56 protein-coding genes and 2 pseudogenes (1 of these 58 running past the window's edge) are annotated in these 57,671 nt (G+C 52.8%); 25 read left to right on the top strand and 33 right to left on the bottom strand.

Annotated features, from left to right (window positions below):
* Positions 1-419: 419 nt before the first annotated feature.
* On the bottom strand, positions 420-623 hold the full coding sequence (locus OXG75_01690) for a hypothetical protein (protein ID MCY3624704.1): 204 nt from the start codon (positions 621-623) through the stop codon (positions 420-422).
* Positions 624-811: 188 nt separating this feature from the next.
* Here OXG75_01690 and OXG75_01695 point away from each other — a divergent pair, with 188 nt between their 5' ends.
* A complete protein-coding gene (locus tag OXG75_01695) occupies positions 812-1,339 on the top strand; it encodes a hypothetical protein (protein MCY3624705.1) in 528 nt (175 codons plus the stop codon).
* A 72-nt stretch (positions 1,340-1,411) separates the two neighbouring features.
* A complete protein-coding gene (locus OXG75_01700; protein ID MCY3624706.1) occupies positions 1,412-1,981 on the top strand; it encodes a tyrosine-type recombinase/integrase in 570 nt (189 codons plus the stop codon).
* Between the two features lie 226 nt (positions 1,982-2,207).
* Here the strand turns inward: OXG75_01700 and OXG75_01705 are convergent, their stop codons facing one another.
* Positions 2,208-3,749: a hypothetical protein gene (locus OXG75_01705; protein MCY3624707.1), complete on the bottom strand. Its 1,542-nt coding sequence runs from the start codon at positions 3,747-3,749 to the stop codon at positions 2,208-2,210.
* Between the two features lie 280 nt (positions 3,750-4,029).
* Entirely contained in the window at positions 4,030-4,698 is a 669-nt protein-coding gene (locus tag OXG75_01710) for a hypothetical protein (GenBank protein MCY3624708.1), read from the bottom strand.
* Between the two features lie 201 nt (positions 4,699-4,899).
* Between OXG75_01710 and OXG75_01715 the strand changes: the two genes are divergently transcribed.
* The 6 genes from OXG75_01715 to OXG75_01740 all read left to right on the top strand — a co-directional run bounded on the left by OXG75_01715 (position 4,900) and on the right by OXG75_01740 (position 9,444).
* A complete protein-coding gene (locus tag OXG75_01715) occupies positions 4,900-6,249 on the top strand; it encodes a TraM recognition domain-containing protein (protein MCY3624709.1) in 1,350 nt (449 codons plus the stop codon).
* Positions 6,250-6,273: 24 nt separating this feature from the next.
* A complete protein-coding gene (locus tag OXG75_01720; GenBank protein MCY3624710.1) occupies positions 6,274-6,456 on the top strand; it encodes a hypothetical protein in 183 nt (60 codons plus the stop codon).
* Positions 6,457-6,613: 157 nt separating this feature from the next.
* Positions 6,614-7,024, top strand: coding sequence for a hypothetical protein (locus OXG75_01725; GenBank protein ID MCY3624711.1), 411 nt, complete (start codon positions 6,614-6,616; stop codon positions 7,022-7,024).
* Between the two features lie 200 nt (positions 7,025-7,224).
* Positions 7,225-8,172 (top strand): TraU family protein, encoded by a 948-nt coding sequence (locus OXG75_01730; protein ID MCY3624712.1) that lies wholly within the window; start codon positions 7,225-7,227, stop codon positions 8,170-8,172.
* An 11-nt stretch (positions 8,173-8,183) separates the two neighbouring features.
* On the top strand, positions 8,184-8,891 hold the full coding sequence (trbC, locus tag OXG75_01735) for a type-F conjugative transfer system pilin assembly protein TrbC (GenBank protein ID MCY3624713.1): 708 nt from the start codon (positions 8,184-8,186) through the stop codon (positions 8,889-8,891).
* The gene (locus tag OXG75_01740) at positions 8,881-9,444 is read left to right on the top strand and encodes a hypothetical protein (protein MCY3624714.1); all 564 of its coding nucleotides are present in this window, start codon (positions 8,881-8,883) and stop codon (positions 9,442-9,444) included. The genes trbC and OXG75_01740 overlap by 11 nt, the downstream gene beginning before the upstream one ends.
* Before the next feature lie 81 nt (positions 9,445-9,525).
* Here the strand turns inward: OXG75_01740 and OXG75_01745 are convergent, their stop codons facing one another.
* The 5 genes from OXG75_01745 to OXG75_01765 all read right to left on the bottom strand — a co-directional run bounded on the left by OXG75_01745 (position 9,526) and on the right by OXG75_01765 (position 13,146).
* A complete protein-coding gene (locus OXG75_01745; GenBank protein MCY3624715.1) occupies positions 9,526-10,698 on the bottom strand; it encodes an ATP-binding protein in 1,173 nt (390 codons plus the stop codon).
* Between the two features lie 179 nt (positions 10,699-10,877).
* On the bottom strand, positions 10,878-11,276 hold the full coding sequence (locus OXG75_01750; protein ID MCY3624716.1) for a hypothetical protein: 399 nt from the start codon (positions 11,274-11,276) through the stop codon (positions 10,878-10,880).
* Positions 11,273-11,767 (bottom strand): hypothetical protein, encoded by a 495-nt coding sequence (locus OXG75_01755; protein ID MCY3624717.1) that lies wholly within the window; start codon positions 11,765-11,767, stop codon positions 11,273-11,275. The genes OXG75_01750 and OXG75_01755 overlap by 4 nt, the downstream gene beginning before the upstream one ends.
* Position 11,768: 1 nt before the next feature.
* Entirely contained in the window at positions 11,769-12,524 is a 756-nt protein-coding gene (locus OXG75_01760; GenBank protein MCY3624718.1) for a TIGR04255 family protein, read from the bottom strand.
* 397 nt (positions 12,525-12,921) lie between these two features.
* Positions 12,922-13,146, bottom strand: coding sequence for a hypothetical protein (locus OXG75_01765; protein ID MCY3624719.1), 225 nt, complete (start codon positions 13,144-13,146; stop codon positions 12,922-12,924).
* Between the two features lie 311 nt (positions 13,147-13,457).
* Here OXG75_01765 and OXG75_01770 point away from each other — a divergent pair, with 311 nt between their 5' ends.
* A complete protein-coding gene (locus tag OXG75_01770) occupies positions 13,458-14,696 on the top strand; it encodes an ATP-binding protein (GenBank protein MCY3624720.1) in 1,239 nt (412 codons plus the stop codon).
* Between the two features lie 310 nt (positions 14,697-15,006).
* Here the strand turns inward: OXG75_01770 and vapC are convergent, their stop codons facing one another.
* The 4 genes from vapC to OXG75_01790 all read right to left on the bottom strand — a co-directional run bounded on the left by vapC (position 15,007) and on the right by OXG75_01790 (position 18,458).
* Positions 15,007-15,408 (bottom strand): tRNA(fMet)-specific endonuclease VapC, encoded by a 402-nt coding sequence (gene vapC, locus OXG75_01775; protein ID MCY3624721.1) that lies wholly within the window; start codon positions 15,406-15,408, stop codon positions 15,007-15,009.
* Positions 15,408-15,638: a type II toxin-antitoxin system VapB family antitoxin gene (gene vapB / locus OXG75_01780; protein ID MCY3624722.1), complete on the bottom strand. Its 231-nt coding sequence runs from the start codon at positions 15,636-15,638 to the stop codon at positions 15,408-15,410. The genes vapC and vapB overlap by 1 nt, the downstream gene beginning before the upstream one ends.
* Positions 15,639-15,799: 161 nt before the next feature.
* Positions 15,800-17,260, bottom strand: a complete 1,461-nt coding sequence (locus OXG75_01785; GenBank protein ID MCY3624723.1) for a glycosyltransferase family 2 protein — start codon at positions 17,258-17,260, stop codon at positions 15,800-15,802.
* 37 nt (positions 17,261-17,297) lie between these two features.
* Positions 17,298-18,458: an LL-diaminopimelate aminotransferase gene (locus tag OXG75_01790; GenBank protein ID MCY3624724.1), complete on the bottom strand. Its 1,161-nt coding sequence runs from the start codon at positions 18,456-18,458 to the stop codon at positions 17,298-17,300.
* Between the two features lie 283 nt (positions 18,459-18,741).
* Between OXG75_01790 and OXG75_01795 the strand changes: the two genes are divergently transcribed.
* Positions 18,742-19,815: a glycosyl transferase gene (locus OXG75_01795; protein MCY3624725.1), complete on the top strand. Its 1,074-nt coding sequence runs from the start codon at positions 18,742-18,744 to the stop codon at positions 19,813-19,815.
* A gap of 23 nt (positions 19,816-19,838) precedes the next feature.
* On the opposite strand, the gene OXG75_01800 is transcribed toward OXG75_01795, so the two are convergent.
* Positions 19,839-20,465, bottom strand: coding sequence for a hypothetical protein (locus OXG75_01800; protein MCY3624726.1), 627 nt, complete (start codon positions 20,463-20,465; stop codon positions 19,839-19,841).
* A gap of 171 nt (positions 20,466-20,636) precedes the next feature.
* Here OXG75_01800 and OXG75_01805 point away from each other — a divergent pair, with 171 nt between their 5' ends.
* The 3 genes and pseudogenes from OXG75_01805 to OXG75_01815 all read left to right on the top strand — a co-directional run bounded on the left by OXG75_01805 (position 20,637) and on the right by OXG75_01815 (position 22,855).
* A complete protein-coding gene (locus tag OXG75_01805; protein MCY3624727.1) occupies positions 20,637-21,458 on the top strand; it encodes a vitamin K epoxide reductase family protein in 822 nt (273 codons plus the stop codon).
* A gap of 575 nt (positions 21,459-22,033) precedes the next feature.
* Positions 22,034-22,405 (top strand): annotated as a pseudogene (locus tag OXG75_01810) (M23 family metallopeptidase).
* A gap of 33 nt (positions 22,406-22,438) precedes the next feature.
* Complete coding sequence (locus OXG75_01815; protein ID MCY3624728.1) at positions 22,439-22,855, top strand: polymer-forming cytoskeletal protein; 417 nt, start codon at positions 22,439-22,441, stop codon at positions 22,853-22,855.
* On the opposite strand, the gene OXG75_01820 is transcribed toward OXG75_01815, so the two are convergent.
* From OXG75_01820 to mutS, 8 genes are all read right to left on the bottom strand, one after another.
* Positions 22,852-23,310, bottom strand: a complete 459-nt coding sequence (locus tag OXG75_01820; protein MCY3624729.1) for a copper chaperone PCu(A)C — start codon at positions 23,308-23,310, stop codon at positions 22,852-22,854. The genes OXG75_01815 and OXG75_01820 overlap by 4 nt on opposite strands.
* Before the next feature lie 6 nt (positions 23,311-23,316).
* Positions 23,317-23,907, bottom strand: coding sequence for an SCO family protein (locus OXG75_01825; protein MCY3624730.1), 591 nt, complete (start codon positions 23,905-23,907; stop codon positions 23,317-23,319).
* A gap of 278 nt (positions 23,908-24,185) precedes the next feature.
* Entirely contained in the window at positions 24,186-25,826 is a 1,641-nt protein-coding gene (groL, locus tag OXG75_01830; GenBank protein MCY3624731.1) for a chaperonin GroEL, read from the bottom strand.
* 20 nt (positions 25,827-25,846) lie between these two features.
* A complete protein-coding gene (locus OXG75_01835; GenBank protein MCY3624732.1) occupies positions 25,847-26,137 on the bottom strand; it encodes a co-chaperone GroES in 291 nt (96 codons plus the stop codon).
* Between the two features lie 317 nt (positions 26,138-26,454).
* Entirely contained in the window at positions 26,455-26,694 is a 240-nt protein-coding gene (locus tag OXG75_01840; GenBank protein MCY3624733.1) for a hypothetical protein, read from the bottom strand.
* A 98-nt stretch (positions 26,695-26,792) separates the two neighbouring features.
* Positions 26,793-27,128 carry a type II toxin-antitoxin system PemK/MazF family toxin gene (locus tag OXG75_01845; GenBank protein ID MCY3624734.1) on the bottom strand — a complete coding sequence of 112 codons (336 nt, stop codon included), beginning with the start codon at positions 27,126-27,128 and terminating at the stop codon, positions 26,793-26,795.
* Entirely contained in the window at positions 27,122-27,373 is a 252-nt protein-coding gene (locus OXG75_01850) for an AbrB/MazE/SpoVT family DNA-binding domain-containing protein (protein MCY3624735.1), read from the bottom strand. Before OXG75_01850 ends, OXG75_01845 begins: the two co-directional genes overlap by 7 nt.
* A gap of 119 nt (positions 27,374-27,492) precedes the next feature.
* On the bottom strand, positions 27,493-30,075 hold the full coding sequence (gene mutS / locus OXG75_01855) for a DNA mismatch repair protein MutS (protein MCY3624736.1): 2,583 nt from the start codon (positions 30,073-30,075) through the stop codon (positions 27,493-27,495).
* Between the two features lie 261 nt (positions 30,076-30,336).
* Here mutS and OXG75_01860 point away from each other — a divergent pair, with 261 nt between their 5' ends.
* Both OXG75_01860 and OXG75_01865 read left to right on the top strand, forming a co-directional pair.
* Positions 30,337-30,603, top strand: coding sequence for a transposase (locus OXG75_01860; protein MCY3624737.1), 267 nt, complete (start codon positions 30,337-30,339; stop codon positions 30,601-30,603).
* Between the two features lie 16 nt (positions 30,604-30,619).
* Positions 30,620-30,916 carry a transposase gene (locus OXG75_01865; GenBank protein MCY3624738.1) on the top strand — a complete coding sequence of 99 codons (297 nt, stop codon included), beginning with the start codon at positions 30,620-30,622 and terminating at the stop codon, positions 30,914-30,916.
* A 206-nt stretch (positions 30,917-31,122) separates the two neighbouring features.
* Here the strand turns inward: OXG75_01865 and OXG75_01870 are convergent, their stop codons facing one another.
* The 6 genes and pseudogenes from OXG75_01870 to OXG75_01895 form a co-directional block, all read right to left on the bottom strand.
* Positions 31,123-32,562 (bottom strand): calcium-binding protein, encoded by a 1,440-nt coding sequence (locus OXG75_01870; protein MCY3624739.1) that lies wholly within the window; start codon positions 32,560-32,562, stop codon positions 31,123-31,125.
* Positions 32,563-32,932: 370 nt separating this feature from the next.
* A complete protein-coding gene (locus tag OXG75_01875; GenBank protein MCY3624740.1) occupies positions 32,933-34,483 on the bottom strand; it encodes a 2-isopropylmalate synthase in 1,551 nt (516 codons plus the stop codon).
* Between the two features lie 310 nt (positions 34,484-34,793).
* The gene (locus OXG75_01880) at positions 34,794-35,279 is read right to left on the bottom strand and encodes a hypothetical protein (GenBank protein ID MCY3624741.1); all 486 of its coding nucleotides are present in this window, start codon (positions 35,277-35,279) and stop codon (positions 34,794-34,796) included.
* A 441-nt stretch (positions 35,280-35,720) separates the two neighbouring features.
* Positions 35,721-36,985, bottom strand: a pseudogene (gene ltrA, locus OXG75_01885) (group II intron reverse transcriptase/maturase).
* 225 nt (positions 36,986-37,210) lie between these two features.
* Positions 37,211-37,441: a hypothetical protein gene (locus tag OXG75_01890; GenBank protein MCY3624742.1), complete on the bottom strand. Its 231-nt coding sequence runs from the start codon at positions 37,439-37,441 to the stop codon at positions 37,211-37,213.
* A 139-nt stretch (positions 37,442-37,580) separates the two neighbouring features.
* Complete coding sequence (locus OXG75_01895) at positions 37,581-37,823, bottom strand: hypothetical protein (GenBank protein MCY3624743.1); 243 nt, start codon at positions 37,821-37,823, stop codon at positions 37,581-37,583.
* Positions 37,824-38,100: 277 nt separating this feature from the next.
* On the opposite strand from OXG75_01895, the gene OXG75_01900 reads away from it, so the two are divergent.
* From OXG75_01900 to OXG75_01930, 7 genes are all read left to right on the top strand, one after another.
* The gene (locus tag OXG75_01900) at positions 38,101-44,127 is read left to right on the top strand and encodes a hypothetical protein (protein MCY3624744.1); all 6,027 of its coding nucleotides are present in this window, start codon (positions 38,101-38,103) and stop codon (positions 44,125-44,127) included.
* Positions 44,128-44,254: 127 nt separating this feature from the next.
* Positions 44,255-44,509, top strand: a complete 255-nt coding sequence (locus OXG75_01905) for a hypothetical protein (protein MCY3624745.1) — start codon at positions 44,255-44,257, stop codon at positions 44,507-44,509.
* A gap of 3 nt (positions 44,510-44,512) precedes the next feature.
* On the top strand, positions 44,513-45,337 hold the full coding sequence (locus OXG75_01910) for a toxin-antitoxin system HicB family antitoxin (GenBank protein ID MCY3624746.1): 825 nt from the start codon (positions 44,513-44,515) through the stop codon (positions 45,335-45,337).
* 86 nt (positions 45,338-45,423) lie between these two features.
* The gene (locus OXG75_01915; protein MCY3624747.1) at positions 45,424-47,049 is read left to right on the top strand and encodes a hypothetical protein; all 1,626 of its coding nucleotides are present in this window, start codon (positions 45,424-45,426) and stop codon (positions 47,047-47,049) included.
* Between the two features lie 105 nt (positions 47,050-47,154).
* Entirely contained in the window at positions 47,155-47,427 is a 273-nt protein-coding gene (locus OXG75_01920) for a hypothetical protein (protein MCY3624748.1), read from the top strand.
* Positions 47,428-47,802 (top strand): hypothetical protein, encoded by a 375-nt coding sequence (locus OXG75_01925; GenBank protein ID MCY3624749.1) that lies wholly within the window; start codon positions 47,428-47,430, stop codon positions 47,800-47,802.
* A gap of 5 nt (positions 47,803-47,807) precedes the next feature.
* On the top strand, positions 47,808-48,041 hold the full coding sequence (locus OXG75_01930; GenBank protein ID MCY3624750.1) for a type II toxin-antitoxin system HicA family toxin: 234 nt from the start codon (positions 47,808-47,810) through the stop codon (positions 48,039-48,041).
* 155 nt (positions 48,042-48,196) lie between these two features.
* On the opposite strand, the gene OXG75_01935 is transcribed toward OXG75_01930, so the two are convergent.
* Positions 48,197-48,319, bottom strand: a complete 123-nt coding sequence (locus OXG75_01935; GenBank protein MCY3624751.1) for a hypothetical protein — start codon at positions 48,317-48,319, stop codon at positions 48,197-48,199.
* Positions 48,320-48,419: 100 nt separating this feature from the next.
* Here OXG75_01935 and OXG75_01940 point away from each other — a divergent pair, with 100 nt between their 5' ends.
* Positions 48,420-49,586: a transposase gene (locus OXG75_01940; GenBank protein ID MCY3624752.1), complete on the top strand. Its 1,167-nt coding sequence runs from the start codon at positions 48,420-48,422 to the stop codon at positions 49,584-49,586.
* Between the two features lie 101 nt (positions 49,587-49,687).
* Positions 49,688-50,068: a cytochrome c gene (locus OXG75_01945; GenBank protein ID MCY3624753.1), complete on the top strand. Its 381-nt coding sequence runs from the start codon at positions 49,688-49,690 to the stop codon at positions 50,066-50,068.
* Positions 50,069-50,141: 73 nt separating this feature from the next.
* On the opposite strand, the gene OXG75_01950 is transcribed toward OXG75_01945, so the two are convergent.
* The 5 genes from OXG75_01950 to OXG75_01970 all read right to left on the bottom strand — a co-directional run bounded on the left by OXG75_01950 (position 50,142) and on the right by OXG75_01970 (position 56,606).
* Positions 50,142-50,516 (bottom strand): hypothetical protein, encoded by a 375-nt coding sequence (locus OXG75_01950; GenBank protein ID MCY3624754.1) that lies wholly within the window; start codon positions 50,514-50,516, stop codon positions 50,142-50,144.
* A 49-nt stretch (positions 50,517-50,565) separates the two neighbouring features.
* A complete protein-coding gene (locus OXG75_01955; protein MCY3624755.1) occupies positions 50,566-53,316 on the bottom strand; it encodes an AAA family ATPase in 2,751 nt (916 codons plus the stop codon).
* Positions 53,313-54,524 (bottom strand): hypothetical protein, encoded by a 1,212-nt coding sequence (locus tag OXG75_01960; GenBank protein MCY3624756.1) that lies wholly within the window; start codon positions 54,522-54,524, stop codon positions 53,313-53,315. The genes OXG75_01955 and OXG75_01960 overlap by 4 nt, the downstream gene beginning before the upstream one ends.
* 379 nt (positions 54,525-54,903) lie before the next feature.
* Positions 54,904-55,785 (bottom strand): nitroreductase family protein, encoded by an 882-nt coding sequence (locus OXG75_01965; protein MCY3624757.1) that lies wholly within the window; start codon positions 55,783-55,785, stop codon positions 54,904-54,906.
* Between the two features lie 56 nt (positions 55,786-55,841).
* A complete protein-coding gene (locus OXG75_01970) occupies positions 55,842-56,606 on the bottom strand; it encodes a glucose 1-dehydrogenase (GenBank protein MCY3624758.1) in 765 nt (254 codons plus the stop codon).
* 340 nt (positions 56,607-56,946) lie between these two features.
* Here OXG75_01970 and OXG75_01975 point away from each other — a divergent pair, with 340 nt between their 5' ends.
* Positions 56,947-57,671 carry the 5' portion of a DNA-protecting protein DprA gene (locus tag OXG75_01975; protein MCY3624759.1) on the top strand. The gene runs 172 nt beyond the window's last position, so 725 of the gene's 897 nt are visible here — the first part of the coding sequence; the start codon lies at positions 56,947-56,949; the stop codon falls past the right edge of the window.

The raw sequence follows: 57,671 nt of genomic DNA on the forward strand, positions 1-57,671 counted from the left end.
CTTTATTATAACACAAACAACGGCCTTTTCTATACCTTACCGTGAGAAATCCGGGCTAAACGTAGGAGCCTCTTTTATGAACGAAAAGGGAATAAACAGTTTTATAACCTTTGATGTTACCAAAGAAGATGGATTGCTGATTTTATCCATTTTCTTGGGTTGGTTGTCTGTAGTATGGGTTGTTAAAACTGTTGGAAGAAACCGTAAATGGCTTTCAGATCAATGGAAAGAAATCATGGAATCGGACGAAGCTAAACAGGCAAGAGAGGAAAAAGAGCAACGGGCAAGAGAGAAGGAGAGAGAAAACCAGTGGCAAAACCTAATTACGGAAACGGGATACCACTATGGCTTGTCATTGGACCGCTGTCAGGGTGATTACTGTTGGTCTGAAGAAGATTATGAAAAAAACCGACAACTGATTATAACCGGTTTGAGAGGTTTTGATTTTTCCATGCCTGATGAAGCAGATATGCTAGAAGATGATTTTGATGAAAAATGGCTGAAGTTTCTTGAGGAATCTCGCAGTAACCGAAGTACCCTCGCCATCCGGTAATGTAGCGGGACAGATCTTTGATAAGCTCATCCAGGCTTACGCCCTTTACGCACCGCGTAAGTTCCCGCACCCTCTGCTTGAACCTGCCCAGAGCTTTTGGCGCAACACGACGCTTCGGCGCAACTCCGGGCGTAAAACCAGCCGCCTTCACCGCGCACCCGCCGAATTACCTCCACGGCCCGGTCTTGTCCGTTCCCCGAAGAAACCAATCCTGTATATGCGCATACTGCTTGAATCAATTAAAGGAGGTTTCAAATAATGGCAAAACGAACCACACATCGGAAACCGGGGTTCACGGAGACGGTCAAAACGGACGCAGGGCGGGAGACTTCCCAGAATCTGGAAACCGTATTGAAACCATCAAAGGACTACGAAGCCGGAACCGGAGAATACAGTTTCAGTTCGCGCGCGTCCTCCGGGCTTACGGAGGAGCGGGCGGCGGACATGTTCGCGCGCAAGGCCGCGGTCGTTTCCGAAAGCCGGGAGACGATTGCGGGTTTGAGGAATCTGATCGGGGAATCGGTATCCGAGAATACGCTCAAGACTTACTACTGGGCCCTGCGCCGCCTCGTGGCCTTTATGGGAATTGAATCGGCAGAAGGGGTGAATATCAGACTGCTCCTTGAAAAACTGGATGACGTGACGCTTGCCCGCTACGTCGCCAAGATTGAAGCGGAAGGCAAAGCTCCCGCCACGGCTCAAATGGTCATAGCGACGGTCCGTTACGCGGCGAAGCTCTGGGAACGGGAATCTCCGGTGGGCAGGATAACGGCGAAGGCAATGTGAGGATTCCGCCGCAAGGGCGCCGAACGCGGACGCGGCCAAGCGCGGGGCGTCACCTGGACACAGGCGGAAAGAATCGCGGCCATGGCGGGCGGAGAAACGGATTCGCTTTCAGGGATCCGCGACGCGGCTTTGATCTCGATCATGTCCGACGCGATGCTGAGAATTTCGGAAGCGGCGGTTCTGCTCGTCTCCGACGTTACCGAGGAAACCGACGGCTCCGGACGGGCCAGCGTCCGCAGGTCAAAGACGGATCAGGAGGGCAGGGGGACGGTTCTCTATCTCGGCCGCCCGACGATGACCCGGGTCAGGGCATGGCGCGAAGCCGCGAACGTAAATGACGGAGCGCTGTTTCGCAGCGTATCAAGGGGGAATCTTTTCACTTCCAGGGTCGGTGAAACGCCCCTGTCCCCGGCATCCATCCGTCGCATACTCAAAACCCGCGCCGCGCAGGCGGGAATAGAGGGGGTAAGCGGTCATTCCCTGCGCGTCGGGGCGGCGCAGAGCATGGCCCTCGGCGGAGCCACGCTGGTCGACATGCAGATCGCAGGTCGCTGGCAGTCCCCGCAAATGCCCGCCGCATACGCCAAGGAACAGCTCGCGGGACGCAACGCCGTGGCGCGTATCCGCTACGGCTGCAAATGACTGAATAACCGCGGGGGATTGAGAATAGAGATTGCCGCGCCGATCCCCCGGAGATTCATATCTGTCAGTATCGTCTCGCAGACTGCAATGCTGAAAAGTGTCATCTTAATTGTCGCGCTATAACCCAACCCTCACCATCAAAAGGGCATGAAATGAAAAAAGCGGGCAACCTTTGTGAGGGAACCCGCTTCATTCAAGCTTTGTTAGCTTTTATTTGGTTTTGTTTCTATTTTGCGAACTGATCGATGTAGACCATCAGCCTTGACTGGAATGCCCAGATCGTATCGTCGGCTGTGGCAGTGACACCATTAGCAGCTGCGTGAGCCACCTGCAGATCCTTAAGACCGTCTCCGGCAAGCACCATGCTTCCGATGAAGTCAAGGTTTACTCCCGGATGAAGCGTCCAGCTGAGCGTTCCTTCAATCTCTGTTCCGAGATACTCATCAACTTCAGTAGCTGGGAGACCTGAACCAAAGGCTCCACTGTCAAAAGCAGAAACCGCATTTGTCTCATCATTCCAGGCAATAAGAACCTGAGGAGTAAATCCGAGGTTGTCAGAAAGCTGCATATTCGCGTACAGTCTGGCGTAGATAGCGTTTATAACGCTGCCCTCTATGTTGTAAACAGTCGGAATGACGTGCTTGAAAAGAAGGTTGTCAACATTATAGGCCGGGCTGAACGGAAGGGCGTTACCTTCAATCGTCGTTGCAGTCGAACCGTCATCACCCTGAGCCCAACCGGCTTCAAGACCGATTGTGCTTACCTGTGCCATCATCGAAGGCATAAGTTCAAGACGAGCCGCCATATCGAAAGCATAGTCAAAATCAAGCTCTACATTGGGATCACCGGCTGTAATTTCTCCCCCTCCGAACATCTGGACTTCGTATGTGAAGCTCCAGCTGGCAGCCTTAAGTACGAGCAGGCCGGAATAGAGTGAAGTACGGTCAACATCCCAATCATTTCCGAAACCGGTTGTACCACCGGGAAGAGGATTCCTCAGGCTAGCGAATATATTCTGCTGATGCAGGTACGGGAATGCATAACCTCCAACGGTTACGTTCACGTCTCCCATCTGCTGGTTGTATATACCCGCGGCTGCAAGTATGTCATAACCCTGTCCACCACCATCCTGAGTGAACAGCGAACTACCGTTGTTGAATACGTCAGACACGAGAACCAAGGTGAAGGTTCCGGCTCCTGCGGGGAATGACTTGAGCCAAAGAGCCCTGTCAACCACGAAACCGAGATCCGAATGCGGGTCGTGTCCGCCGTTTGCCAAAATTCCGAGTCCCCAGTCAAAAGGCTGGCGCCCTATTCTCACGAAACCAAGGTTGTTCGGAAGAACTATGTCCGCGTGAAGCATGCGTACGGTGAAAAACCCGTACTCATGATCTATCGCTTTGGGTCCCCTCAGAATAGCGCCGTTGAAGCGGTCGCTCGGTCTCAGGTCCGACAGCACAACACTGTCATCTTCAAGAAAGGTACCACCAAAGAAGTGGGAAGTCGCCCCACCCCATATCATGTTGCTCGCCACGTCAACCTGGGCGCGCACGGTAACCGCGTCGCTCAATCCCAACTGCGGGGTGACCCTGAGCGTCGTATCAACAACGCTAATCCTGTCTTCACTTAACAAAGTGGCGTTGTCAATAACACGCATTCTCGTTCTCATATAGCTCGGAAATCCGCCAAGCGACCAGTCAATCGCGAATGACGGAACCGACATGCCGAGAACGGCAAAAAATATTATAAACCATCTGGCTTGAATCATCTCTCCTTACCTCCTGTAAAATTTATGTTCCATAATTAGCGTTAAGGGACATTTAAAAAAGGGGCATAAAAACCCCGAATCCCTCAATGCATGATCAAACTTATTCCAAGTTTACTAGAAAAACAATCCAGTTTCAAGCGTTTTTTCCCTCAACGGAAAATCACACTCCTCCTTAATGCTCCCTTAATACTAAACCAGAAGCGCATTCATGTCAAGAGGGAATTTCCCCCGGCACGCACCCGCGCGAAACCCGAAACCGTGCGGAAATGAAGCGCCATCCTCACCCCCTACCGAAAAGCCTGAGCGTGACAAAGGGCACGAGACTGAGCACCGGGGAGAGATAAAGCTGGGTGACGGCACTTTTCCGAAGAGGCTCCTTCATCCCCATTATCCCCCGGTAAAAAGAGGCCGGGTCTCCGACAAGACCCCGAAGCGCCTCGCAGACAAAATAGACGTTCCCGGGACTGAGGATAAACACGAGCAGGTTAAACACGCAGAACACAATAAGCCCCTTCGCCACCAGGCTCGCCGTCCGGCCCCACACAAGCGAGTTAACGGCCTTTCTCGTCAGGTTTCCCCCATAGTACCCGGCGAGTATCCCCCCGAGCAGAACCGTCATCATGAGGCTTATCCCGAACCCGAAAAGAAAGACAAGGCACTTCCCGAAAAGATCCGCCGTCCCCCCGAAGGCCAGGATCACCTCCTCCCACACTCCCCACCCGAGCGGAAGAAGCAGCCCCAGGAACGCCCCCTCCCAGAACCCGCTCCTGAAGCCCACCATGAAAAAAGTGAGCATCCCCCTCATCGTGAGGAAATCCGAAGGTATGTCCTGCCCCGTGCGCTCTATTATGTGGTACTGCTGTATCTCCGATATCGCGTCTATGATGTTGCGGGGAGACGCGTGGGGAGAAGGCGATACGTGAACGAAACCTCCCCGCCCCTCGCTCACGGGCCTTCTCCTCCATATACGGGGCGGGAAGAACCAGGCATTCTACCGCGCCCGCAAGCCGCCGGATTCCCCGTCCCCGATAAATTTTTGAAAAAAGTTATAGACATTCTCTCTTGATTGTAATACATTGTATTTCAGATATCAAAAAATGGACAGAAAAAGAATAAAGATGCCGGCAGGAAAAACAAGGAGAAAAGCCTCTTGATCGGACTTCGCGCAAGGAAGCCCCGCGACATTTCCCAGCCGACGGGGTGCACCATAGGGGAGGGCACGGCGCTTGACGCGCAGGCCGAGGCGAAACCCGCGCCGATAACGATTCCCGACGCAGACCGCGAGGGGCACGTATTCACCATGGGCGCCACGCGAAGCGGAAAGACCCGCCTCGCCGAAGCCATGATAGAGCAGGACATACGGGCGGGGCGAAGCATCCTCTGGATAGACCCCAAGGGGGATAACGCCATCTTCTCAAAGATAGTGACCGCGGCGAGGGAAGCGGGGCGGGAGGACGATCTTATTTTCTTCTCCCCCGTGCATCCCCGCTACTCGGTCAGGATGGATCCCCTCTCCCACTACTTCATGCCCGAGGAGATCGTCAGCCACGTGGTCTCGGGCGTTCGGGTCCGCGAGGAATTCTACTTCAACATAGCCTACGAGGTGACGCTCGTGGTGGTGCAGGGACTCATGCTGATATCGAAATCTCTCGGGGAGCAGCCCACATTCACGTTCAGAAAAATCAAGGAGAACATAGGCTACAGGGAGCTTGAGGGTCTCCGCGCCCAGATAGCCGAGATAGAAGGGCCCGAGGCAGAGGAGATCCTCGGTAACCTCGACCAGATACTATCCTCGCCGCAGGACTACTTCTCAAAAGTTTCCTCGAGCCTCCGCACCGTGATAACGTCGCTTTCCTCGGGCTCCGTGGGAGAGATCATCGGAAAGGACACCGCGAACCGCTTCGTCGAGCGTCTCGAGGCGGGAGAGAGGGTGATACTCGTCGTTCAGACGGGCTCCCTTCTCACCAGGAAAACGGCCCACATAATGGCGCGCGTTCTGCTCTCGATGGTGCAGAGCTTCGTCGGCAGGGTTCTTGCGTCTCACCGCAGGATCGACCCTCCCCTCGCCGTTTACGCCGACGAGGCGTCAAACGTCTTTTACTTCGGGATAGACGATCTTTTCAACAAGGCGGGAGGGGCCGGGGTGTGGCTGCACATGCTGACTCAGAGCCGCCAAGACCTCGTGGCCGAACTCGGCCCGGCGTACGCGGGAAAAATCCTCGACAACACGAACACCAAGGTTATTTTCCGCGTAAACGACCCCGACACGGCCGCGTGGGCGTCCCGCCTTGCGGGGACGAGAAAAAGGTTCTCTCCCATAATGAGCCTCGGCGGGGGGCTCAGCGTCCGGGAAATGGAGGAGAACAGGGTGCCGCCCGAGAGCTTCATGAGGCTTTCGCGAAGGGAGTTTTTCGCATTCACATTCGACGGCGTATACAGGGGCAGGACGCTTGACGTGGCGCCGTGCGAGGAAATACGGTTCCCGGAGATAAAAAGCTGATGAGAAAGAATAAGGAGAGCGGAAATGAAATACCTACCGCAGGTGGCGGTGAGCTGGGAGGCGGCGGTCCTTTTTTCGCTTCTCTGCACGGCGCTCGGCGCCGCGCTTTTCGCGCTCGCGACGAGAAGAAAAAGGGACGACGGTTCCCGCGAAGTGAAGTTTACGACGAAAGAGGGAAAAGAACGGGCGCGCGGCTTCGCCGAATAACTTCGGTTTCGCCGTGTCTTGCGAGGGGAAAGAAGAAATGAATAAACTCAAGCGGCGGTATGTGTCTTTGGATAAGCCAAAAACATACTTAACAGGAGAATAAGCCGCCCAATCTGTCTTCACTTTGAAATCAAACTCACTTATAATGGTCATCGATATGAAACAACTTCTGCTCGTTGCCACGCTTTCAATCTCCGTTTGGCCGATAAGCTCTTTCGCTGGCGACCCGCCCACTCCTGGGAACCATTCAAGCAAAACAGCAGTGATTTCGCAACCCGCCGAAGCGTCGGGTGCCAATGTGAAGGTATTTATACACCCTGACACAGGAGAAATCCTTGCCCGCGAGCAGTGGGAGGCTCTGGGTATCGAAAACGATGAAACCGAGACGATACCACACTCCTCCTCCTCAGAATCCCCGGAAACGGAGGATACCCAGACGATTCTTAAGGGAAAAAAGATCGACCTTGAAAACGGAGACTACGTTATAGTCGTTGACGCACTCGATATGGTCGAAACCAAGGCGTGGTTCGATGAAGAGGGGAAAGCCCATATCAGGTGCAATCACTGAACATCACAAAAAAGCTTCTCCTCCTGACCGCATCCGCGGTACTCTGGGCCCCGCACCCGAAAAAACAAAAAAACGCGAAATAAACACAATTTCCCCGGCTCCGCAAAACACGTCCTGGCGGCAGGAAGAAAACCATCCTCAGTGTGCCTGATCAGGTTTTTCTTGCCTTATCCTCTATTTTGTATTACATTCTAAGTATTATGTCCCGAAAGAAGATCCTCACGGCTCTTTTTCTAGTCGCCTTGCTCGCAAGCGCCGCAAGGAACGCCGCCGCGTCGGCCAAGTGCGGCGGAAGGTTCTTCAACCCCGTCTCGGACGTCGACTGGAGAGCCATGTTCCCTATAAAGATAGGGGGGAGTCCCGTAACGCCGGGAGAAGGAACCGACACCGTAAGCCGTTTCCCCCTCTGTTTCTGCGGGTCGCCGGTCCCCAGAATCGGGATAAAGGTTTCCTTCTGGGAGCCGGTGAAGCTAATCGAGGTCGTAAGACACCCCGGATGCTTCCCTTCGCTCGGGGGCAGAAAGCTTCCCCTTCCCTCCTTCGCAACGGCGGGAACATACGGGGAGGGTGGCGGGCAGCGGGGAGACAGAACCTCGTTTCTTCACGTCCACCACTTTCTCTACCCAGTGTTCTCCGTGCTGAGCCTTTTTTCAAGCTTCGGTTGCATGACCCAGGGAGGATTCGACCTCGCGTACATGATGGCCTTTGATCCCCTCTGGAGCAACGACGAACTCTCGTTTCTGCTCCACCCCGAAATAGCGCTTGTGGCGAACCCCGCAGCGCAGGTCTCGTGCGCCGCGGACGCCGTGGCCGCCGCTGGGGGCTTTGCGCTTAACGAACTTTTCTGGTGCGCCGGGTCATGGGGGAGCGTCTACCCCCATACGGGAAACAACGGGGCCACGGGAGACCTCCCGGCCGTCTACGCGCTTTCGGCCGTAAAGCTGCTTGCGAAGCTGCATAACGAGCTTCTGGCTTTTAAGACCACGGGAGAGGGCTCCTTGTGCGCGCCGCGCCCCCACCGCGTGATAGTGAAAGACCAGTACAAGCTTCAGCTCGCCTTTCCGAAGAACACGCGGGCCTTCCCGATAGGAAGGACGACGGCGCGCTGGGCCTCAGGCAAGTGGTATCCCGCGCAGGGAGAGGACTAGGTATTGGTGCTATGGAGAAAAAAAGACTGCTGCCTGCTCTGATTATGGCCGTGCTAGCTTTCCCGGCAACGCTGGCCTCTTCCGCAGAGGATCCCGTCTCGCTTCAGGGAATAAGAACTGGGCCCGGCGAAGCGGAATTCTCCCGCGCGAAAAAACTCATGGAAGACCTGCTTGAACCTGACATTGCGGAAGCGGAGAAGACACTTTCGGAAATAAACTCTCCCGGAGCGAAAGAAACCGAGAAAATAATGGAACTGCTGTCGGTAAAACCCCCGCCCTCGGAGACTTTCCCTGAAAAAAGCGCGGGCGCGGGAGACAAGAGGCCCGAGCTCTTTTACTTTTTCTCATTCTCCATACCGTTTCCCTCTCTCAGGGAGGCGGCGCAGGAGACCGCGGCCGGGGGCGCGGTGATGGTTCTCCGGGGACTTTCGGGAAAGGATCTCGGGGAAACCGCCTCGCGTATATCCGACATGATCGGGAAAACCGGGGCCCAGGTATGGATAGACCCTGTTCTTTTCGAATGCTTCTCGGTCGGGGCGGTGCCGCAGCTCGTGCTTGCCTACGGACACGTGCCGGGAGCGGACTGCGAGGGGCTCCGCCACGTAAAGGTTTCCGGGGACGTATCGCTTCCCTACGCTCTCGGGCTCATGGAAAAGGAGGACGCGAATGCCGGGGTGTTTATCAGGCGCCTTGAGGAAAGCGGCTTTTATGGCAATTAGCCTTCTGCTCCTGCCGACCCCCGGTGCGGGCGCCGGGGAAGATTTCGAAGCGGGCTTACGGGAAGGACGCCTTCACGGGACTGAAATGCTGTCGCGCCACTCGCAAATCCTGAGACCGTCAGACATCGAGACAGAAGCGCTTCCGGGCTACGGGACGGAAAGCCGCCAGGAACTCCAAACCGAGGGGACGCGGTGGAGCGGGGATCCCGAGGGGATGAGAGCGGAGGCGGGGACGGCGGGAGGAGGCGTGGAGCGAGTGCGAAGCTCAATAGAAGAAAATTCCGCCGCGGTGAGAGAGGATGCGGGCCGGGCGAGAGAGCGGGCCCGGGGCGGAATCGGGAGCGGAGAGACAAAAACCGCAGAGGACCTCGGGGAGAGGAGGGACGAGATACTTTCAGGCGCAGAAAGCCTTAAGCGCTCCACCAAAGGAGTGCGCGAGCGCCTAGATGACGCAAAACCGGAAAGCGCTTCCGGAGAGGGAGAAACATCCCGGATCAAAAAGACAATAGAAAGCAGCCGGGCGCAGCAGCGAAAAAATGACGGGGCTGGATGACACGCCCGCAATATGCTGTCTTTTATAAAAACGCAGGCTTGTTTCTTGTAAAATCGCGGACAAGAAAACAGCAACCGGAAGTCACTGCCCCTTTAGAACTGCCGCCATTTTCCGAAGACCGATCGCCTCGACATTCCGGGCAACCGGATAGCGGTCAGAACCGGCGGTAACCACAAAGGATCGCTCGGGCTTGATGTCTTTCAGAGCATTCCGAAAACCCTTGCCGAGAGCCCCCCTGAGGCTGCGTTTGATTTCGACCGCCCAAGGAGCTAGGCTCCCGGGAAGTTCAAGCACAAGATCCACCTCAGCCCCCGCAGAAGTACGGTAAAAACTCGCCCTGGTTCCGGCAGGAGCAACTGACAGAAGGTTCTCTATCACGAAGCCCTCCCAGCTCGCTCCGACGACTGGGTGACCGGCAAGGGAATTGTAATCCGTTACACCCAGAAGGGCGTGGACTATCCCGCTGTCGCGCACATAAACTTTCGGGGACTTCACGAGACGTTTTCGCACATTGACGTAAAACGGCCGCAGTCGGCGCACCAGCAGCAGATCAGCAAGCAGGTCTATATAGCCGGTCACGGTACGGGCACTTATGGAAAGGCCGGACGCAAGCTTCGAGATGTTAAGCAAGGTGCCCTGTCCGTGAGCAAGCATAGTCCACAGACGCTCAAGGGTCTCCGCCGGAATCTGCCATCCGAACTGCTGCACATCGCGTTCAAGGTAGGTGCGGATGAAGTTGCGACGGAAGGCGAAACTGTCGTCATTGTCTTCAGCTAAAAAACTGTCCGGAAAACCGCCGCGCACCCAGAGAAGATTCAGGGAATCGTCATCCCCTACCGCTTCAAGCACGCTCAGCGGATTCAGTTCAACGTATTCTATCCGCCCCGCAAGGCTTTCCCCCGATTGTCTCAGCAAGTCAACCGATGCTGACCCAAGGATCAGGAAGCGTCCCGTCCGCATCCCCCGGCGTCTTCCCTGATCAATCAGGCCGCGCAACTCGGAAAAAAGCTCCGGTATGCGGTGAACCTCGTCAAGAATAACCAGACGGTGCTCGTGCGCCCCTAGGAACAGTACCGGGTCAGCCAGCTTGGCACGCTCTTCCCTCGCTTCGAGATCAAGGTACAGCGCCCCCGACTCCCCGGCAATATCAAGCGCCAAGGTCGTTTTGCCGACTTGACGCGGGCCGATCAGCGCCACGGCGGCTTGTCGGCCGAGAGCTTTTCTTAGGGAGTGGGAAGCATGACGTTCTATCATGCTTGCAAATTATACATAGCTATTCTTAATTTACAAGAATAATTTCCGCATAACAGATAAGATACCGTTGAGAGACTGATGTGCAAAGCAAGTCTTTTCATGCCCAGAAAACTACAGATTGAAAAAGTGCGGCTGCTTGTAACCACGGAAATAAAGAACTTCTGTGAACATGACTCTATTCATAGATTGGGATTAGCAACAAAGCGAGCACCCCTTGCTATTTCCAGAGCCAAAAGCTTCCTTGCATCCTTGCCAGGTGGCCAGCCTCTAATATTGGCATGATTGGGATTATCGGTTGTCGGATCGGCTACAACATTTAACGACTGTGACGTCACGTGAGAAACCTCCACATCAGCCCTGCCATGAAGCTTTCTATTTTGCTGCCCGGAAACAATTTCATTTCCGATATCCCAAATTTCATTTTCGGAAAGATTTAAATGGCGGGTAGTTGACAATTCCAGAGGGTCTTCCGGCGGAATGAAGGCATCTTGCTTGACCGTTTGGTCTGCTCTACGATACCACCTTGAGGAAGTGATATATCTCGCCAGAAGCTCATCAGGCAAAACGAAATCCGTCATTCAATCTCCCCGGCAACCTCTCCAATTAAATCCAATAAATCATCGGAAACAAAAAATGAAACAGGATCCATTCCATGCCTCCGCTTTGCACCAATTATAGCCGCATAATAAACTCCTCCTCCAGGATTAATGCTGATTGAAACGACTCTGGAAGGAGACCTGTACCATTCCAAAGAAATTGCTCCGTCCGGTTCAGCACCTATTTCCGGAGATTCACTGCCCCAAGGAAAAGATTCCAGAAAGATTTTAGCGTTCCAGAAAACCTCTTTTGTTATGGCTCTCGCCTCTCCTCCGTCCCATCCGTCCACTCCACACTCGTTAAAGGTCTTTTCCAGTTCCCGAAAAACGCCTCTAGCCCCAAAACCCAAGATATTAGACCTTTGCAAATGAGCAGATAATTCCCTCATTTGCTGGTCTATAAAGTCACCAGCAGAAAAATCCTGACCTGAGCAACCTGAAATAAGAGGGGAAGATGTTGCAGTTGCCAACATTTTATTTGCATTCCTCCAAGGCTTTCTTTGTTAAATTACTGAAGAAAACTTTATTTTTTACCCAACGCATTTCATCCATATATTTAGAAACCTGTATTTCACCACAGTTAAGAGATTTTTGCATAAACACATCTATGTCCAACAGCAATCCGGCTTCTTGCTGAGTCCTTTGAACAGTCTTTATAACATTAACCGAATAGGGAGTCCCCGGAACCTGCAGCACGTCTCGATGCAAGTAGCCTGATAAAAGCCAGTTCAAACCCTCGATAGGTAGTGGCGGCCTTTTATAATAATCAGCTAATTCAATTCTCTGTCCCTGTTTGATCGCTAGACGGTTTATAAAGCGCAGACCAATTCTCCCAATTTCAGTTGGTTCTAGCAGTTCACAGTAAATTTTCCAGAGGCGCAACGCTTCTCGGCTAAATTTCTCCCAGTTTTCGTAAGGCTTTAGCCGACTAAAGACAAATGAATCTTTATTAAACTGTACGACATAAAAACTATCTCCTGACTGGCACTTCAAACCAACGTGGACAAAATCTTTAACTACGTTGGTTCCGGTCTCGGGTGAAAGCTGAACTTCAGTTTCCTGCACCGTGTCATGCTTCGGGTAATCAGGCAATCGTTCTTCTAACCGGCTTTGTAGACTCGACTCGTCCCATTCGGCAGAAGAAACAACTCGAAGATCAAGAACGGCCTCAACAATCGGCGCGCGCGGCAAACGAGGAAATTCTTCTGTTATATCAATAGGGGATTGCATAATCTTTGTTGCTCGTATCCCTTATCACTGTTTTTAAGTTTTTCCTGCCTCCCCATTCTCCACAATTCTCCGATAAGGTTTTTTCTAAATTGATTCCACCGTCTAAAACCAAGTTGGAGCAAAAAACTAAAGAATACCAAGCGACTCTGCCCGGCTCTAAGCAGGTTCAATAGTAAGCGCAAGATTATTGCCGGTCATAATCTTCCACTTCCCTAACCCTAGTGGGAAGAATTTTTAAGAACCCCGCTAGGGTAGCATCAACTTAACAAAACTCCGTCTTACCCGTTTCCTAGGAATTCTTAGGAAAATTAAACCTTTATTTACTTTAATATAATATTACCGGAGTTCAATATTGACAAGTCTTCTGTCGCTAGCAAATTAAAATGACCGATGCTTTTTACCAGAGCTTGAAACAAGCGGAAAAAGTACCGATCAATGTACCTAATTGCTTATAATGCCCGACCAGAAGTTTAAGCGAGGAGCAAACAGTAACTTCAGCAAATTGAATAATACCAGGAAAATCTCTTCCAGGAAAGATGCGCGATCCGGCAAGCAAGGAAACCGGCTTGGGAAGCCGCACCGCCTGGCTCTTGTTGTTCTTAAACACTTTTACCCTTTCCATCTCCGCTTCCAGACAGGAAGTCCTAACGCATACAGGTGGTAGCAGGTCGCCGAGATATGTCGAGGGCGGAGAGCGCCTCCAGCGCTCGACTAAAGGGGTGCGTGAAGACTCGACAGCGCGAAATCGGAAAGCGCCTCCCGTGAACGGAAAACATCCCGAATCAAAAAGACGATCGAAAGCAGCCGGGCGCAGCGGCGAAAAAACGACGAGGCCGGATGACATTACTTGAGAACATTGTCTTCTATAAAAACGCGGATATAATTTCTATAAAAACGCGGATATGGAAATAACAATACAGCGAGTTTCGGATCATGTCACATTCTTATTTCCGCTGGCAGCGGGACACCTTGAAAAAAGCCCTCGAAACGCGCCGCGTGCTGTTGCTCTGCGGAGCGCGCCAATGCGGCAAAACCACCCTTGCCAAGGAACTGGTTTCACGGCATATCGCCTACCGCACTCTAGATGATCCGGCCGTACGGCAGATTGCCGAAACCGACCCGCGAGGCTTCGTGAAGCATTCGGGAAGCACCCTCATCATTGACGAAGTCCAGCGTGCTCCCGACCTGCTTTCCGCAATCAAGATAAGGGTGGATGAAGATACGAGACCAGGACAATACCTGCTGACGGGTTCAGCCGACATACAGTCTTCCCCCGGAGTACGGGAATCCCTCGCCGGACGCATAAGAAAGGTACGGCTGCGTCCGCTCACCCATGGAGAGATTTTAGGAGCGTCTCCGGATTTCCTTGACCGGGCCTTCAGGCAGGATTTCGGGCATCCCGACCACGCTTACGACCGTGACGCTATGCTGGACATCTCTTTTGGAGGTGGTTTTCCAGAAGCCATTATGCTTGGAGACACAGAGCGAAGATTATGGCATCGGGACTACGCGGACGCGCTTGTGGAACGCGACCTCAGGGATCTCGGGCGTATCCAGCGACGCGACGCCATGAGCGAACTGATACACACCCTGGCGGCATGGTCGGGCAAGTTCATGGACATTTCATCCATAGGCGCTGGACTTTCCATCGCGCGCTCCACGGTCGAGACATACATAAACGCCCTAGAAGCCTTGTACATTGTCGAACGCGTAAGGGCGTGGAAACGCACCGATTACGCGCGGGCGGGGCAACGCCCCAGGCTTTTTATGACTGACTCGGGACTCATGTCTTCGATTCTTGACTGGGACAGGCAGCAGGTCCGAATGGATGCGGACCGCTCGGGCAAGCTGATCGAAACCTTCATGTTCAACGAAATAGCCGCCCAAGTGGACGCCAATGCCGGAAGATACAGTCTCTTCCATTACCGTGACCGCGAAAAGCGCGAGATCGACTTCTTGATCGAAAGGGAGGACTGGGCGCTGCTCGGGATTGAGATCAAGGCGGGCTCGGCCATCGGAACGAACGATTTCAGAAACCTCAGCTGGTTTAAGAAAAACATCGCGCGCGACAGAAAATTTACCGGGGTCGTACTCTATTCGGGAGAACTCGCGGGTTCCATGGGTGACGGGCTGTGGGCTGTTCCTTTCGGAACAGTCTGGAACCGGCAGTAAGCCGGCTGGCTCACCTTGAAAGAGCGAAACGCGTGGCGGCCTGTCGCGCGCAACTTCTCCTGCTGCTTGATAAGAGAGATGAAGTTCCGTTACCTTGCAAATTATGCATACGACTGTCTGATTTGCAAGAATAAACGGCTCGAGGCTCACATACGTAACCAGAAAGAAGAGAGTTTCCTGATCTACCGAGGATAGATTTTCGCACGGCATTAACCACTTGCAGACTTGTGTCGGCAATCCAGAGATTCGTCGGTTCCTGAAATTTCGGCCTGCTGACCTGATCTCTCGCGCTCCACGAAGAGAAAGAAGCCTATTTGCTCCAATCTTCTATGCGTAATCCGGCCACACGCTTGAATTCCCGGGTGTTATTGGTCACCAGAATGTGCCCGAGCGACCTGGCGTGCCCGGCAATCATCAGGTCATAATGTCCGATCGGTCTGCCCGAGGCGGCTAATTCCGCCCTGATTTCACCGGAATGAACCGCCGCAGCGTAATCATAGGACAGCACGTGCAGTCTGGCGACAAAACCCTCTATATCGTTGAGATTGCGTCTGGGGTTCGCGGACTTTTCCGCTCCATAAACAAGCTCCATCAGGGTTATGGTTGATATGCACACCTGACCGTAATGAGCAACAAACGCCCTTTTTATCTTCTCGGGCTTATTCTTTATGGTGTAGATAACTATATTGGTGTCCAGCATATACCTGAGCATCAGAAGGGTTCCCTCTCCTGACTCCCGGTCTGACCGCGCTCATTCATGAAGTCATCCGTAACACCCTCCCCCTCAAACCAGCTGTCCCATGCTTCTCCAGCCGGAGTGATTAAGCGGGAACGCCCCAAGCGGATAATATCCACTTCCTTTACTGTATCCGGCAAGGAAACCGGTTTGGGAAGCCTCACCGCTTGGCTTTTATTGTTCTTAAAGACTTTTACCCTTTCCATCTCTACCTCCAGACAGGAATATACTTAACGTATATACATTGTAGCTGGCTGTTGGGATATGTAAAGAGTATATACGTACTTTTTCTAAAAGCCTCCCCGAGAAAATTCAGAAATTGTGAAAAGTTGAAAAGACCGTTATCTCGAAGCGGGGCTAACTCCTCTCACGAACCGTGATATATCGAGAGAAAAGCGGTGTAGGTGAAACCGAACTGCATAAGCAGCAGAAAGGGAACCCAGATGAAAAATCCCATGTAGAGAACGTATGCCACCTGGAACGTGAAGAAAACCGAGAGGGTGACCTCGAAAAAGATGGTAACCCCTTTTGAGGAAACGTAAGCCGAGGTTCTCCACCGGTCCTTCCTGCCCACGACGGCGTACTTGGGCGTTCTCGCAAAACCCGACGTCCTGCCCAGAACCGCCTCAAGCACGGCCTTGGCGTTGTTAACCGCTATGCCCGCCCCGACGCTCAGCGCAACGGGTATATACTTGTAGAACTCCCGCGCCCGGGCGCCGTGGGCCTCGCGGACCGCCAGTATGTAGAACCTTATTATGGCTAAGGTGCCGAGCGCCACCCCCGTGACGCTCGCTATGAAAAGGTCGTTAAGCCATATCCTCTCCCACAGGAAATTCATGGGTATTATGAGAATTATAGTGGCGAGCAGAAACAGGTAGCTGAAATTGCCGAGGAGGTGAAATATGCTCTCGGCCTTTACCTTAAACGGGATCCGGGAGTCGCGAAGCACCGACGGCAAAAGCTTCCCTGCCGTCTGGATCCCTCCCTTGACCCACCTGTGCTGCTGTATCTTAAAGGCGTTCATGTCAACGGGAAGCTCGGCGTCCGATATGACGTCGGGCAGGTAGACTGCCTTCCACCCGTTTATCTGCGCCCTGTAGCTTAGATCAAGATCCTCGGTCAGGGTGTCGTGCTGCCACCCTCCGCTCTGCTCTATGCACTTCTTGCGGATCACCCCGGCGGTGCCGTTGAAGTTAAGAAAAAGTCCGTTTCCATGCCGGGCAGCCTGCTCCACCACGAAATGGCCGTCAAGAAGCACCGACTGGGCCTTGGTCAGAAGCGAGTAGTCGCGGTTAAGATGCCCCCATCTCGTCTGCACTATCCCGACCTCAGGGTCTTCGAAGCACGAAACGGTCCTTCGGAGAAAATCCCTGGGGGGAACAAAATCCGCGTCGAAAACCGCAAGAAGCTCCCCGCTTGCCTGCGCGCAGCCCGCGGCAAGCGCCCCCGCCTTGTACCCCTCGCGGTTCCCCCTCCGGATGTGCTTTATGTCGAAACCGGCGGCCCGGAGCTCATCGGTGCAGCGCGCCGCTATGCGGCTTGTGTCATCGGTTGAGTCGTCAAGCACCTGCACCTCGAGCAGGTCACTCGGGTAGTCGATCGCGCAGACTGCGCGGATGAGCCTCTCGGTCACGTACATCTCGTTATAGACGGGGAGCTGCACCGTGACGCGCGGAAGGGATCCCTGCCCCCGCGGGGCCGCGGCGCGGCGCGCCTTTGTCCTCGAGTAAAGATGCACCAGGTAGTAGCGGTGAAGACCGAATATGCAGAGAAAAGCGGAGGAGATAATGTAAAGCAGGGTGCAGAAGTACTTTATAAACTCAAACAACTCTCAAAACCTCTTATCTTTAAAGACCAGGTCGCCCCTACGGTTTGAACTTCGCTATCCTCTCGGCAGCCTGCTCTATCCTCTGCGTGTCGAACGTCACCGACACCCTGGCGTATCCCTCGCCGCAGTCCCCGAAACCGTTTCCGGGAGTGACGACCACGCCGGCTTCGGTGAGCATTCTCTCCGAGAACTCTGAAGATGTCATCCCCTCGGGAACCTCGAACCACACGTAGAACGTGGCCTCGGGGACGGTGTACTCTATGCCCGCTTCCCGAAGGCCGCGGCAGAATATCTCGAGGCGCTCCCTGTAAACCTCTTTTCTCTCCTCAAGCCCGACGGAGCTGTTACGAAGCGCCGTTATGCCCGCCACCTGGACCGCCTGGAAAACTCCCGAGTCTATGTTCGTCTTTATCTTCCCGAGACCCGCTATGGCCCTCTCGTTTCCCGCGGCGAACGCCAGGCGCCACCCGGTCATGCTGAAGGTCTTTGAAAGCGAGTGGAACTCGATTCCCACATCCATCGCCCCCGGTATCTCGAGGAAGCTCAGGGGATTTTTTCCGTAAAACGCTATCTCCGTGTAGGCGGCGTCGTGGCAGATGAGTATCTCGTTTTCCCGGGCGAAATCGACCACTTCCCCGAAGAACCCCTCGTTGGCAAGAACCGTCGTCGGATTGTTCGGATAGTTAAGAAACATCAAGACGGCCCGCTTGGCCACATCCGCGGGAATGGCGTCAAGGTCCGGGAGAAAATCGTTTTCCTTAAGAAGCGGCATCGGGTAGGGAACCCCTCCGGCGAACGTGGTAGAGACCGGGTACACGGGGTATCCGGGATCCGGCACGAGCGCCACATCCCCCGGGTCAACAAACGCTAAAGGCGCGTGGGCTACACCTTCCTTGGAACCTATGAGGGTCACTACCTGCTTTGCGGGATCGAGGCTTACCCCGAAGCGCTCTTCGTACCACTCGGCAGCCGCCTCCCGAAAAGACAGCATGCCCACGTAGGACGGGTAGCGGTGGTGCTCCGGATCTCCGGAGGCCTCGCGAAGCGACTCCACTATGTGCTCCGGCGTCGGTATGTCCGGGTCGCCCACCCCGAGGTCGATCACGTCTGCCCCCTTCTCGATCAGCTCGTTTTTTTTCCTGTCGATCTCGGCGAAAAGGTATGGAGGAAGCTGCTCGATTCTCTCCGCCCACTTGATTTTCATTTGAAGTCCTCCCGAGGATAGATAGGTCCTGACAAGGCAATAAGGCTAACTTAACGGTGCCCGATGGGCAAGTGTGATTTTGTGAGGAAAATCTCCTGCGGGAAGCGTTAACCGCCCCTTAACGGGCACTTTACGCCGCTTTGACGAAGATCGGGGATAAGTAGCGCTCGGGGGCATGTTTAGGGAATTATGTATGTCAACTTAAATACATAATTCCCCATGTTTAACAACGCCCGCAAAAAAGATTAGAATTACATTGCGCGCGAGGAGAAAAGGTTTGAAGATACTCTACGCAATACAGGGAACCGGAAACGGCCACATAAGCCGCTCAAGAGACGTGATAGCCGAGCTTCGGAAGTCGGCCGAGGTCGACATTATGGTAAGCGAGCACCAGCACGAAATAGATCTCGGCTTCGAGGTCAAGTACAACCTGCGGGGACTCGGGTTTGTTTTCGGGAAAAACGGCGGGATCGACTACTACGCCTCGATAAAGAAGGCCCGCTTCGACAAGCTGCTCGGGGACGTAAACGACCTTCCCGTCGGGGATTACGACATGGTGGTAAGCGACTTCGAGCCCATATCCTCCTGGGCGTGCCGCCTCAAGAAAAGGCCCTGCGTTTCGCTTTCCCACCAGACGTCGTTCGCGTCCCCCAAGACCCCGAGGCCCGAGAAGCCGAACAAGATAATGGAATTCATAATAAAGTGGTACGCCCCCGTGTGCATACCGCTCGGGCTTCATTTCCGCGAGTACGACAACTTCATAAAGACCCCCATAATAAGAAAGGAGCTTCGCCGCTACGAAGTGCGCCGAAACGGCCACTACACGGTCTATCTCCCGAGCTTTGACGAGCACACCCTGATCAGGCATCTGAGCAAAATCGACGTGTGCTGGGAGCTTTTCTCAAAACACTACAAGGGAGAGCCCTACACAGAAGGAAACGTCACCGTGTACCCGGTAAGCTACGAGAAGTTCATAGAAAGCTTCACCGAAAGCGAGGGCATACTCACCAATGCCGGATTCGAGACGCCTTCCGAGGCCCTTTTCCTAGGCAAGAAGCTGCTCGCGGTGCCGATGAAGGGGCAGTATGAGCAGGAGTGCAACGCGGCGGCGCTTGAGCAGATGGGATTCGAGGTGCTCCACAAGGTGGGCAGCGATTTCGAAAGCGTCCTTGAGAGATGGGTATCCCTTCCCAGAGCGCAGCCCGAACCCTACAGGGACGTCGTTCCCGACATATCGGAAACCATACTCGCCCTTGCCGAGCGCTACGGGGGCGAAGAGGAGTTCAGACACCCGACCGGCTCCCCTATCGAAGACGCCGAGCGAAAGGGGCTCCTAGACCTTTTTCTCTGAGGATAAAACCGCGGCGGGGAAAATCAGGGAAGAAAGAACCAGAAGACCGCGATGCCGAGAACCAGCCCCGCCAGCGTCTGGGCCAAGCTGTGGCACCCGAGTCTCACCCTCGACCACGCGACCAGCAGGGCAAGAGGCGGGATAACGAAAACCAGGGCCTCGTGCGGATGGGCGAACACCGCCGCCCCGAGCGCGCCGATTGCGGCACAGTGACCGCTTATCTTCCAGTAAAGCGAAACCAGTATCCAGAGGCCCGTAAGCGCAAGGCATAAGTAGCCGAGCGTGACCAAGGCGCCCGGGCCGCCGACGAAGCCGTAGAGAAGGAGCGACAATACCGAGTAGACGAAAATAACGCTGAGGGGCCTTATCCGCTCCTCCCTCACGCTTATATGGAAATCCGTCACCTTGCCCTGTCCCATGAGATAGAATATGTAGGCCGTCGGGGCAAGCACGAAAAGCAGCAGGAAAAGAAAAGTCCAGAGAAACTTGGCGGAGTGATCAAGCGAGTAAGAGCAGAGAATCACCGCGTAGAAAACCACAAGCGCGGGGGAAAAAACGGTGGAGACGAGGTTCGCCGCGCCTACGACCCTACCACCCTCGGCGGGACGCGGAAACGTGACCTTTTGAGCTATGTTGTCGTTATTAATCATCTTTCCCTGAGCCCTGTATAAAATAAAAACCGCATGGAGCGCAAAAAACAAGAGATAAACCGAAGGTTTTTCGTTTTTTAATCACCCTTTTAAAAACCGTTAACACGGCCTTAGAGTTGCAGGGCAAAGAGGTTTCTAAAACCTGCGAATAATCTGTATAATACCCGACAAATGGCAACAAGATGGAAAAAGAGTCTTCCCGGCGGCCACACGGGGGCAGCATTTGTTCTCTGCGCGCTGGGGACGCTAGTATCGGGATACCTGCTTGTGGCTGACTTCGTGCTCGGGGGCGCGGAGCTTTGCCTTACGGGCAAAGGCTGCGACATGGTAAGGGAGAGCCGGTACTCGAGCATCGGGGGCATGCCGGTCTCGCTGCTCGGAGTCCTGGGATACGCGGCTATGGTGACCGTTTCCGTCTCGCGCCTTGGGCGGCGGACAAAGTGGAATCTTCTTTTCTGGCTATCGGCGGCGGCGGTCGGTTTTTCGGCTTACCTCACCTACCTTGAACTTTTCATAATAGAGGCGCTTTGCTCGTGGTGCGTGGCCTCGGCCGCGATCGCAGTGGCAGTGTTTCTGCTTGCGGCCTCTCAAACGACCGGCAGCGCCATAAAGTCCTTCGGCGGGGCGGCGACGGTGTTCGTCTTGGTGTTTGCCACGTCTTACTCCATTCATTCCCCCGCCCCGCGGGAGAATCCCCCGTCCGCGGCTACCTTTTACCAGGTGAGCCTCGCGAAATACCTCTCGGAGCGCGGAGCAATCATGTACGGCTCATACAACTGCGGTCACTGTCAGAAGCAGAAGGATCTTTTCGGGGGGGCTTTCGACCACATAACCTACGTCGAGTGCAGCCGAAGCGGTCCAGACTCCAATCCCACCCTCTGCGCGGGCAAGAACATAAAAAGCTACCCCACCTGGGAAATCGGCGAAGAGTTCCACGAGGGGGTAAGAACTCTCGAGCAGCTCGGGAGGATCTCGGGTTATTCGGGCAAGTGAAAATTCCCCTCTACAAGGTGCTGGGATCACTTGCCATTGCTTTGACAAGGGGCTTTTATAAATTATCTTTATCTTAACGTTCCTATTACAACTGAGCCGCTATCGGGGCGGCATTGGGGTGAAGGGTGGAAAAAAGAAACGACGGATTATCGTTCATAATATGCTGTAACAAGTTCGGGTGGACCCGGTCCTGGGGCATAAGCAGGGAACGGTTGCAGTTCGTGCTGGGCGCCTTGGGGATTTTCGTGCTGGGCACGCTTCTCTCATTCTTTCTCTCATACAAGTTCTACGGGGAAGCACAAGATATCCGGGCGCAGAAGCAAGCCGAGATAGACGAACTGCTAAGCGCCGTCGAGGCGATGTCGCACGACATAATCGTGGACAAGAAACTTGAGGACAAGTTCATAAAAAGGGTCCTTCGTCTCGAGAAAAAGCTTGCCTCCATGGAGAGAACGCTCTCTGAGAAAAAGCGGAGAAAAGCTCTCCCCGCGGGAGGACGCGGCTTCCAGGCAAGCGATATCGGTCACGATTACTTTGACGCGCTAGAGAAGGACATAGACCGCCTCGCCAAGGCCATGGACTCCATTCCTTTCGGAAAACCCGCCCGGGGAGGAATCTCTTCGCACTACGGCTACAGGAAATCTCCCTTCTCGGATGCCAGGGAGTTTCACGGCGGAGTAGATTTCAGGGGGAAAATAGGAGACGAGGTAACGGCCACGGCGGACGGCGTCGTTCACAAGGCCGAGTACGTTAAGGGCTACGGAAAGCACGTTGTCATCAAGCACAAAAAAGGCTACAAGACTCTCTATGGGCATCTCTCCAAGATAAGTGTCACCAAGGGCCAGAAGGTCGTAGCGGGAGAGAAGATAGGGGAACTAGGATCGACGGGCCGTTCAACCGGGCCGCATCTTCACTACGAGATAATAAGGTACGGAAGAAGAATCAACCCCAAAAAATACGTAAGATAGGGGAAAGCCTGTATGTATAACAGCAAACGGAAGAGCAAAAACAATAACTCGGGTGCCGTGGAAACAGTTCTGGGCAAAGGCGTGGTGTTCGAGGGAATCATCTCGTGCGAGGGATCGATGAAGGTCGAAGGTGAACTCAAGGGAGACATAAAAGTCGCCAACTCAATCGTGGTGGGCCCTAACGGTTCGGTGACCGGGGACATAAACGCCAGAGAGGTCATCATATTCGGGAAAGTAACCGGAAAGATAGATGCCGGGGCGCTTGAGATCAAAAGCACGGGAGAAATAACCGGAGAAGTCCTGATCGAGACCCTGATAACCGAGGCCGGGGGAATCATGAGGGCGAAGTGCGAAATGAAAAGCCCCGCACCGAAAGGCGTAAAGGATAAAGGCCCGGCTCCCGGCTCCTCCCAAGCGGCGAAACCCTAATGGTGGTGGTGGCTGCGGCGGCTTGCCTCGGGGGGATCGAGGACAGGCGCCGTAACCGATATCCGCGCGCCCGAGCGGAACTTCAATTCCAAAATCACGCTTTCTTCTATATTGCCCGAGAGCTCCTCTAGCATCACGTGATAGCCTCCCGGCGAAAGGACGACCGACTTGCCCGCCGGAATCTCAATCGAAGCAACCTTCTTCATTGCCATCGAATCTTCCCTCATCTCCGTAACGTGAAGCGAAGCCGAAGCGGAGCAGCTGCAGCCCACTTCCAAAAGTTCGTCTCCTGCGGCGGCGGGGTTCTCAATAACCATGTAGGCAGCGGTCACGGAAGCACCAGGGGGATTTTGTCTTACCCACGGGTCCTTGACGGAGACCTCCCCCATGCTCCAAGCCAGGGGAGCAACAAGAAAGAAAACAGCTAAAACGATCAGGGCTTTTCTTACGTTCATGGGTACCTACAGAAGAAGGCGTTTTACGTCGCCTGCTATTTTCTCTGGATCAAGCTTTTCCTTGGGGTAGCGAAGCATCATCTCGCCTCCGGGACCTATCAGGTAAACCGCGGGGGAATGAACTACCCCGTAGTCTGACTCTGAGGTCCCCTGCTCCTTTGAATAAAAGGTTCCGCAGGCGTCGTTTACCTGCTTTATAGACTGCTCTGGACCCGTGAGGCCCACTATGCGGTCGTGGAAAAACGGAACGTAGGTCCCGAGTTTGGCCACGGTGTCGCGCTCCGGGTCAACGGTTATGAAAAGCGCCACGACCCCCTCGTCTCCCACAAGATCAAGCACCTCTCCCAGCATACCCAGGGTGGTGGGACACACGTCCGGACAGTTCGTAAACCCGAAGTTAAGCAGTATGACCTTGTCCGAGTGGTCGGAGAGAGAGAACTCTCGGTTCTGGTGGTCAGTCAGGAAAAAATCAAAGGCGGGTCGGCGATACTCATCCCCGTGGAAGCTCCCCTTGTCCGTGCCGAGGAACCAAAGGACCGCAACCCACACGAGAGCGATCAGCGCCAAAGCGGTCAAAAGCTGGTAGTTCCGTTTCATTTGAAGTAACTCCGTAACAGGTTAGGGCAGAAAATATACACCACCTTTCCGATTAGACAAAAAAAAGAGCGCCTCAGGGGGGCCGAGGCGCTCTTCCTAACAAAAAGGAGGATGAAGGATGAGTATTGATCAATGTTTTTAATCAACGCTATAAAATATAAGTAATTTACTTAAACTGTCAAGAGAAAATTAAAAAAATTTTAAAACGGCAAAAAAAAGCGGGCAGGGCGCCCGTGCGCCGTGCCCGCTTCGTGGTTTCTGCCAGGTAGAGGCGGATTCTACATCATGCCGCCCATGCCCATCGGTCCGCCAGGAGGCATCCCAGCACCGCCACCGCCATCCTCTTTCGTAACGTCGACTACCAGCGCCTCGGTGGTAAGCAGAAGACCCGCGACGCTTGCCGCGTTCTGCATGGCCGTCCTGGTCACCTTCGCGGGATCGAGAATACCGGCCTTTATGAGGTCCGTGTACTCAAGCTTCGCGGCGTCAAAGCCGTTTGAGCCCTTCTGGTTGACTACCTTCTCTACCACTATGGAACCGTCCCATCCGGCGTTAGAGGCTATTCCCCGAAGGGGCTCCTCAAGCGCTCTCTTCACGATGTTGACTCCTGCCTGCTCCTCGGGATCCGCGCCGTCGTACTTACTGACCGCGGCGATGGCCCTTATGAAGGCCACGCCTCCGCCAGGAACTATTCCTTCCTCGACAGCGGCCCTTGTGGCGTTAAGGGCGTCCTCAACCCTGTCCTTTTTCTCTTTCATCTCGGTCTCGGTGGCGGCACCTACCCTGATCACGGCCACGCCTCCGGCGAGCTTGGCGAGGCGCTCCTGGAGCTTCTCGCGGTCATACTCGCCGCTTGCTATCCCTATCTGGCTCTTGATCTGGTTTATGCGGCCCTCTATCGACGCCCTGGTGCCGGAACCTCCGACGACCGTGGTGTCGTCGCGGTCTATGACGACTCTCTTCGCCTGTCCGAGATCGGTTATCTTGGCGCTCTCAAGTTTCATGCCGGCCTCTTCCGATATTACCTGTCCGCCCGTTAAAACGGCTATGTCCTCGATCATGGCCTTTCTGCGGTCCCCGAATCCCGGGGCCTTTATGGCCGCGACCTTGAGCGTTCCCCTGATCTTGTTAACAACCAGAGTCGCGAGGGCCTCTCCCTCGACGTCCTCTGCGATTATCAAAAGGGGCTTGGTGCTTCTCGCCACTTCCTCAAGAAGCGGGAGAAGGTCCTTCATGTTGGCTATTTTCTTGTCAAAAAGCAGGATGAGCGGATCATCGAGCTCAACCGTCATCTTCTCGGGTTCAGTCACGAAGTAGGGGCTCAGATACCCTCTGTCAAACTGCATTCCCTCAACCACGTCAAGCTCGGTGTCGAGGCTTCTTCCCTCCTCAACGGTTATGACCCCGTCCTTCCCCACCTTCTCCATGGCGTCGGCTATGATGCTTCCGACGTTCTGGTCCCCGTTTGCGGAAACCGTGGCCACCTGGGCTATCTCCGTGCGTCCCTTTACCTGCTTGCTTGATTTCCTTATGCTCGCGGTGACAACCTCGACCGACTGGTCTATTCCCCTTTTAAGCTTCATGGGGTCGTGTCCCGCGGCGACGAGCTTTATGCCCTCGCGGTATATCGCCTGGGCGAGTATGGTGGCCGTCGTGGTGCCGTCTCCGGCCACGTCGCTTGTCTTCGAAGCGACTTCCTTTACCATCTGGGCTCCCATGTTCTCGAACTTGTCCTCAATCTCTATTTCCTTGGCCACGGAAACCCCGTCCTTGGTCACGACCGGAGCTCCGAACGTTTTCTCTATCAGCACGTTGCGTCCCCTCGGACCCAGCGTCGCCTTTACCGCGGCCGCGAGCTTGTTAACGCCCTCGAGAATCTTCTCCCTGGCCTCAGTGTCAAATAACAGATCTTTCGCCATTTTACTGTTTTCCTCCTTTGTTAGTCTTCTATTACCCCGAGTATCTCGTGTTCGGGGATAATCAGGTAGTCCTCGCCGCCGAGCGAAACTTCGCTTCCGCCGTATTTTCCGAATATGACCCTGTCGCCGGGCTTTACGTCAAGCGGAAGAATCTCTCCGTTTTCAATAGGCCTTCCCTTCCCCACGGCAACAACCTCTGCCTGCTGGGGTTTCTCAGCCGCGGTGTCGGGGATTATGATTCCCCCTTCCGTCGTCTCAGACACATCGAGACGCTTTATCAAGACCTTGTCATATAGCGGTCTTATCTCCATCTCTAATACCTCCTTTTTAACTTTTTAAAGCTTGTCTGGCACTTGCGCCTTCCAAGTGCCAACTATAAAGTAAGCACGTTTTTGCGGGTGTCAAGGGATGGAGGGAAAAAAGAGGGCCTGAAGGCGTCTTGCGGGAGAGTTAAAAAGTTTGAGGCAGTCAGCGGACGAGCCGGGACGACCTCGTTACTCCTTCTACGCATGGCAGATGAGATGGCACAATAATACCGTAATACCGTCTGCAGAATCGAATGTCGAGCATCATTTTCCGGCAAAGTGCAATTGCTGCGAGCTAATTCCCCCATTTGTCCCGGAAGAGTTCACCGGGCAGGACCGGAAACGGTCCGCCGCTTTGTGGGACCGGAATTGCCGAGTCGTCCCCGGTCTTTCTCCGCAACCGCCTCTTCCATCAGGAAGTCGAGCTTTCCGGATGATGAGTCCTTTTCGATTTCCTCTTCCCACTGTTTCCAGTCCTTCTCGGAGAACCACTCGCGCAGATGGATGTAATCCTCTTTGGAAAAAGCCGAGATGGCGGATTTTATTTCTTCTACCGTTGACATAACAACAAACCGTCCTGCTGCTCAGGTAATGTTAACTGGATAGTAAATATTTCGATTCAATCCGTAAAGAGCGTTAGAGGTCGCCTTGATATTTTTCTTCAGTCGCCGTAGGTAAACATTTCCCGTAACACCCCTGCCACCTCCCGCGCGCGCGTGTCCGGCAGGACACCCAGCCGTCTGACTAGGCGAGACTTGTCCACGGTCCTTATCTGATCGAGTACCACTTGGCCTTTTTTCCGCTGAAAGGTGACATTTACGCGACTGGGGTAATCCCGTTGCGTCGACGTCATAGGCGCTATTATGACCGTGTTAATGTACCGGTTCATCTCATCCGGCGAGATCACTACGCATGGCCGCATCTTCTGGATTTCCGATCCCTGTGCGGGATCCAGGTTGACCAGATATATATCATATCGCCGAACTTGCTTTACCATGTCCAGTCCTCGGCATCAAAGTCGTTTTCAAGCGCATCGGGAACCAGCGACACATCGTCACCGACGGCCACCATTTTTTCAAAAGCAACACTCCAACCCTCGCGCACGCTCCGCACAGGCGCAAGCACGATGACTCCGTTCTCAACACGCATCTCCAACTCGTCGCCGAGGCCGCACTGCTTGATAACCGACGAAGGGATACGAATTCCCTTCGAGTTACCAATAGATATCAGATTAATCTTCATGTGTTTGCCTCTTTGTATAATTACATTGTAATCACTAGACAGGCAAATTTCAAGGACAGTGGTATAGAAGTGATCAGCTTGTAAAGAGCGTTGCCCGTATATCTCTAGATTGAGAGCTTTTATTTTTTCGCCTTCTCAGAAAGCTCGATCAGTTTCTCTAGCGCTTCCATGGGAGTCATGTTCATGGGATCAAGGATTGCAAGATCCTCTGTGAGAAGCTCTTCTTTCCTAAACGCAGTCTCAGATTCTTTATCCAGTTCCGTATCGAAAAGAAGAAGCTGCCCGCCTAGCATCGACTGGGAAAGCCCGGCCTTGAATTTCTCAAGGGAAAAAAGAACCTTCCTCGCGGAATTAAGAACCTTCGCGGGAACCCCGGCAAGCCGGGCCACCTGTATCCCGTAGCTGTGGCTCGTCGCGCCCGGGACGAGCTTTCGGAGAAACAGTATCTCCCCTCCCTCCTCCTTTACCGCTACGTTGGAGTTGGTGATCCCGGGCTTTACGTCCGCCAGGTTCGACAGCTCGTGGTAGTGGGTGGCAAAAAGAGTAAGGGGCCCCAAGTCGTAGAGATACTCTGAAACCGCCCACGCTATGCTCATCCCGTCAAAGGTGCTCGTGCCCCGCCCGATCTCATCAAGTATGACGAGGCTCCTCGGGGTGGCGTTTTGCAGTATGTGCGCAGTCTCAACCATCTCGACCATGAAAGTTGAACGTCCCGCAGTGAGATTATCAGACGCCCCCACCCTTGAAAAAATACGGTCGACTATCCCGAGCCTTGCCGTCCGGGCCGGAACGAAGCTTCCCATCTGGGCCATCAGCGATATGAGAGCCACCTGCCTTATGAGAGTCGACTTGCCGGACATGTTGGGCCCCGTGATGATCATGAAGCGTTTGTCCTCTGAATCGAGGGTGACGTCGTTCGGAACGAACCCCCTCTCAAGGCCCATCCTCTCGACCACAGGGTGGCGGGAGTCTTTGAGTTCGATTGCGGGGCGCGGGACAAATTCCGGCCTGCAGTAACCGTAGCGCGACGCAATCTCTCCCATGGAGCAGAAAACATCCGTCTCCGCGACCACGGCCGCCGTGGCCTTTACGCGCGGGGCCTCGACGGCCGCCTGCTTTCGCACCTCCTCGAAAAGCGAGGCCTCAAGCTCGGCTATACGCTCCGCCGCGGTGAGTATCTGCTCTTCGTATTCCTTAAGTTCGGGGGAGATGAAGCGTTCGCTTCCCGAAAGGGTCTGTCTTCTTGAGTAATCCTCGGGTACCGAAGAAAGCTTGGAGTTTGTAACCTCGATGTAGTAGCCGAATACCCTGTTGTACCCGATCTTTAGGTTGGCTATCCCCGTTCTCTCCCTCTCCCGCCCCTCAAGCTCGGATATCCATTTCCGCCCGTCGCCCTGGATCTTGCGCAGCCGGTCAAGCTCGGGGGAGAATCCTTCCCTTATAACCCCTCCCTCCCGCGCGGAAACTGGCGGCACCTCAACAAGGGCGCCCTCCAAGTAACCGCGGAGGTCTCGGAAGTCATCCATCCTCCCGCAAAGCGACGCAAGGGTTTCTGAACTAAAATCCAACATAGCGTCGCGGAGTTTTTCTATGTAAAACGAGGAATCCCGAAGCGATGCAAGATCCCTGGGTCTTGCGGAAGGGGTCTCGATCCTGTGGATCAGCCTCTCAAGATCCCCGACTTTCCCGAGCGCCGCCACGAGATCTTTTCTCGCGGAAAGGTTTTCAAGCAATTCCCCCGCGGCTTCCTGCCTTTTCTCTATCTCTTCTGCGTCAAGCAGGGGGTAGCTCATCCAGCGGTGAAGTAGCCTCGCTCCCATTGGAGAGCGGGTCTCGTCCATTACGCCGAGCAGCGAGTGCTTAAGGGATCCTTCAATTGAACTTCGAAGCTCGAGGTTCCTCGCGGTCCACTCGTCTATTTTCATGTAGTCGACCGTGTCGTAGTACTTGGGGAACTCTACCTCCGGCATGAAGTCCTTCTGCGTTTCCCGGAGGTAATCGAAAAGCACCCCACAGGCACGGACACATCCAAGCTCTTTTTCGATCTCAAAGGCTTCGAGAGTAAGAACCGAGAAACCATCAGTGAGAATTTCCCTGCATCTCTCGAATTCCCACTTCCAGGAATCAACCTTCGTTACGAGCGTACAGGGATTTGCGTCAAGCAGGGGTTTAAGCCAAGGAGGTTCCGCGTCGGAATCCGGGACCAGAATTTCCCTTGGGTCGATACTGGCAATTTCCGAGATAAGGTCTTCAGGCGAGCGGAAAAAGGATGTCCTGAACTCCCCTGTCGAGATGTCGCAGAAGGAAAGCCCGAAGCCGTCTTTTTCCTCGGCCACGCACGCGAGGAAATTGTTGCTTTTCGATTCGAGGTTCTCCGAGTCAAGAACTGCTCCGGGAGTAAGAACCCTGACGACCTTTCTGTCCACGAGCCCTTTTGTTTTCTTCTGGTCACTTACCTGTTCGCAGACCGCCACCTTCTTTCCGCTTGCGAGAAGCTTCGATATGTGGGGCTCGGCACTGTGGAAGGGAACGCCGCAGAGGGGCACCGGGTTTTTCTTCGAACGGTCCCTTGAGGTGAGCGCTATTCCGAGTATTTCCGACGCGGTTTTCGCGTCGTCGTAGAACATTTCGTAGAAATCCCCGAGCCTGAAAAAAAGTATTGCGTCCGGATACTCCTTCTTTACGCTTAGATACTGACTCATAAGAGGGGTCTGTAAACTCATGCAAGTACTATTATACAGAATTTAACGGTGCGGCGGAAACGGCGAAAGGGGGCATAACGGTGCGAGACGACGCCATTGTCCAAAGCTTTTAAAGATTGGTACGGTTTAAGAACATGCGCAGGGAAGGGCCTGATCGGATATAATTGCGTAAAAGTTTATTTCAAATACCGGTAGCCGATACCTCCATCGTCCTCATCCGCACGACATCGTCACGGCAACACACGGCAGACGTAGAGGTAGATGAAACCTGCGTCAGGAGAAATACCACAACATGCACACTTAAAAGAAGCTCGCGTGTCAGGAGCCGGAGCGCAGGACAAGACCCCTGTTGTGGCAATTAAGGAAAGAGAGAGAAAGAAGGTTAGGGCGAAGGTTGCCGAAGCGGTTTCAAGTATCACGCTTCGGAGAATGGTGCAAGAAACCGTACCCGAAGGCACCACAGTTTACACGGATCAGAACTACGGGTACAAAGGGCTCGCGAAAAAGAACTGCAGGCACGAGGCGTAAACCACTCAGCCGGAGAATACATAAAAGGACAGAATCACACCACACGCAAGGCATAGAGTCCTTTTGGTTTATGCTCAAAAGAGGGCTCGCTGGAGTTTACCGCAAGATGAGCAAAAAGCGCCTTCAATGCTATATAGATGAGTATGCGGGAAGGCACAACATCCGCCCGCTCGCCTCTATCGAGCAGATAGATGCCGTTATTGAGGCAATGAACGGGAAAAGACTCAAGTACAAAGACCTGATTCAATGGAAGGGTCGGCATGGTGGAACATATTCAGCCGGGACTTGCGGAAAACCGGCACCGATCCTCTGATAATAACAGGGAGGAGAACAAAAAGAGGGGCCGGGCGATGATACCAACCTTACTCGAAGAGAAAAAAAAGGGGGCCATTTCCAAAGGAGAGCGGAAACTCGCCTACCCGAAGTGTTAACAAACCGGCACACTAAAAAGCGCGGCAACCGGGGTTACCGGAAACCGCGCTTAAAAACAAAAAAACAAGTTAGCTCCGTCGCCTCCCCTCAGTCGCAGTTGAAGTTTACATCCTGGGTCAGCCGGACAAGATTCCCACCGGCAGTCATGGTGACAATGTCAGTAGTATCAGTCGAGTCATCCGGGTCCACCACCTGAAGCACGCCGCCTGCTGTTACATTTAGCTTCTCATCGCCCATGAAGCCCTTCAGACATATCGTGTCGCCAGCCGCAAACGCGGAGATCGTATCTCCGGCGTCTCCTTTACTGATAATATATTGGTCATTGCCCGCGCCGCCGTTAAGCGTGTCGTTCCCAGGACCGCCGTTAAGCGTGTCGTTCCCAGGACCGCCGTTAAGCGTGTCGTCACCGCCCATCTCCGCGGTGGTGGGATCTGCTTCTCCGTTAAGCGCATCGCCTCCGGCTCCGCCTGTAAGAATGTTGGCCCGGACATCACCAGTAAGTGTGTCACCACCGAAGCCTCCGGTAACGTTCTCAATGGTGCTCTCTAGTTTTGGTTCATCTTCCGTCCCTCGATCCACAAGCACGATTCTGTCGGTAGCAGCAGGGCCACTAACCGCAACATGAGCAATGACATCGTCGGTGGCGTCGTCCGGGGTATCGGTTCCCACGGCTGCAACAATAGTAGCAAGATTAACGGTCACCGCAGCACTTTCGCCCTCGTAGCTTATGGTGTCGCTTCCTTCGCCCCCGTCGACCGTATCAATGCCGTCCACTTCTGGGGCGGTGCCGCTGGCCACATTCGCTGCATCGTCTTCCGCAGGACGGTTGGGAATAATCGTGTCGTCACCCCCATGGCCGTTAATCGTATCAGCTTGATCAAGACCTTTAAGCACGTTCGCATTGTCGTCGCCGTTTATTATGTCTTCTCCCAACAGGCTGCCCTTGACGTTCTCAATATTCACCAAGGTATCCATACCTATTCCGCTATCTCCCATCTCTACAAGCTCGTCTACATCTTCAGGGTCGGAGTGCCGAACTCTGGCTACACCGTCGCCTAGGTTGACCACTACTCTCATAACATCCATGTAAATCGCAATGTCGGTGCCGTCACCCCCGTCAAGCGTATTGTCGCCGCTGCCGCCAACAAGCTCATCATCACCGGCCCCTCCGTAGAGTTTGTCGTTACCTTGGTTCCCGTAGAGCATATCGTTACCACCCATGCCCTTAATGGAGTCGTTGCCTTCCTGGCCATGGATACAATCACCCATGTCGGTACCAGCTATCATTCCGTTGCGGTCACCATCCTCATAACAACTATCTTTTCCTACCTCATAACCCGGCCCTATCTCGTCATAAACAGGTTCTGGCTCTGGGCACATGTCGGAATCCTCAACTGTGGATCCATCTTGACACACATACTGAGTTTCCGCCACAGTTTCCGTCACAGTTTCCGTGTCCGTGCAGGCGGAAAAAGCCAATGACCCCACCAGCAAAAACATTATTGCAAAAAAGTTACGTAACTTCATAATGAAAAATCCTCCTTATGAATTGTTTCCAAATTTTATTCGCAGTCTCAAGATCATCTATCACCGTTAACTGATTCTACACGGAAACACACTGAAGTGTCAACATTTTTTTTTAAGCCTCATTTAAATAGCACCATTTCGGAAAATCAATATGGGAAACCACAAAAAAACCCACTATTCCAAAAGGATAACACCAACAAAACTCAAATTCCAATTCCTTAATCCCCCCCCCCGATTTTGCCGACAAACCAAGCATCGCCATGTCGCGCAAAAGCCGGGAACGAGCGACACCCGGCATTAAATCGAGAACGTATTTTCGAAAACCGTTTCGAAGGCATCCGGCCCCCCGCACCCAAACAGCCCGAACCATCTAAATTCCCTTAAGCTCAGAACCCCGCCGCGGATGCTCCTTCCTCCAGCGAAGCCTGTTAAGCGCGCTGACGAAAGCCTTCGCGCTCGCTATCGAAATATCCGTATCCACTCCCTGTCCCTGCGATATCACTCCCTCATCTGATATCCTGACCGTGACTTCTCCCTGTGCGTCCGTCCCGCCTGTTATAGACGATACCGAAAAATTCTCAAGCCTGGGATCAAGTCCCGTCGCCTTCTTGACCGCCTTGAAAATCGCGTCGACAGGCCCCGAACCCGTCTCGCGGACCGAGATCTCCTCCTCTCCCGCCATGATCGTGACGCTTGCCTCTGGCGATGAGTCCGTTCCGCCTGAGTAGCTCGCGGCCGTAAACTCGTAATAATCAGAGGACCGCAGGAACTCCTGGTTTATAAGGGCCTCTATGTCCTCGTCGAAAACGTACTTCTTCTTGTCGGCAAGCGCCTTGAACTTCGTAAACGCGTTTTCGAAAACCTCAGGCTCGAGAACATAACCGTATTCCTCAAGGCGGTCGCGAAACGCGTGGCGCCCCGAGTGCTTGCCGAGCACTATCTGGTTAGAGGGAATCCCCACTTCCTGCGGGGTCATTATCTCGTAGGTGATGCTCTCTTTAAGCACCCCGTCCTGGTGTATGCCCGCCTCGTGGGCAAATGCGTTCGCCCCGACTATAGCCTTGTTCGGCTGCACGTTAACCCCCGTTACCTGGGAAACGAGCCTGCTCGTCGGATATATCTGCGCCGTGTTTATCCCGAAAGTGTAGGGCTTCTTGTCGCTTCTAACGCTCAATCCCATAACTATTTCCTCAAGCGATGCGTTGCCGGCCCTCTCCCCGAGGCCGTTAACCGTGCACTCGACCTGCCTTGCCCCTTCGCTTATCGCGGCGTGGGAGTTAGCCACCGCAAGGCCGAGATCGTTGTGGCAGTGAACGCTCAGGATCACGTCATCCAAGTTAGGGACGTTTTTTACGAGCGTATGGATTATGTAGGCGAACTCCTCGGGAATCGTGTACCCGACAGTGTCCGGGATATTGATCGTGGTGGCTCCCGAGCGGACGGCCACATCGACCGCCGTGCAGAGATAGTCGATGTCCGTGCGCGTCGCGTCCTCGCAGGAGAACTCGACGTTGTCCGTGTAGTTCCTCGCGTGCTTAACGGCGCCGCTTATCATCTCGAGCACCTGGTCTCTTGTTTTTCTCAGCTTGTGCTTAAGGTGTATCTCCGAGGTGGCGATGAAGGTGTGTATCCTCGGGCTTTCAGAATGCTGCACCGCTTCCCAGCCGCGGTCTATGTCCTTTAAGTTCGCCCTGCAGAGCCCGGCTATCTGGCAGCCTTTTATCTTCTGCGCTATTTTCTTTACGGACCGGAAGTCCTCCTCCGAGGATATTGGAAACCCCGCTTCTATTATGTCCACTCCCAAGCGCTCTAGCTGATAGGCGACCCGGAGCTTCTCCTCAGAGGTCATGCTGCAGCCCGGGGCCTGCTCCCCGTCGCGAAGCGTCGTATCGAATATATGTATGTAGTTGTTGTTCGACATTTCCGAACCCTGTACTTTATTGCTTAGCCGCAAAAGCAGGTTTTTACATGCCACTGGCGTGCTTGTCAAAAGGGGTTGGGCACGGGGAGTTTTTGATCGCAGTCATCTCTTCTTTCCCTGTTTCCCGCTTTTTTTGATCAAAAGTTTCGGGAATTATATTGAAAGGTCACATTTCCTCAAAAATCTTATCCTAAAAGAGGCTTATATACTTTTCTATCCAGATGGGGTGGCAGTTCTGTCCACAATGTAATGCGATCCATTTGAATATCTTAGGTGCGATTTTCCGGTTCAGGGAAATCCCCTGCGTATCTTATGGTCTTTTGCATGTTCTTGTTTTTAAAAAATCCGAAATTTCGTTTTCCGTTTCGTAGAACGTTTGTCTTTCTTCCGTCCACTCGGAACAATCAAGGAGAATAAAGTCTCGAGAATTTCCATTACTGAACTTTGAAGCATACTGGCTGATTCCAATCACGGTATTTAGATTCGCAAACCTGTTCCTGATAACCCCGCATGCGACTTCGAGCATTTTTTGGCGAGCTGGACGATAACGGTTCTCGAAATCTCCGGTTTGCGGACATTTTAGCTGTAAAAATACGTACCCCTTATCTTTTTGAAGCGAGGACATGAATTTAACTTTGGGAAGCACAGAATGATCGGTTTCGGGGAAGTTGCGTACCTCTTTCCGTATTTCCTCGGATAGCAATCGACGCGTAAAGCGTGGTTCTTTTGCCATTTCGCATATAAGATGCTGTCCTCTTTCTAAATCAATATCGTTGAGTAAAGCTCCATCAAGCATATCTTGGCATACTTGCTGTATAAATTTGTCCCAAAAATAGGAAATCTCATTCGCTTCTTTTCTCCTTTTATAAGGTTCTGATTTGGAAAAATATTCCCAAAGTCCATCTGCCGCTATGATAGAAGAGTTCGGGTTTCCGGGATTGGTACGATATCTATTCCGACTTTCGTCATAGCTGAGAAAGTAGTGTGCGAGAAGTTCATGTTCTCCGAAATACAGAAGAGACTCGCATGTGCCGATTGTTTTTTCCTTATCGTTTATGAACTCGGCAAAATCGGAAATAGTGTCAAGTTCACGAAGAACAGTTTCAACATTAGAACTGTCTAGGATATGGACGGGATCCTCTTTTTATCGAGTAGGGAGGGGCGTTGCCGCGCCCTTCCCCTCGCAGACCCGAGCGTACGCGTCTAACGCACTCGGTTCCTCGCGTGCTAGTTTCACTCATATAGTATTTACCGGTCGCACTACCTTGACCCTTGGCAGTGGATTCTTCCTGAGTATCTCTTTCATCTTCTCCCAGTTCACTCGCCCCTTGCGGCTGCGTCGTGACAACCACTTCCGCCATACCTCTATGACCTAGTTTCGAAACTGGGCTAGCCTCTTCCTGTTCCCCGTCACCCCATAGTAGTTGCAGTGCCCGCGAATTACCCGCCCAAGGTGCGCGGCCTGCGCGTCTATCCGCATATGGCGGTTTCCCCTGCACCACTCATTGACCGCACTTACCGCCCTTGCATACCGTCCCTTGGCCGTTACTTTTCGCAGCACTCTGTTGCCCTTCCTCGACCGCCCCCACACATGCGTGAACCCCAGGAAGTCAAACCTGTGATCTTCTCCCTTTCTGCCTGCCCGCATGTCCACATACCGTGTCTTGGCCTCATGGAGCGCTAATCCATACTTCTCCAGTCGCTTGCCAAGCACCTTGTTCACCCTCTCCCCGTCCCTTCTTTCCTCATAGAGCATTACGAAATCATCCGCAAACCTTACCAACTGGCACCGTCCCTTCATCCGCGGCTTCACCGTCTCCTCAAACCACTTGTCTATGACATGGTGAAGTAGAGATTTGAGATCATCGGACTTATCACCCCACCCTGCGGGGTGCCTTCCGTTGACCGCCTCAACTGCCCCTCCTCTAATACTCCTGCCTTAAGCCATTTATCTATCATGCGCCTTATTACACCATCTTTGATCCGCAGATCAAGAAACTCCCGCAGCTTACCGTGGTCGATACTGTCAAAATACTTCCTTATGTCCGCGTCTATTACCCATCTCTGCCCTTCCTTCATTACTCCCGCCCATATGGCGTCGAGCGCCCCGTGCGCCCCTCTCCCCGGCCTGAAGCCATATGAGCACTCAAGGAAGTCTCCCTCGTATATAGACTCAAGCATCATCAGTACCGCCCTCTGCGCCACCTTGTCCTCAAATGTCGGTATCCCCAGCGGCCGTTGCGTACCATCCGCCTTCGGTATGTAGTGGCGACGTACCGGCGGAGCCTTGTACTGCCCCGACTTCATGCGGCTGAGCAAATCCTCGAGATTGCTCTCAAGATTCTCCTCATATTCCGCCGCCCCAACTCCGTCCTTCCTCGTCTGCTGATACGCTACGATCATCCATTCAAGGTCTATAAGATGATTCAGTGATGTGAACACCCGCTCCGGGTGTTCCCTTGCCTGCTCGGCTATCCATTCCCGTTTCGTTAACGTACTCATTGCACTCTGTGTTGCCCCCTTACATTCCCCGTTAATGGCTCTACTCACGCGGTGCCCCGCTTCCCTCCACCGGGTCCCGCCGGACACGGTTCCCCGCCTTCATCAGTACTATCAGAGCACTATGACTCCCCGCATTGCTTCCCTTCGGCTTATTTGTTCGTTTTCCGGTACCACGCCGTAACCGCTTGTTAGTGTTATCGCTTCCGCGCTCCCTGTGTGCACCGGCTACCCCGCACGCAGGGCCAAGGGACATTGTTCCCCCGGATCCCCTCTGCTTCCGGGATTCGCTACGTGGACAATGCAGGGTCTCCCAGGTTCCCTGGTGAGCCTTCCCGTGGCTATGCCTCCGTTCTTTGACCCCGGACGACCCTCGGCGTCTCGTCTCTTGCGACGCTCCGGTACTGCCCCCAGTAATTGAAAAGTGAAGGCGTCATCATTGCGTTTATCGAGACTCAATAGCGGCGCTTTACCACCCGCTGTTTACGCTTCACGACACACGTTACCGTGCGCCATGCAAAACTCGCTTCCGGCTGGCTGACTGTACCCTTTGCCGGATGGGAGTCGAACCCACTGGCTCACTATGAATGATTTCCAGCTATGCCATAGCTTTCCCTCCTTCCAGAGCTTTCCCTAGCGCACTCAACTTCACGCAGGAAGGTCTCTCCGCGGAGGGTTTAGCGTGCTCTCCATAAGAAATGGCAAGGCTTCCGGAATAATCCTTGCCGGAAAACTTTTTCAGGGTTTCTTCCACTCCATGGGCGACGACGAACTTATGAATTCTCGCGTTTTCCGGAACTCTGTCGTCTTTACACGGGTTCGGATAGCTCCAGAATTTCAAGAACGTGTTCTCGCAAAGCTGAGAAAGCAATTTTTCCGTGGGAGTGGTGCCTTCGGATTTATGAATTTTCGTTATTGGATTTTCCTCCTATTAGATATTTTTCATTGAAGTGTCACTTGCAAGAATCGAGCACCAGCACCATCCCAGTTAACCTTGCGGAACTGGCTCTCTGCAGGCGTAACGGGCTCGACATGCCGGAATAGTATTCTATATGATACTATAAATTTGACAAATCCTTGTGTATGTTCAATAATAGCATTGCGGGAATAAAAAGAACATGGCTAAGCCGAAGCGACGTTACACACAGAAGACATTAAAAATTCTGTTTACCCTGAGCGGAAACCAGTGTGCGTATCCCGAATGCGCTAATAATATTATTGAACCAGCTACCGAGTATTCCCCTGAACTAGTAACTGGACAAATAAGCCATATCTATGCGATTAAAAAGAAGGGTCCGAGGGGAAAACCGGGATTAACGCAAAAGGAACTGAATTCCCCAGAAAATCTTATTCTGCTTTGTCCGAACCACCATGCGGTAGTGGACGGCCAGCATGAATCCTATCCCGCCGAAGAGCTTAAGCACTGGAAGCGTGAACACGAGGACAGGATGTGGAATCAGCGTTTTTCCGATCCTGATTTATTTTCCCGCATACGAATTCCTACGGAGCTTGTTGACGAGAAAATTGAAGAGGAATTGGGGAAGCTTCGAAAATCGCGGTTTTTTGCGGGCTTTGACAATGTAGGTTCCTCACTGGAACTTGCGAAAAGAATTGATAAGGGGAATCTCTCCCTGGGGAGCGCATCCGTAAGGAGCAGGGCGCTTGCGTGGTGCGCAAGATTCCTGTCTCTTAGGGAAACATCAGAAGAGGCGGAAAGGTGCCTGGATCTGGCAAAAAGTCTTGATACCTGCGTGGAAACCACAATTGCGGAAGCTTTTCTCTCCTCGAATAAGGACGGAAAGAAAGGCGCTCTAGGGATTCTGGCCGACCTTGATCTGCCCATGTCCCGTTCTGCCATGCTTATGATAGTAGCGAACCATGAAGGCGGGCGGGCAGCCGTTGACTGGCTGAGGACTGCCGGCATTGAAGCGACCAAACTGGATTCCGACGGCAGATATTTTCTTCTGAGCTTGCTGCTTGAGCTTGCCGAATGGGAATCCGCCCGCAGGTGTGTCGATGGGTGGACCGACGAGAATATCGACGAAGCTCCGGCGCTCTATTACATGATGGGGATGGCCTGCCTGCTGAGAACAGTACCTGAAGAATTCCGCACTTCGGTGTTCAGGCAACCGCCGTTTTATGCGAGGGATTTTTCGCTGGCTTCGGACGAAGTGTCAATCAGTGAGCGGCGGAAAGCCCGAAATTATTTCATTGAGGCGGGAAATGTTGCCTGGGATATGAACTATTCTGAAGCGGCGAAAATATGTGAAGAGTACGCGCTTTGGCTTGAGCTTACAGACCCCGATAAATCGAATGAAGGAAAACGGCGGCTGGAGACCATGCTTCGTGACCCGAAACGCGCTCTTGGAGTTGTTCACCTTGCACTTGAATTCGGAGTTGATCTGGGTCGCCAGAAGGTTGAGCGGGAAATAGAGAAACAGACCGCCCTGCGGGGCGAAGTCACTTTTGATGCCGCGAGAGCGCGGCTTGCTCTTATCTTGGCGGATAAGAACCCTGAGAATATCGTCAGCAAGATAGAGCGCTACGGGGATGAGCTTGAACGTTTATCAGGCAGCAGGTTTGTGCTGTCACTCAAAATCGAGGTGCTTTGCCGGGCCGGTCTGCATAAGGAGGCTAAGGAATGTTTCGATACGCTCAAGCGGGAGGGACTTTCGAAAGCCGAATGTAAAAAAGTTCAGGAAATGATTTCCGCGGCGGAAAAAGACGATACGGTTGAGTTTGCGAAGAGGCAGTTCGAAGAGACGGGTTCCCTGAAGGACTTGAGAGCGCTAGTTCTCGACCTCGAGTCCGAGGGCAGGTGGGAAGACCTTTGCAGATACGGAGAAGATCTTTTCAAAGAGACCTCCTCTTTGCCGGATGCGCAGAGGCTCGTTAATGCCTTCAGCAGAACGAACAGGACTGGAAAGCTCGTCGAGTTTATAAAAGCGAACAAGAATCTGATTGACCTTGATCAGTCTGGAAACCTACGAAGGGCTTATTGCTGGGCATTGTATCGCGAAGGCGAACTTCTTGAATCCAGATCCGTGTTAGAAACGCTGAACCATTATCAGGATGAAGAAAGCTACCGCGTATCGAGGATCAGTCTTTCGGTCTATTTGGGGGATTGGAACAAACTTCCCGCCATCATTGCCGATGAGTACACAAACAGGGACAAAAGAACCGCACGGGAATTAATGGAGGTAGCCGGGCTTGCCGTAAGGTTGAAGCTGCAGATTGCGAAAGAACTCGTAACCGCAGGTGCCGAGAAAGGGGAAGACGACATTGCCGTGCTGTCTACCGCCTACTTGCTGGCTTCGGAAGACGGCTGGGAGGATGACCCGAAAGCGATTTGGTGGCTCCGGAAAGCTGCTTCGCTCTCCGGTGACGATGGTCCGATCCGGTCGGTTTCGTTTAGAGATATGGTCAACCTGAATTCGGAGTGGAATCAGCGGAACCACGAAATCTGGAGACTTTATGTCTCTGGAGGAATTCCGATATTGCTTGTCGCTCACTATCTGAACAGGTCCGCAGTCGAACTGACGCTTTTTCGTGCTCTGGCCAACCTGTCGGAGATGGACCCGAGGCGAAGAGGGATAATTCCGGCGTACAGCGGCAGCAGGCCTCCGGCGCGCCTTAACACCGGTGAAGCAGTTGGATTTGACGCCACTGCGTTGCTCACCTTGGGTTTTCTGGGTCAGGATTTGCTTGAAAAAGCTTTAGACGCTTTCAAAACGGTTTATATCCCCCATTCAACGCTTGCGTGGCTTTTTGAGGAAAGAGAGAAGGCTGGTTTTCATCAGCCAAGCCGGATAAGGGATGCGCACAAATTGCGTGATCTGCTTGCCACGCAAAAGATCGAGAAACTTACGCCCAGTGCCGTTCCTGAAAGCGACCTGTGCGATCAAATAGGCGACGGTCTGGCCGTCCTGATAGCCGAGGCGGAAAAGAAACCATTGCATGACGATAAAATCCAGTGCCTAGTTGTCATGTCATCTCCGGTTTACCGGGTTGCGTCCATGATGGAGGAAGAGGCCGACTTGACGGGGCATGAGCATGTGCTTTGCAGTTGCGGGTCTTTTATCGATAAACTGCGTGAAAAAGGCAGAATTACGGAGAAGACCAGGAGAAAAGCGCGTGACTATATGCGGATTCATGAGAAAGATTGGCCGAGCCAGCCGGAAATAATGGATGGAGCGGTATTGTATCTGGACGACTTGTCCGTAACTCATTTCCTGTATCTCGGAGTGCTTGAAGAACTGCAGGCCGCAGGTTTCAGGCTCGTCGTTTCCCCGGGAACCGTGTCCGAAGCGGACGAGTTGATTTCTTACGAAAATATTTCCGATGAAGTCGGCAGTATTATAGAGATCATACGTGCTGTACTGAGTTCCCGGATAAAGTCGGGCAGAGTAAGGCTGGCCAGACATTTCATAACCGATGAGACGGACGACCCGCTGCTGCGCAGGTACCCGATAGCCGACATGTTTTCCTTGGTCGGCGACTGCGCCGCAGTCATCGTGGATGACAGGTGCATAAATCAGAATGCCAGCATCAGCAACAAGGGCATCCAGGTTCCAGTATTTACGACGCTGGATGTTATTGATGAACTGGTCTCATCGGATTCAATAACCCAGGAAGACAGGTTTGAGCATAGAGCCCGGCTTCGTCGGGCAGGGTATTTCTTTGTTCCCGTAATTCAGCATGAACTTGAGCACCATCTTGCCGCTTCCGCGGTAAAGGAAGGCAAAGTTGTCGAAGTGGCTGAGCTTAAGGCCATAAGGGAAAACATACTTTGTATTCAGATGAGCGGATGGCTTCAGTTTCCCAAAGAGCATTTCTGGGTGGATACGTTCCTGACAGCCTTTGTGCTGACCCTCAATGACTTATGGAGTGCCGGAAAAGACCTGTCAAATGCGCGGGCTTTTTCTGAATGGATCGTTGAATCGGTTGACATGCCGGGCTGGTTTCAGAACCTTGCCGACAAAAACAAAGACAGCATGAACCCGGCCGAATATGAGGTGCGAGGAATCAGGATGTTCATGATCTCGACCGGGGTGTCGCCCGAAGTTTTGGAGGACTACTGGGCGTGGGTTGAAGATCGAATTCTGGCAGGGATGGAACAGCAGCGTCCCGAACTGCATTCCCGTATTCTTGAACAGTACAAGGAGAGTATCCCCAAACTGGTGGAAATGGAACTGGCTGAAAAGCCTGAGATCAGAAACGATCCGGAGGCTCTGTCCGGGTTGGCGGATGCGGCGTTGCACCTTGTGCCTCCTATGTTTCGGGAACCCCTTATTCAGGAATCAGGTTTTTGCGAAAAGTACGGCCTCAAGACCTATCAGGCTGCTTCCTTCGGAACGCCCAAGATCCGGTTTCAACATTCCGGATTGTGCGCCGCCGCCCGGAAAATTCTTTCGGGCAGATCCTCCGCGCAGGTCACGGACGAGGATGGTCGGAAGTGGGAACTGAAGAATGTGAACGGGAAGGGTCAGTTGCCGGAACTCATGCTTTTTCATGAAGACGGGATGTATCCACTTTCCCTTGGGTTTACTATGCTTTCCCCGAAAAGAAAAAGGTTGCGTTTTTTCGAGGAATTCGCCTCCGCGTTTAATCTGCCGGAAGACGCGCGGGACATGTGGAGAAGCGTTCTGGAAAAGCGCGCTATTGAAGAGAGGGAGATCAAGGCGTTCGAAGACGATTTTATCAATACGCCGGCAGACATGGCGCAGTCCATACATGGAGTTCTCGCGAGCGGGACAATAGATGTTCCCTTTTTAGTTCCGTCCTCCGAGAAATACTTCGAGAGACTGGTGGGGAGATATGACGGGAGCGCCACGGTGGAAAATTACGCCGCTGCCAGTGCCGGAAACCTTTTTCGGGGACTGTCCGCGTGGCGGCCATACGAAGGTTTCCTGTTAAGCCTGCTTCTGTCGTCGCACTCAGCCCTGACGGATGAAATACAGGTTGAGCGTCTGGATGCGGACGCACTTGCCCACGCTTTCGACTTTCTGGAAAAACATGGAGACAGGCTCTCGCAGCTTGGGGCGGTTGAAGTCGGATTGCGCGTTGTTCAATCGAGACCGGAAATCGAGCCTGTTCTTGTTAAGCTCGTCAAAAAGATTCGTGATGATGATGTCAACGGAGAATCCAGCGGTTTCAAGCATCTCCAGGCACTGTTCTGTCTTGTCGATGGAGAACTTTCAAGAACCCGTCTGTTTTCTTCGAAACCGCCTTTCTACAGAAGACTGGCGGCATTGTCCCAAGCCGCGTTAATTAATCGTCAGATGGCGAATTCACGCGCCGATATCGATTCGTTCTGTCAGTCGGCGTTTGTAATCCGTGGGGGGGAGAGCTATGTGCAATCACTTGTTGATATGCGTCTTGAGCCTCGCTGGATTCCGGGTCTTTGGACTCCGGCGCAAATCAAGGCGACTTTCCTCGGTCGTGTTATGGCGGCGGGGGTGAGATACAGACAGAATATCGAGAATTCCGAACTGTACGGCCTCGTTCTGGGAACCGGTCCCGAGAGCCTTCACTCTGTAGGAATTCCTTTTTATCATTATCTGCCCGGGCCGTTAGAAGGGAATCTGGAACTGGCAGCAAGCTTGCCACCGGGGGTGGGTATTGCCATAGAGGAACAACTAAACTCGGATAAGCTTAGCCCATTATCGTTCGGTGCCCTTGTGAATTCAGGACGGAATTTTCTTATCGGCCCGCATCAGACAGAACTGGCTGTAGAAGCTCTCAAACGTGCCGACTATCGAATTGCTGACCTGCAAGACAGGTCGCAGCTTATCGCTGTGCTGGACGGATTGGCTGCGGTTGCGGCAACTGCGAGAAGTCCTAATCTGGCGGACGAATTGCGAATCCTTGTGCGTAAATACAGGCATGATGTCCAATATCCTGTGCTGGTAGTGGAGGATGTCCAGATTTGCCTTATGGCCGCCGCAAGCCGTACCAGCCCGGATGAGTGGATGGCGTTTGTCAGTGACTGGATGACGGAATTGGCGTTCGGCAAAATGAAAAGCGAAGACGCAGGACTGCTCTATTTACAGTTGCTGTATCTTTGCCGGATAGTCCCTGAATTACGGGTTTCCTGCGATAATGCCTGGGCTGCCTTGAAGGCTTTACAACGCCCTGCCTGCTGAATTGAAATTCGAGGGGAGTTATGAATGAATTAATCTTGGTGCGTAGGGAGCCACAATCATCTTAGAAAGATCAGAGTCATTATATGGTATTGTCTAATAAAGGTGGCGGTGAGTTGAAGAAAAGCAGATGTCAAAAAAACGGCGCGACAGGCTGTTTGCGAAAATCAGTGGAAGTACCAAGAATGTTACGTTTAATGAACTGATAAAACTGTTTGAGATGTTTGACTCCGAGATTGAACCGCCTAGGAGAGGTTCTCACTACAAGATTAGATTAAAAGCATACAGACTGACGTTGCCGAGACCACATGGGAAACACGTGGATGAGGTATATGTCAAAAAAGCGATTTCTATGTTTGAGGAAATTATAGAGAATGAGGAGTAAAAAATGCGGAAGAAGGTCAAAGACTTGGATTACTACATGAACCTGAGGTATGAGGCAAGGATACAGAAAAGCGAAGCGGGCTATTTTGCGGAAATACCAGATCTGCCGGGTTGCATGACTTTCTGTGATGAGTTCGACCAGCTTGAAGAGATGATCGAGGACGCTAAGAAGGCATGGTTTGAAATGAGCATTGAAGACAATGTGGAAATCCCCGAACCCAAGGAAGACAAGGACTTCAGCGGAAGATTTCTTCTCAGGCTGCCCAAAAGTCTTCATAGAAAACTCTCGAATCAGGCGGAGAGGGATGGAGTAAGTTTAAACCAGCACATTCTGAATCTGCTTTCGGAGGAATCTTCTGCCCTGGAAACCGTGATCAAGATAAAAACCGCAATTACGGACGCGGCCGAATCCGAAAAAGTTAAACAATCTTTTTCTTCCGAGACTTTTAGAATGACAGTCCCGCTGTCTCCCGCACCTTTACGGGACGCTTTCGGTTGCAAACTTGATATGACGGAGTCTTTCCCGGATTTTATGGATGTGAAGGCAGGTTCTGACACGAATAAAGCGACAGCGGATTATCGTCGGACGATTCAGCTTTTTGACGCTGCTGAATTTTCACACCATGAGTCGGATTGGGAAGAAACTTTCCCCCTTCAATTCGGAAGCCAAGAGACACTTCAAATCTTTTCATCATTAACAAAGGTTGCAACTCCCGGCATCCGTGCGAAAGCGAAATCAGAAGACAGCGGTTCCGAACGAAAGCGAACACCCGATCTTTTTCTGTCTTATATGCAAGACAGATTTTTATACATCCTTCAGGACAGATGAAACCGAAAGTATCGGCGAGGTCGACGATCAGATCATAGCTGAGATCGGGCGTCCCAGCTAGTGGAAACTTGGGTGACTCCAGAACAATGAAATCCAGCGACCAAAAATTGATAAATCCGCTTCTCCTCAAGCTACACACGCAACGAATTGAAGAGTTGCTTTCGGTGTTCCCAATGCTCCACGCAGTCGAAGGCACACAATTCATTTCACTCTGGAAGTATCTTGAAACGCGTCCACAACGATTTTTCTCCAAGGATGCCTTCCAAGTGTTCTTGGATAAACTAATCGAGCTGGACAGGGAACATAAAAATGCTCTTCTTCAAGTGTTGGATGAACACAATGCCCAGATTAACAACGCCTATAGACATGTCAACGAGATATGTGCGTTTGATTGGCACGATGAGCAAGTACGGAGTAGAGACGACTATGGACGGCTCATTTTCATCGATCAAGACATACACCCTGCTTATCTCCGGTTAGCTGAAGCTGTCTTTCGACCCTTGCTGCGAATCGTCGCATATTTTTCCCGATTGGACCGAGGAAAAAGCGTTGAAGATCTAGACTTATATCAGATTGTCCAAGAACTAGAATCTACAAACTTTCGAAGTTTACTATCTCCATATGATCATTTGATGCGAAACGGCATAGCCCATGGAGGAGTAACCTACTCGGCGGATAGCGTTATTTATGAAGACAAGAAGAGCAACCGGCAAGAACTCGACAGCAATAGTATTATTCGCAAATTCGATGACTTATTGGATGTTTGCAATGGTCTCTTGCTAGCCTTCTCGATATTCATTTTTACTCGGAAAGACGACCGCTATAGGTTGCCGGTAAATTTGTTGATAGAGGAGTTAAGGGCGGAGACAAAAACACCGTATTGGGAAGTTGGCGGCTGCTTGCCATCGACACAAATCAATGGAACTCAGCTAATAATCTACGCCCGTATAAACACCATGGATGAGCAAAAGGTCTACTTCTCTCTTTTTCAAACGGCAATAATGGTCGAGAAGATTGCCCCGGGTTATGATCGCTACTTTTTCTCCCTTCGTTCTGAGAGACATTTACCTGGATTTGCGGCGTTTGACGGTGGCAAACTAGCCGAGCATAGAGTGAATAATAGTCAACTAGAGCAATACAGCGATGTCCTAGAAGACAATCTTTTATTTTTCGTTCCGAAGTTACGTCTCCCGAGAATATGGAAAAAGCTGGAGACTCTATGGCTGTCCTATAAGATTCATAACCCATCGATAGCTTCTGATATTCGTCAACAACTTGGGTGGATCAATGTAGCTGTCAGGAACACGGAAATACACCGGAATGCTTGGGGAGCTGTTCTGAACGCGGACGTAGTGGTCGCACGAGAAGTTGGCATCGTTGATCAGAGGCTCATTAAGCGGAGTTGCCGTAGAGTGGTAAAGAAGGCCCTCAAGGAAGCTAGACGAAAACTCTCTTTCCTTAACGTGTGTCGGTATTTACCGCTTGGCTTTTGTAGGATTTCTGTATATCAAAGGGATTACCGGGCCCGCAGGCTTTCAGGCTTCGGTCTGGGAACGGACCTAATTTGCACTGTTCAAGTGCAGCGCATCAGACGCATCAGGTCGCCTGATATAGTGGGTGCGACGGTTGAGATTGCGGGCCGTTATAGAATAGCTTGGAATCGGAGCTGGTTGGAGGAAGTGGCCAGGTGTACAAACGATATGTCTTTATAAAGGCGTTTTTGTTTGCCTGTCTTAAAAAATGATATGGCCGGTCAATTGACCAAAATCAAATTTGCAATATATTTTAAAAACAAGTATCGGCGGTAAGAGATAATAATGTTGAAACAGGAAATACTTGTTCAAATAAGGGATTATCTCGTCTCCAATCAGGATGGAGACGAGATGTCGCAAGTCGACACGCGTGCCCTAGAAAGAGGGGAACTCATACCGTCAAAACTAAACCCCGGGGAGTCTCTTGAGTATATTGATCAAATCAGAAGAGAAGGAACGATTTCCAATGTTAAAATAATTGATGCCGGAACCTTTGGCGACGCGTACGACAATAATTCTAAACTGGTAATTTACTGGGTGAATAGAAAGGAACTTTAAATGGCAGAAAAAACCACCGAAATCGACCTCAACAAAGAAACCATAAAGGTGATCGGTTATCGGGAAGACGGCTTGTGGTATGCGCTCGGACTGGAAGTCAGCGTCTTAGGACATGGGAAAACCTTTAAAGAAGCCGTGAGTTTGCTTGAGGAACTGATTCAGGATCAGATTGAGTTCTGCAATGAAAACTCCATGTCGTATCATTACCGGTCCGAGGAAAAATATTTCCAGTTGTACGAGGAACTAAAAAACAGGGAATCAAAAACTAAGAACGCGAAATCCGATAAATCCATCCTCTATTCACTACCCACCGAAAACCAACGGCCGAAGATAGGTCATTTATCCATTGGTCGTTCCGGCACTGCTTCAAGATAAAGTTTATGTCCAGCTCCAAGGTTTATTCCTATCATGAACTCGTCAAGAAGATTCGAGATTACGACGGTCGGTTTGAAATCCGACACGGGGGGAAACATCCGAAAATCTATCATCCGGATGTAGACGGCAGCAAAAGATCTTTCCCCATTCCTTTTCATGGAAAGAACAAAGCCGTTCCCAAGGGTTACTACAAAGAAATAATAAGGCGATTCAATTTGCCGGGCGATTTTTTTGACTGACACATAGGGATTAAAAATTGATATTCTTTTCGCTCCCCGCCATGGAAGAGAGAGCGAAAGAGCGCCGAGGTCTTGGCTAAATATCTTAAACCCAAAATTGTGGTTGTCGGAGAAGGACCATCCGAGCATTTGGATTATTACAGTTACCGCTTCCCTCAAAGCGAATCCGTGTGACCCAAGTCCATGCCGGGACACACGGTGTCGCGCACCGCGCGCTTTAGCTCCTTTATCTCTACCAGTACCATTTCTGCCTTTACCCCCTCGCCCGAGGCGCCCACGCAAAGCCGCCTCCACAGTTGATTATAAAGGGACTGAAATTATATACAATTCTAGACGTGAACAGGTGCAATCGCAGACAAACCGGGTATATATAGAGCAATGATAAAGACCTACAAATGTCGCGCCAAGCTGTCTGTCGCAGGACACCAGAGGCTTGGGGAGATATTCAGATTATCCGCGGAACTCTATAACGCGGGTCTGGAATCCCGTATTGACTGCTACAGAAAAACTGGCAAAAACCGCAGTTTCTTTGACCAGTGCAAGGAACTCACGGAGGTAAGGGCAAGTATTGCGGAGTTCAATGAAGTTTCCGCTATTTTGTTCCGCGGCGTTCTCTCAAGACTTGACAAAGCGTACAAACAGTTTTTCAGGCATGGAGGTTTCCCTCGTTTCAAGAGTTCCAAGCGTTGGCGGACAATAGAGAAAAACGACCGGTGCTGTAAGATGCTCAAGCGCGAGGGGCGGAATCTGGTTCTCAAGGTAAAGGGGCTTCCCCGCATTGAAGTGAAGACGGAGCGGGAGCTGCCGCCGAACGCATTGCTGAAAGCGATAAGGATTACAAGAAAGCCTTTGCGCACGGAAGTTGGTTTATCGTATGAAATGCCGACCCTGGAGGCGAAACCAGTGGTGAACAATCCCGCCGGGATAGACACGGAAATATCAAAGCGCCTCACTCTGAGCAACGGGGAGACTGTAGAGAAGCGGAAAGTGGACAGGCGCAGGTTAATACTGCTACAGCGTTCTGCATCCCGCAAGAAAAAGGGAAGCAACAACAGAAGGAAGGCGGTTTCGTTGTTGGCAAAAGAGTGGCAGAGAGTGACAGACAAAGAGAGGAACTACCTGCACAGGCTGACTTCGGAGATAGTGAGGACATACGATTTTATAGCGGCAAAGAGACTTGAAACGAAAAAAATGCTCGGCAACAGGCAGTTGGCAAGGAGCATACAGGAGCAGACTTGGGGAAAGTTTGCCGTGCTGCTTAACGAGAAGGCTGAAAGTGCCGACGTTAAGATGGTGGCAGTGAATCCCGAGGGAACTTCGCAGGAATGCTCAAGTTGCGGAGCGGAAGTTAAAAAAGAGTTGTCTGCAAGAGTTCACAAGTGTAATTGTGGGCTTGTATTGGACAGGGACACAAATGCGGCAATTAATATCCTTCATCGAGGTATCTCGATTGCGGGTGGGAAACTCAAGCAGTCCCGCATGGCCGGAAGGATGAAAGAGAAGCTGGAGATTGCTCCGGTTCGGCCAAGAACAGTATATGTCTAGCAATGTATGCAAATCCCATTATAAAGGCAAACGAGATATACTCAAAGGCAAGGGAAGCTTTTCCCCGAATCGAACTTTTTCCCGAAGGGAGGCCAAAGAAAATGAAAACCGGAATCCTGCTCGCAACACTTGTCTTTTCCTGCGCGCTCTTTCTCGCGCCCCACGCTTCCCGGGCTGCCGACAGCGCTAAGGGACAGGAAATCTACAACGTCTACTGCGCTACCTGCCACGGCCTCACGGGGCTTGGCGACGGAGTCGCGGCCGCCGCTCTTGACCCCAAGCCGAGGGACCTCTCGAGCGCCGCGATCCTCGAGACCTATACGGACGAGTACCTGGTTAACGTGATAACAAACGGCGGAGCGGCGGTCGGCAAGTCCCCGATGATGACCGCCTGGGCCGGGATAATAAGCCCCGAGGACATAGACAACCTGGTGGCGCACATAAGGCAGAACCTCTGCAAGTGCGAGTACAAAAAGCAGTAGCATAAAAAAGCGCGGTCCCCTCTCAGTAAAGACTCAGTAAGGAAGCCGCGCCCTTTTCCTTATATATAAGCCCTCAGACTCCCTTTTCCTCAAGACCCGGGGGAAGTTCTCCGTAATAGGGAGAGTCCTCCTCGTACATCTCAAGGACCCTCTCCTTGGGCATGTCGCACATATCTTCCGTGAAACCGAACATCCTGCATATGTGGCGAAGCTCCTCCTCCCTTCCCGGAAGCGGGTCCATGGGCTGTATCAGTTTCTCCCCCTCAAGCTCCTTCCGCACGTCCTGGTTCTCGGCAAGCGGAGTTCCGTACTCGTTTGAGTGATAGAGCCTGTCGAACCTCTTCCTCGGTCTCTGCCCAGGGTCCTCGGCCGCATATCCCACCGTCATGAGCCAGATGGGAACTATGTTCTCGGGAGTCCCGAGGACATACAAAACGTGGTGGCGCACATAAGGCAGAACTTCCGCAAGTGCGAGTGCAGGAAGTAGGGAGAATTTGTCAGATTGATAGCGGCGTTGTTTTCGGCAACATCTTTTTTTTCTCCGAGAACCTCTTCCTTATATCAATTACGGCTTGAGTGATCTCTGCGGGCAGGGATTCGAGTTCCTCTCCCGTTTCCGCCCGCACCGCGTGCCAGAGCGGTTCCATGGTTTCAGTCAGGGCAGGATGGCTTTCCATTATCTGCATGACCTGCTGGCTCCAGCCGGCCGCCGCGAGATTGATCAGGGATTCCGTCAGACCATGCGTGTTCCAGCACTGTTGGCCGACGGCGACGGAAAGCGCTCGGTCAAGTTTTTCCAGGGCTGCCATCCAGTTCCCGCAGCGGGCCAGTACATCGGAGACCGCATGAAACGCGGCAGGGTCTTCCGGCATCAGCTCCGCTGCGCGGCAAGCGTAGCGTTTCGCTTCTTCCAGGCGCGCAGCCTCGTCACCCCCGAGAATCGCTTCCGCCCTGACGCGCCAGGCCTCGCCACACTCGGGGTCAAGCTCCACTGCTTTTTTGCAGCCCGATTCCGAGTCGTCATAATATCCCAGCGAGTTGGCAATATTGCTCTTGGTGGCCAGCAGTCTGGCGAATTTCCGACGCGTATCCACCGGGTCATCCACATAAACATATTCTGAAAACCGGTCGCAGGAAATGATCCAGTCTTCAAACCGCCCCAGTTCCAAGTACGCCGTGTCCAGAGCGAACAACGCCAGACCGGCACCGTAACGTAATGTTATCGAGTCATCGGTACGAACATATTGAGTGAAATTTTCCAAAATGGACACAGCTTCATCATAACGCTTTTGTGCGACAAGAGCGTTTCCTCTCTCGGCAAGCGTCTTGAGAAATGTCAGGCGTAACAATTCCGGATCTTCCGGACAGACATATTGCGAGACCTGCCGCCAGATCGCGAGAGCTTCTTCATGATGATCCGCTTCCAAGAGAAGTTTGCCATGAACCCGAATCAACTCAGTAGCTACATAGCGCAGGGGATGCGGGTCATCCTGGTTTACAAGTTCCCAAATTTTTGCAATAACGCTTAAGACATCGCCAGAATTTTCCAAGGCGAGAAGGACTCCAGCCTCCCCCGTCAGAGCTCCAAGCGCGCAAATCTGCAATTGTGCGGGGTCATCGGGACCGACAGCCTCGGTTACATGCCTGAACGCATCGAGGGCATCCTCAAAATGCCTTCTTCCCCTTAGTGCCGAGCCAAGAAGAACCCAAGCAAAAAGATTATCCGGTTCTCGCCTGATTGCCCCTCTGCACTCGGTTTCCGCCTCCACGAAGCGTTCAGATTGGAGTAGTTCGATGCCGCGACAGACCTTATCCGAAAAACAATCCAAACCTAGCTGGTAGTGCCGGGAAAGGTCCCGCACTATTTCGCCAAATGCTGACACGTTCGCGCCGATAGAATTGATTATCAGGCTAAAGGCCTTCTTCATCCAGTCTTCGCGTTCCGCGAAATCACTGTCGTTCGCCGCATAGGGGATCAGGGCTCCAAGCAGTTCAGGCGCCTCTTCATCCTTAGAGACCCCGCTGCTTAACTTCTCAAGAGTCGCCAGATACATCGACCGCATCGGAACCGGGCCGAACAGATCGTTGAGGAAGTCTACCAGCAGCTTCAGGCGTCGATATCCCCGCCGCGAGAAACGCAGCAGGAAGTAGATGTTGTAGAACCGGTCGGCAACCTCGTACCGGATACGCTTTTCCCTCTCTGGCCGCGCTTCCCTGGCGTATCCCTTGTCCACCAGCTGCTTGAGCTGGGCGCTTGTGTGAGATGAGGAAAGCCTGGCCGCGGCGGATACTTCCTTCGCGAGCATGGGACTCCATCCCTCCGCAAGGCAATGAAACACCTTTCGGGACTGTGTCGGCAGCTCCTCAATGCGGGACTTGAAGTACGGAGTCTGTTCGTCGATCAGCTGTTCTAGATCCTTGAACGCGGAACCGAGCGGCGACTCAACCAGAATTCCGTAGGTCAGCACCAGCAGCCGCGGGTTTCCTCCGGTCAGGCGGCGCATGGTCTCGATTCGCCCGCGTTCGCGGCTCAGTGTCTCGGCAATTTTAGTTTTGCATTCACGTTCTGCGAGGGCCCGGAAGATCTGAAGATACTCTTCGCGCCCAAGACCTTCCAGAAGAAAAACCCGGAAAAACTCGTAGAACGGTTCGCCGCGGTGCTGTATGGCCTCAAAGACGGCGTTTGCGGAACCGATCAGCAGTATCTCCGGATGTTCGATCAACGCGGCCCGCAAAGCGTGGACTTCGCGCTCATCACCCAGTTGTGAGAAAACGATGTCAAGATTTTCGACAAACAGAATCAGCCTCTTTCCGCTTTCTCGGGAGAAATCAATAAGAACCGAGAGCGCGTACGCGGCAAGGCGCTGCGGATCCTTCTCGTCGGCCGAAAGCGCTTCTGCCTTGTCCTCCCATCGGGAATCCCGAGTGGCGCGGGTCAGGTGATGCAGGGCCGTAAGCCAGAAATCCGCCAGGTCGGTCACCTGATAGCTTTCCTCGTGAAACGCCACGGGCTGCCATGCTTCTGCAAGATCGGGCGTTTCGCGTACCGCCTGGAGAAACCGCAGACCGAGGGTGGTTTTGCCCATCCCCCGCGAACCGACAAGCAGCATGTGCTGGCACGGTCGGTCGGTTTTCTGCTCGTCCAAGAGGCGAAGCATCTCAGTGAGGGTCTCCTGACGGGCGACGAAGGAAGCCTTGAGTTCTTCCGGGGAGAGTTGGGCCGGGTTGTAGATACGTCTTTGCTTCATGGCTCCATCCCCCCTGACCGGTTTTTCCGCCACCACTCCCTAAGCAGGTTCGATCTGAAACACACATGGGAGCCATCCCGCCGCACGTACCCGTCCGATTCCAGATTGCGAAGCGCCGAGAGAAGCTCGCTTTCGCCCTGCCGGGTCAGTTTCTCAATATCCGAGATGCGCGCACCGTCTCTCCGCCGACAGGCGTGATTGAGTATGTCGTGCGCCGCTTCCTGCTCGTCTGCGTCAAGCATGATTTCCAAGCGGGCTGCGTAATGGTCAAGATGAGGCGTGCCGCCAGGTCCCGTAAGCCTTTCCGTGAAGCATCGCTCTATTGCACTTTCGGAAACGCGCGAGGGGTCCCCATTGCAGGATTGGCGAAGGGTCGAAAAAAACAGTTGCAGGTGATAGGGAACCGGATCCGAGAGGAGGTCGAGAATTTGTGAGACGCTACGTTCGTCCATGCGGAAGCCATAACTGTCTCCAAGCTCCTCCAGAAACTTAACTGCGACATCCCGGTCCCATGAATCCAGCTGGAAAGGGGCCAGATCGTTTATTAATCCCGAAAGAGCAAAGCGTCTGAGAACGCCTTCAAGCCCGATGGACCCGCCGATCAGTGTGCACACCTTCCCGCGCATCTGCGGAGACTGGCGCCAGCGCCGGAGCCCGGACAGCAGCAACTCGACATCATGTTTTCCCTCGAGGGTTTTCAGCATGCGCGAGACGAGTATCGGAAACTCGTCGAGGATGATCAGGAGGCTGCGACCGGGATCCGGCAGACTCTCAAGACGTTCAAGAAGCTGATCCGCTGTACGTTTCCAGTCCCGGCCGATCGCCCTTTTGAGTTCAATGCGGACTTTTTCGATGCTGACGGAAACTTCGGAAAAGGAAAATGTGCTCTTGAGCGTGTCTACTACGGTCTTTGCGAACGGAATTTTTTCGATGCCTCGGCGGTACTCCGGGTTCACCGCCAGAGCGGCGACAATTGCCGCCAAGCAATCCGCCGAATCTTCGGCACCTTCAACATCCACATAAAAGACATCCCAGTTTTCCCGAGGTTCGCGACGAAGTTCCAACATGAGGCTGGTCTTCCCGACCCGTCGCGGGGCAAGCATCAGAACATGCTCTCCCTGCTCCAGTTTTTCCCATAGCAGTTCCAGTTCGGATTCTCGTCCGTAGAGGTCTTCGCCGATTACCGCCTGTCCTGTAATGTTTTGCATCCGCTCGACTCCCGTTCAGATCAGGATGGAAAACAGAATACATGACAAGGGGTTTTTTGGCAATAAACTTTTTGGCAAAAAGTTTATTGCCATAGGGGAATCCACAGAAGATGCTATCGTCGCACTTCCACGAAATCCAAGGCAATCATTCAGGTCCAGAAAACCCGACAGACGCACAGTCAGTTTTTCAGCACAGCGGAAAACGGCGAAACACTATACACCCAAAGCGTAGTCACCATCACTCATCGCCTTTCGCCCAAGGACATGTCCGCCACGCACTTTCCTAGCCTCGCTCGCTCATCAGAAGCTCCTTCTCCCGCAGCCTCCCAGCCACTTTTTTTTCTTCTCGCGCGCCCTTTTCCTTATTATATATAAGAGCTCAGACTCCCCTTTCCTCAAGGCCCGGGGGAAGTTCCCCGTAATAGGGAGAGTCCTCCTCGTACATCTCAAGGACCTTATCCTTCGGCATGTCGCACATATCTTCCGTGAAACCGAACATCCTGCATATGTGGCGAAGCTCCTCCTCCCTTCCCGGAAGCGGGTCCATGGGCTGTATCAGTTTCTCCCCCTCAAGCTCCTTCCGCACGTCCTGGTTCTCGGCAAGCGGAGTTCCGTACTCGTTTGAGTGATAGAGCCTGTCGAACCTCTTCCTCGGTCTCTGGCCGGGATCCTCGGCCGGGTATCCCACCGTCATGAGCCAGATGGGAACTATGTTCTCGGGGGTCCCGAGAACCTTCGGGAACTCAGCCGGCTTTCTGCCCGTGGCTATAAGGCAGCACCCGAGGCCCAGGTCAGTGGCCGCGAGCATGGCGTTCGCTATTGCCTGGCCCGCCTCGACCCTTAGAAGATCCTCCGCCCTGTCCTTGGGAAAACTCATGAGCCTCGGATAGGTGCTCTCGGTAAGTATCTTGTAGGTCCAGCCGTGAGCGGCGGTTATGGCCCTCGCGGGAAACAGCACCTGGAAGGTCTGTATGAGCTCCTTGTACCAGGCGTCTAGGTTTATGAGCCACGCCACGATAATCGGGGCCTGGCGCAGGTGAATCTCGTTAAAAGCGGATCCGCATTCAACTATCTTCTCGAATTTCTCCGGGGGATAGGTCCTTTTGTCTATGACTATCGCCTCGGTCGAGTTGCAGTTGCCCTGGCAGGAGCAGTAGCGCGCCGCCTGGAGCATCTTCTGTATTTTCCAGTCCTCAACCTCTTTCCAGGGCTTATAGAACCTAAAGCTTCTCCTGGTGCCCATTGCTTCAAAAACTTCCATGTGAAATCCCTCCTCTATCTCTGGTTTGTTCTCTAAAAATTTCTTCCCCGCCGCGCCTAAAGAGTGGTCCAGCCCCCGTCTATAACGAGATCGGAGCCCGTAACGTACCGGGCCTCGTCCGAAGCTAGGTAAAGCACCGAGTGGGCCACCTCCTCCGCCTCGGCCCTTCTCACAAGGGGAATCATGTCGGCCGCTATCGCGTCGAGCTGCTCCTCCGCGTCAGGAGGGTTCCCCATGAACTCGGGGTCCATCTTGGTCTTTATGTAGCCGGGACAGACGGAGTTAGTCCTTATGTTGTCTTTCGCGTGATCAAGGGCCATGCTTCTCGTTATTTGCCTCACGGCTCCCTTGGAAGCGTTGTACGCAACGCAGCCCTCCATCCCCACGATGCCGAGCACGCTTGAGTTGTTGATTATGGAACCCCCGCCGTGCTTTGCCATGAGCGGAACCACGTACTTGCTTACGAGAAAAACCCCCTTCACGTTTATGTCGATCGTGCGGTCCCAGACCTCGTTAGAGGTCGTTACCACCGTGCCGCCCTCAAGGATCCCGGCGTTGTTAAACAGTATGTCGACCCTTCCGAAATCTCCGTAGAAGGCCTCTACCACCCTCCTTACGTCATCTTCCTTGGAAACGTCCCCGGGATAGGCCTTTATCTCCCCGGGACCCGGGTTCTCGGCCACCACTTCGTCAAGCCGCTCCGCGGTCCTGGACATTATGCCCACGTTGGCGCCTTCTGCTGAGAACAAAAGCGCCGTAGCTTTTCCTATTCCCTCTCCCCCGCCCGTTATGAGCGCCGTTTTTCCATCAAGTCTTCCCATTTTTTCCTCCTTGCTTGTGTTTTAGAGCTTCTTCTCAACCTTTATATTATATAATAGGAATTAGTTTCAAGAGCCAAAAAAAACTTTATTTTTCACCCAAGTACATTTTTCCATATCAGGTAGCGCCGTCTAATTATCCGTGTGAATTCCCGAAAACATCCAAGGAAAATCAAGAGCAGAGCAGTTTATTAAGTACGAATAAGTTATCGCGTTAGGTATATTTTTATACGTCAACTTACCAACACTATTAAATGAGAATGCAATACGAGTGTTTGTGCTTAATGGCATAACCAAAACGATAAAACGGGAAACAACAATCTGGATATGAATGAGGTGCTGCATGGCAGAAAGCCTTCCTTTCGAGCCTGATGACTTGGACCAGAAAACCGTATCTCCCTTAAAGGAACTAGGGGCGTATGAAGCGTTATGGGATCAAAAGGGCATGTCCTTCAAAAAAATTTCCGAAATGCACCAAGGCCGCTGGGAATCGTCTCTTTCTGATTTTGTGGACGAAGCCATTGCCTACGAGTTTGCCGGTCGTGTTCGCAGTTTGTTCGACGAGTCTGGGATTGACAAGTTCGGCGTTTGTGTTCGTGGTACGGGAGAATACCCCAAAGGCCTCTATGACGCCGTTTATCCGGTTGAATTGCTTTATTTTCAGGGATTGTGGGGTCTGGTTTTCACAAGATCAGTTGCGGTCGTGGGTACGCGCAAGCCGTCCGAAAAGGGAGTTGCTCGTACGCGCCGCCTTGTCAGAAACTTGGTGGAAAACAATTTCACCATAGTTTCAGGGTTAGCTTCTGGAATCGACACCGTCGCACACACTACAGCGATTGAGTCTGGAGGCCGGACCATAGGAGTAATTGGCACCCCGATTTCAAAATTCTATCCAAAGGAAAATGTTGAGCTTCAGAAGAAAATAGCAAAGGAGCATTTGCTTGTAAGCCAAATTCCAGTATGCCGTTACTTGCGGCAGGGGCCGCGCGGGAATCGGCTATTCTTTCCAGAGCGTAATATAACGATGTCCGCACTTGCCGAAGCAACTATTATTGTCGAGGCTGGCGA

Source organism: Candidatus Dadabacteria bacterium (assembly GCA_026705445.1).
In the GTDB taxonomy this organism is placed as follows: domain Bacteria; phylum Desulfobacterota_D; class UBA1144; order Nemesobacterales; family Nemesobacteraceae; genus Nemesobacter.

Excerpts from the sequence above, each read along its gene's own strand:
- OXG75_01695 (MCY3624705.1), top strand. The coding sequence starts at position 812 with ATGGCAAAACGAACCACACATCGGAAACCGGGGTTCACGGAGACGGTC.
- OXG75_01705 (MCY3624707.1), bottom strand. The coding sequence starts at position 3,749 with ATGATTCAAGCCAGATGGTTTATAATATTTTTTGCCGTTCTCGGCATG.
- OXG75_01720 (MCY3624710.1), top strand. The coding sequence starts at position 6,274 with ATGAAATACCTACCGCAGGTGGCGGTGAGCTGGGAGGCGGCGGTCCTT.
- OXG75_01725 (MCY3624711.1), top strand. The coding sequence starts at position 6,614 with ATGAAACAACTTCTGCTCGTTGCCACGCTTTCAATCTCCGTTTGGCCG.
- OXG75_01730 (MCY3624712.1), top strand. The coding sequence starts at position 7,225 with ATGTCCCGAAAGAAGATCCTCACGGCTCTTTTTCTAGTCGCCTTGCTC.
- trbC (MCY3624713.1), top strand. The coding sequence starts at position 8,184 with ATGGAGAAAAAAAGACTGCTGCCTGCTCTGATTATGGCCGTGCTAGCT.
- OXG75_01740 (MCY3624714.1), top strand. The coding sequence starts at position 8,881 with ATGGCAATTAGCCTTCTGCTCCTGCCGACCCCCGGTGCGGGCGCCGGG.
- OXG75_01745 (MCY3624715.1), bottom strand. The coding sequence starts at position 10,698 with ATGATAGAACGTCATGCTTCCCACTCCCTAAGAAAAGCTCTCGGCCGA.
- OXG75_01750 (MCY3624716.1), bottom strand. The coding sequence starts at position 11,276 with ATGACGGATTTCGTTTTGCCTGATGAGCTTCTGGCGAGATATATCACT.
- OXG75_01755 (MCY3624717.1), bottom strand. The coding sequence starts at position 11,767 with ATGTTGGCAACTGCAACATCTTCCCCTCTTATTTCAGGTTGCTCAGGT.
- OXG75_01760 (MCY3624718.1), bottom strand. The coding sequence starts at position 12,524 with ATGCAATCCCCTATTGATATAACAGAAGAATTTCCTCGTTTGCCGCGC.
- OXG75_01765 (MCY3624719.1), bottom strand. The coding sequence starts at position 13,146 with ATGGAAAGGGTAAAAGTGTTTAAGAACAACAAGAGCCAGGCGGTGCGG.
- OXG75_01770 (MCY3624720.1), top strand. The coding sequence starts at position 13,458 with ATGTCACATTCTTATTTCCGCTGGCAGCGGGACACCTTGAAAAAAGCC.
- vapC (MCY3624721.1), bottom strand. The coding sequence starts at position 15,408 with ATGCTCAGGTATATGCTGGACACCAATATAGTTATCTACACCATAAAG.
- vapB (MCY3624722.1), bottom strand. The coding sequence starts at position 15,638 with ATGGAAAGGGTAAAAGTCTTTAAGAACAATAAAAGCCAAGCGGTGAGG.
- OXG75_01800 (MCY3624726.1), bottom strand. The coding sequence starts at position 20,465 with ATGATTAATAACGACAACATAGCTCAAAAGGTCACGTTTCCGCGTCCC.
- OXG75_01805 (MCY3624727.1), top strand. The coding sequence starts at position 20,637 with ATGGCAACAAGATGGAAAAAGAGTCTTCCCGGCGGCCACACGGGGGCA.
- OXG75_01815 (MCY3624728.1), top strand. The coding sequence starts at position 22,439 with ATGTATAACAGCAAACGGAAGAGCAAAAACAATAACTCGGGTGCCGTG.
- OXG75_01820 (MCY3624729.1), bottom strand. The coding sequence starts at position 23,310 with ATGAACGTAAGAAAAGCCCTGATCGTTTTAGCTGTTTTCTTTCTTGTT.
- OXG75_01825 (MCY3624730.1), bottom strand. The coding sequence starts at position 23,907 with ATGAAACGGAACTACCAGCTTTTGACCGCTTTGGCGCTGATCGCTCTC.
- groL (MCY3624731.1), bottom strand. The coding sequence starts at position 25,826 with ATGGCGAAAGATCTGTTATTTGACACTGAGGCCAGGGAGAAGATTCTC.
- OXG75_01835 (MCY3624732.1), bottom strand. The coding sequence starts at position 26,137 with ATGGAGATAAGACCGCTATATGACAAGGTCTTGATAAAGCGTCTCGAT.
- OXG75_01840 (MCY3624733.1), bottom strand. The coding sequence starts at position 26,694 with ATGTCAACGGTAGAAGAAATAAAATCCGCCATCTCGGCTTTTTCCAAA.
- OXG75_01845 (MCY3624734.1), bottom strand. The coding sequence starts at position 27,128 with ATGGTAAAGCAAGTTCGGCGATATGATATATATCTGGTCAACCTGGAT.
- OXG75_01850 (MCY3624735.1), bottom strand. The coding sequence starts at position 27,373 with ATGAAGATTAATCTGATATCTATTGGTAACTCGAAGGGAATTCGTATC.
- mutS (MCY3624736.1), bottom strand. The coding sequence starts at position 30,075 with ATGAGTCAGTATCTAAGCGTAAAGAAGGAGTATCCGGACGCAATACTT.
- OXG75_01860 (MCY3624737.1), top strand. The coding sequence starts at position 30,337 with ATGAAACCTGCGTCAGGAGAAATACCACAACATGCACACTTAAAAGAA.
- OXG75_01870 (MCY3624739.1), bottom strand. The coding sequence starts at position 32,562 with ATGAAGTTACGTAACTTTTTTGCAATAATGTTTTTGCTGGTGGGGTCA.
- OXG75_01875 (MCY3624740.1), bottom strand. The coding sequence starts at position 34,483 with ATGTCGAACAACAACTACATACATATATTCGATACGACGCTTCGCGAC.
- OXG75_01880 (MCY3624741.1), bottom strand. The coding sequence starts at position 35,279 with ATGCTTGATGGAGCTTTACTCAACGATATTGATTTAGAAAGAGGACAG.
- OXG75_01900 (MCY3624744.1), top strand. The coding sequence starts at position 38,101 with ATGGCTAAGCCGAAGCGACGTTACACACAGAAGACATTAAAAATTCTG.
- OXG75_01905 (MCY3624745.1), top strand. The coding sequence starts at position 44,255 with ATGTCAAAAAAACGGCGCGACAGGCTGTTTGCGAAAATCAGTGGAAGT.
- OXG75_01910 (MCY3624746.1), top strand. The coding sequence starts at position 44,513 with ATGCGGAAGAAGGTCAAAGACTTGGATTACTACATGAACCTGAGGTAT.
- OXG75_01915 (MCY3624747.1), top strand. The coding sequence starts at position 45,424 with ATGAAATCCAGCGACCAAAAATTGATAAATCCGCTTCTCCTCAAGCTA.
- OXG75_01920 (MCY3624748.1), top strand. The coding sequence starts at position 47,155 with ATGTTGAAACAGGAAATACTTGTTCAAATAAGGGATTATCTCGTCTCC.
- OXG75_01925 (MCY3624749.1), top strand. The coding sequence starts at position 47,428 with ATGGCAGAAAAAACCACCGAAATCGACCTCAACAAAGAAACCATAAAG.
- OXG75_01930 (MCY3624750.1), top strand. The coding sequence starts at position 47,808 with ATGTCCAGCTCCAAGGTTTATTCCTATCATGAACTCGTCAAGAAGATT.
- OXG75_01940 (MCY3624752.1), top strand. The coding sequence starts at position 48,420 with ATGATAAAGACCTACAAATGTCGCGCCAAGCTGTCTGTCGCAGGACAC.
- OXG75_01945 (MCY3624753.1), top strand. The coding sequence starts at position 49,688 with ATGAAAACCGGAATCCTGCTCGCAACACTTGTCTTTTCCTGCGCGCTC.
- OXG75_01955 (MCY3624755.1), bottom strand. The coding sequence starts at position 53,316 with ATGAAGCAAAGACGTATCTACAACCCGGCCCAACTCTCCCCGGAAGAA.
- OXG75_01960 (MCY3624756.1), bottom strand. The coding sequence starts at position 54,524 with ATGCAAAACATTACAGGACAGGCGGTAATCGGCGAAGACCTCTACGGA.
- OXG75_01965 (MCY3624757.1), bottom strand. The coding sequence starts at position 55,785 with ATGGAAGTTTTTGAAGCAATGGGCACCAGGAGAAGCTTTAGGTTCTAT.
- OXG75_01970 (MCY3624758.1), bottom strand. The coding sequence starts at position 56,606 with ATGGGAAGACTTGATGGAAAAACGGCGCTCATAACGGGCGGGGGAGAG.